Annotated in this window: 60 protein-coding genes (1 of these 60 only partly in view); 35 read left to right on the forward strand and 25 right to left on the reverse strand. The window is 71.5% G+C overall.

What is annotated here, in order from left to right; all coding sequences use genetic code 11:
• Positions 1-141 precede the first annotated feature (141 nt).
• Complete coding sequence (clpB, locus tag AB0M79_RS14785) at positions 142-2,733, reverse strand: ATP-dependent chaperone ClpB (protein ID WP_364212874.1); 2,592 nt, start codon at positions 2,731-2,733, stop codon at positions 142-144.
• A 146-nt stretch (positions 2,734-2,879) separates the two neighbouring features.
• Here clpB and AB0M79_RS14790 point away from each other — a divergent pair, with 146 nt between their 5' ends.
• The 3 genes from AB0M79_RS14790 to AB0M79_RS14800 all read left to right on the forward strand — a co-directional run bounded on the left by AB0M79_RS14790 (position 2,880) and on the right by AB0M79_RS14800 (position 5,159).
• The gene (locus AB0M79_RS14790) at positions 2,880-3,380 is read left to right on the forward strand and encodes a cation:proton antiporter regulatory subunit (RefSeq protein WP_364212877.1); all 501 of its coding nucleotides are present in this window, start codon (positions 2,880-2,882) and stop codon (positions 3,378-3,380) included.
• A 4-nt stretch (positions 3,381-3,384) separates the two neighbouring features.
• Complete coding sequence (locus tag AB0M79_RS14795; RefSeq protein WP_364212880.1) at positions 3,385-4,590, forward strand: cation:proton antiporter; 1,206 nt, start codon at positions 3,385-3,387, stop codon at positions 4,588-4,590.
• Positions 4,591-4,727: 137 nt separating this feature from the next.
• Positions 4,728-5,159 (forward strand): hypothetical protein, encoded by a 432-nt coding sequence (locus AB0M79_RS14800; RefSeq protein ID WP_364212883.1) that lies wholly within the window; start codon positions 4,728-4,730, stop codon positions 5,157-5,159.
• A gap of 93 nt (positions 5,160-5,252) precedes the next feature.
• On the opposite strand, the gene AB0M79_RS14805 is transcribed toward AB0M79_RS14800, so the two are convergent.
• The 5 genes from AB0M79_RS14805 to dnaK all read right to left on the reverse strand — a co-directional run bounded on the left by AB0M79_RS14805 (position 5,253) and on the right by dnaK (position 10,062).
• Positions 5,253-5,456, reverse strand: coding sequence for an antitoxin (locus AB0M79_RS14805; RefSeq protein WP_357543052.1), 204 nt, complete (start codon positions 5,454-5,456; stop codon positions 5,253-5,255).
• A gap of 95 nt (positions 5,457-5,551) precedes the next feature.
• Positions 5,552-5,995: a MerR family transcriptional regulator gene (locus tag AB0M79_RS14810; protein WP_364212886.1), complete on the reverse strand. Its 444-nt coding sequence runs from the start codon at positions 5,993-5,995 to the stop codon at positions 5,552-5,554.
• A gap of 39 nt (positions 5,996-6,034) precedes the next feature.
• On the reverse strand, positions 6,035-7,216 hold the full coding sequence (gene dnaJ, locus AB0M79_RS14815) for a molecular chaperone DnaJ (protein ID WP_357543056.1): 1,182 nt from the start codon (positions 7,214-7,216) through the stop codon (positions 6,035-6,037).
• A 37-nt stretch (positions 7,217-7,253) separates the two neighbouring features.
• A complete protein-coding gene (grpE, locus tag AB0M79_RS14820; RefSeq protein WP_364212889.1) occupies positions 7,254-8,132 on the reverse strand; it encodes a nucleotide exchange factor GrpE in 879 nt (292 codons plus the stop codon).
• 37 nt (positions 8,133-8,169) lie between these two features.
• Positions 8,170-10,062, reverse strand: coding sequence for a molecular chaperone DnaK (dnaK, locus tag AB0M79_RS14825; protein ID WP_357543060.1), 1,893 nt, complete (start codon positions 10,060-10,062; stop codon positions 8,170-8,172).
• 399 nt (positions 10,063-10,461) lie between these two features.
• Here dnaK and AB0M79_RS14830 point away from each other — a divergent pair, with 399 nt between their 5' ends.
• The 3 genes from AB0M79_RS14830 (at position 10,462) to AB0M79_RS14840 (ending at position 15,218) form a co-directional block, all read left to right on the forward strand.
• Positions 10,462-12,198: an ABC transporter gene (locus AB0M79_RS14830; RefSeq protein ID WP_364213565.1), complete on the forward strand. Its 1,737-nt coding sequence runs from the start codon at positions 10,462-10,464 to the stop codon at positions 12,196-12,198.
• Entirely contained in the window at positions 12,195-13,910 is a 1,716-nt protein-coding gene (locus AB0M79_RS14835) for a GTPase (protein ID WP_364212893.1), read from the forward strand. The genes AB0M79_RS14830 and AB0M79_RS14835 overlap by 4 nt, the downstream gene beginning before the upstream one ends.
• 81 nt (positions 13,911-13,991) lie before the next feature.
• Positions 13,992-15,218, forward strand: a complete 1,227-nt coding sequence (locus tag AB0M79_RS14840) for a hypothetical protein (protein ID WP_364212896.1) — start codon at positions 13,992-13,994, stop codon at positions 15,216-15,218.
• A gap of 38 nt (positions 15,219-15,256) precedes the next feature.
• Here the strand turns inward: AB0M79_RS14840 and AB0M79_RS14845 are convergent, their stop codons facing one another.
• From AB0M79_RS14845 to AB0M79_RS14855, 3 genes are all read right to left on the reverse strand, one after another.
• Complete coding sequence (locus AB0M79_RS14845; RefSeq protein WP_364212899.1) at positions 15,257-15,706, reverse strand: VOC family protein; 450 nt, start codon at positions 15,704-15,706, stop codon at positions 15,257-15,259.
• A 148-nt stretch (positions 15,707-15,854) separates the two neighbouring features.
• Positions 15,855-16,760, reverse strand: a complete 906-nt coding sequence (locus tag AB0M79_RS14850; RefSeq protein ID WP_364212902.1) for a hypothetical protein — start codon at positions 16,758-16,760, stop codon at positions 15,855-15,857.
• 76 nt (positions 16,761-16,836) lie between these two features.
• Complete coding sequence (locus AB0M79_RS14855) at positions 16,837-17,898, reverse strand: SPFH domain-containing protein (RefSeq protein ID WP_364212905.1); 1,062 nt, start codon at positions 17,896-17,898, stop codon at positions 16,837-16,839.
• Positions 17,899-17,968: 70 nt separating this feature from the next.
• On the opposite strand from AB0M79_RS14855, the gene AB0M79_RS14860 reads away from it, so the two are divergent.
• The gene (locus tag AB0M79_RS14860; protein ID WP_364212908.1) at positions 17,969-18,655 is read left to right on the forward strand and encodes an NUDIX hydrolase; all 687 of its coding nucleotides are present in this window, start codon (positions 17,969-17,971) and stop codon (positions 18,653-18,655) included.
• Positions 18,656-18,692: 37 nt separating this feature from the next.
• On the opposite strand, the gene AB0M79_RS14865 is transcribed toward AB0M79_RS14860, so the two are convergent.
• The 3 genes from AB0M79_RS14865 to AB0M79_RS14875 form a co-directional block, all read right to left on the reverse strand.
• Positions 18,693-19,271, reverse strand: coding sequence for a PIN domain-containing protein (locus AB0M79_RS14865; protein ID WP_364212911.1), 579 nt, complete (start codon positions 19,269-19,271; stop codon positions 18,693-18,695).
• A 32-nt stretch (positions 19,272-19,303) separates the two neighbouring features.
• Positions 19,304-19,840, reverse strand: a complete 537-nt coding sequence (locus AB0M79_RS14870) for a helix-turn-helix domain-containing protein (RefSeq protein WP_364212914.1) — start codon at positions 19,838-19,840, stop codon at positions 19,304-19,306.
• Positions 19,841-19,915: 75 nt separating this feature from the next.
• Positions 19,916-20,998, reverse strand: a complete 1,083-nt coding sequence (locus AB0M79_RS14875) for a hypothetical protein (RefSeq protein ID WP_364212917.1) — start codon at positions 20,996-20,998, stop codon at positions 19,916-19,918.
• A gap of 99 nt (positions 20,999-21,097) precedes the next feature.
• Between AB0M79_RS14875 and AB0M79_RS14880 the strand changes: the two genes are divergently transcribed.
• The 8 genes from AB0M79_RS14880 (at position 21,098) to AB0M79_RS14915 (ending at position 31,591) form a co-directional block, all read left to right on the forward strand.
• Positions 21,098-21,634, forward strand: a complete 537-nt coding sequence (locus AB0M79_RS14880; protein WP_364212920.1) for a hypothetical protein — start codon at positions 21,098-21,100, stop codon at positions 21,632-21,634.
• Positions 21,631-22,011, forward strand: coding sequence for a hypothetical protein (locus tag AB0M79_RS14885; RefSeq protein ID WP_364212923.1), 381 nt, complete (start codon positions 21,631-21,633; stop codon positions 22,009-22,011). Before AB0M79_RS14880 ends, AB0M79_RS14885 begins: the two co-directional genes overlap by 4 nt.
• A gap of 449 nt (positions 22,012-22,460) precedes the next feature.
• A complete protein-coding gene (gene pdhA, locus AB0M79_RS14890; RefSeq protein WP_364212926.1) occupies positions 22,461-23,657 on the forward strand; it encodes a pyruvate dehydrogenase (acetyl-transferring) E1 component subunit alpha in 1,197 nt (398 codons plus the stop codon).
• Complete coding sequence (locus AB0M79_RS14895) at positions 23,657-24,634, forward strand: alpha-ketoacid dehydrogenase subunit beta (RefSeq protein ID WP_364212929.1); 978 nt, start codon at positions 23,657-23,659, stop codon at positions 24,632-24,634. Before pdhA ends, AB0M79_RS14895 begins: the two co-directional genes overlap by 1 nt.
• A gap of 5 nt (positions 24,635-24,639) precedes the next feature.
• A complete protein-coding gene (locus tag AB0M79_RS14900) occupies positions 24,640-26,103 on the forward strand; it encodes a dihydrolipoamide acetyltransferase family protein (RefSeq protein WP_364212932.1) in 1,464 nt (487 codons plus the stop codon).
• A 225-nt stretch (positions 26,104-26,328) separates the two neighbouring features.
• Entirely contained in the window at positions 26,329-26,466 is a 138-nt protein-coding gene (locus AB0M79_RS14905) for a hypothetical protein (protein WP_212824807.1), read from the forward strand.
• Between the two features lie 334 nt (positions 26,467-26,800).
• Positions 26,801-29,707: a hypothetical protein gene (locus AB0M79_RS14910; protein WP_364212935.1), complete on the forward strand. Its 2,907-nt coding sequence runs from the start codon at positions 26,801-26,803 to the stop codon at positions 29,705-29,707.
• A gap of 39 nt (positions 29,708-29,746) precedes the next feature.
• Entirely contained in the window at positions 29,747-31,591 is a 1,845-nt protein-coding gene (locus AB0M79_RS14915; RefSeq protein ID WP_364212938.1) for an NHL domain-containing thioredoxin family protein, read from the forward strand.
• Positions 31,592-31,724: 133 nt separating this feature from the next.
• On the opposite strand, the gene AB0M79_RS14920 is transcribed toward AB0M79_RS14915, so the two are convergent.
• The 3 genes from AB0M79_RS14920 to AB0M79_RS14930 are packed head-to-tail and all read right to left on the reverse strand — an operon-like array spanning position 31,725 to position 33,914.
• On the reverse strand, positions 31,725-32,474 hold the full coding sequence (locus AB0M79_RS14920) for a 5-oxoprolinase subunit PxpA (RefSeq protein WP_364212941.1): 750 nt from the start codon (positions 32,472-32,474) through the stop codon (positions 31,725-31,727).
• Positions 32,458-33,306, reverse strand: coding sequence for a biotin-dependent carboxyltransferase family protein (locus AB0M79_RS14925; RefSeq protein WP_364212944.1), 849 nt, complete (start codon positions 33,304-33,306; stop codon positions 32,458-32,460). The genes AB0M79_RS14920 and AB0M79_RS14925 overlap by 17 nt, the downstream gene beginning before the upstream one ends.
• A complete protein-coding gene (locus AB0M79_RS14930; RefSeq protein ID WP_364212947.1) occupies positions 33,303-33,914 on the reverse strand; it encodes an allophanate hydrolase subunit 1 in 612 nt (203 codons plus the stop codon). The genes AB0M79_RS14925 and AB0M79_RS14930 overlap by 4 nt, the downstream gene beginning before the upstream one ends.
• Positions 33,915-33,990: 76 nt before the next feature.
• On the opposite strand from AB0M79_RS14930, the gene AB0M79_RS14935 reads away from it, so the two are divergent.
• Positions 33,991-34,668, forward strand: a complete 678-nt coding sequence (locus AB0M79_RS14935) for a hemolysin III family protein (RefSeq protein ID WP_357543096.1) — start codon at positions 33,991-33,993, stop codon at positions 34,666-34,668.
• 97 nt (positions 34,669-34,765) lie between these two features.
• Here the strand turns inward: AB0M79_RS14935 and AB0M79_RS14940 are convergent, their stop codons facing one another.
• Positions 34,766-35,038, reverse strand: coding sequence for a DUF6458 family protein (locus AB0M79_RS14940; RefSeq protein ID WP_357543098.1), 273 nt, complete (start codon positions 35,036-35,038; stop codon positions 34,766-34,768).
• Positions 35,039-35,223: 185 nt separating this feature from the next.
• Between AB0M79_RS14940 and AB0M79_RS14945 the strand changes: the two genes are divergently transcribed.
• Positions 35,224-35,745 carry a histidine phosphatase family protein gene (locus tag AB0M79_RS14945; protein WP_364212951.1) on the forward strand — a complete coding sequence of 174 codons (522 nt, stop codon included), beginning with the start codon at positions 35,224-35,226 and terminating at the stop codon, positions 35,743-35,745.
• 3 nt (positions 35,746-35,748) lie between these two features.
• On the opposite strand, the gene AB0M79_RS14950 is transcribed toward AB0M79_RS14945, so the two are convergent.
• The 4 genes from AB0M79_RS14950 to AB0M79_RS14965 form a co-directional block, all read right to left on the reverse strand.
• Entirely contained in the window at positions 35,749-36,042 is a 294-nt protein-coding gene (locus AB0M79_RS14950; protein WP_357543103.1) for a DUF6458 family protein, read from the reverse strand.
• Positions 36,043-36,186: 144 nt separating this feature from the next.
• The gene (locus AB0M79_RS14955; RefSeq protein WP_364212954.1) at positions 36,187-38,043 is read right to left on the reverse strand and encodes an acyl-CoA dehydrogenase; all 1,857 of its coding nucleotides are present in this window, start codon (positions 38,041-38,043) and stop codon (positions 36,187-36,189) included.
• 130 nt (positions 38,044-38,173) lie between these two features.
• Positions 38,174-39,301 carry a PP2C family protein-serine/threonine phosphatase gene (locus AB0M79_RS14960; RefSeq protein ID WP_364212957.1) on the reverse strand — a complete coding sequence of 376 codons (1,128 nt, stop codon included), beginning with the start codon at positions 39,299-39,301 and terminating at the stop codon, positions 38,174-38,176.
• Between the two features lie 112 nt (positions 39,302-39,413).
• Positions 39,414-40,160, reverse strand: a complete 747-nt coding sequence (locus AB0M79_RS14965; RefSeq protein ID WP_364212960.1) for a septal ring lytic transglycosylase RlpA family protein — start codon at positions 40,158-40,160, stop codon at positions 39,414-39,416.
• A 159-nt stretch (positions 40,161-40,319) separates the two neighbouring features.
• On the opposite strand from AB0M79_RS14965, the gene AB0M79_RS14970 reads away from it, so the two are divergent.
• Positions 40,320-40,871 (forward strand): phosphoribosyltransferase family protein, encoded by a 552-nt coding sequence (locus AB0M79_RS14970; protein ID WP_364212963.1) that lies wholly within the window; start codon positions 40,320-40,322, stop codon positions 40,869-40,871.
• A gap of 29 nt (positions 40,872-40,900) precedes the next feature.
• Here AB0M79_RS14970 and AB0M79_RS14975 read toward each other — a convergent pair whose 3' ends face one another.
• Positions 40,901-41,176 (reverse strand): e9imm peptide, encoded by a 276-nt coding sequence (locus tag AB0M79_RS14975; protein WP_364212966.1) that lies wholly within the window; start codon positions 41,174-41,176, stop codon positions 40,901-40,903.
• A 67-nt stretch (positions 41,177-41,243) separates the two neighbouring features.
• On the opposite strand from AB0M79_RS14975, the gene AB0M79_RS14980 reads away from it, so the two are divergent.
• Positions 41,244-41,747, forward strand: a complete 504-nt coding sequence (locus AB0M79_RS14980; RefSeq protein WP_364212969.1) for a hypothetical protein — start codon at positions 41,244-41,246, stop codon at positions 41,745-41,747.
• Positions 41,748-42,222: 475 nt separating this feature from the next.
• Here AB0M79_RS14980 and AB0M79_RS14985 read toward each other — a convergent pair whose 3' ends face one another.
• The 4 genes from AB0M79_RS14985 to AB0M79_RS15000 form a co-directional block, all read right to left on the reverse strand.
• Positions 42,223-43,350, reverse strand: coding sequence for a hypothetical protein (locus AB0M79_RS14985; protein ID WP_364212972.1), 1,128 nt, complete (start codon positions 43,348-43,350; stop codon positions 42,223-42,225).
• Between the two features lies 1 nt (position 43,351).
• Positions 43,352-43,960 (reverse strand): DUF4365 domain-containing protein, encoded by a 609-nt coding sequence (locus AB0M79_RS14990; protein ID WP_364212975.1) that lies wholly within the window; start codon positions 43,958-43,960, stop codon positions 43,352-43,354.
• Between the two features lie 89 nt (positions 43,961-44,049).
• A complete protein-coding gene (locus tag AB0M79_RS14995) occupies positions 44,050-44,745 on the reverse strand; it encodes an HAD family phosphatase (protein ID WP_364212978.1) in 696 nt (231 codons plus the stop codon).
• Positions 44,742-45,608, reverse strand: a complete 867-nt coding sequence (locus AB0M79_RS15000) for a winged helix-turn-helix domain-containing protein (protein WP_364212981.1) — start codon at positions 45,606-45,608, stop codon at positions 44,742-44,744. Before AB0M79_RS15000 ends, AB0M79_RS14995 begins: the two co-directional genes overlap by 4 nt.
• A 441-nt stretch (positions 45,609-46,049) precedes the next feature.
• Between AB0M79_RS15000 and AB0M79_RS15005 the strand changes: the two genes are divergently transcribed.
• From AB0M79_RS15005 to AB0M79_RS15080, 16 genes are all read left to right on the forward strand, one after another.
• Positions 46,050-46,298 (forward strand): DUF6284 family protein, encoded by a 249-nt coding sequence (locus AB0M79_RS15005; RefSeq protein ID WP_364212984.1) that lies wholly within the window; start codon positions 46,050-46,052, stop codon positions 46,296-46,298.
• Positions 46,299-46,307: 9 nt separating this feature from the next.
• Entirely contained in the window at positions 46,308-46,673 is a 366-nt protein-coding gene (locus tag AB0M79_RS15010; protein WP_364212987.1) for an RRQRL motif-containing zinc-binding protein, read from the forward strand.
• Positions 46,673-47,164, forward strand: coding sequence for a hypothetical protein (locus AB0M79_RS15015; protein ID WP_364212990.1), 492 nt, complete (start codon positions 46,673-46,675; stop codon positions 47,162-47,164). Before AB0M79_RS15010 ends, AB0M79_RS15015 begins: the two co-directional genes overlap by 1 nt.
• A 1-nt stretch (position 47,165) precedes the next feature.
• Positions 47,166-47,465, forward strand: coding sequence for a hypothetical protein (locus AB0M79_RS15020; RefSeq protein ID WP_364212993.1), 300 nt, complete (start codon positions 47,166-47,168; stop codon positions 47,463-47,465).
• Positions 47,462-48,271 (forward strand): ABC transporter permease, encoded by an 810-nt coding sequence (locus tag AB0M79_RS15025; RefSeq protein WP_364212996.1) that lies wholly within the window; start codon positions 47,462-47,464, stop codon positions 48,269-48,271. The genes AB0M79_RS15020 and AB0M79_RS15025 overlap by 4 nt, the downstream gene beginning before the upstream one ends.
• 19 nt (positions 48,272-48,290) lie before the next feature.
• Positions 48,291-48,482 carry a hypothetical protein gene (locus AB0M79_RS15030; protein WP_364212999.1) on the forward strand — a complete coding sequence of 64 codons (192 nt, stop codon included), beginning with the start codon at positions 48,291-48,293 and terminating at the stop codon, positions 48,480-48,482.
• A 93-nt stretch (positions 48,483-48,575) separates the two neighbouring features.
• A complete protein-coding gene (locus tag AB0M79_RS15035) occupies positions 48,576-49,037 on the forward strand; it encodes a DUF3307 domain-containing protein (protein ID WP_364213002.1) in 462 nt (153 codons plus the stop codon).
• A 93-nt stretch (positions 49,038-49,130) separates the two neighbouring features.
• Positions 49,131-49,322, forward strand: a complete 192-nt coding sequence (locus AB0M79_RS15040; RefSeq protein ID WP_364213005.1) for a hypothetical protein — start codon at positions 49,131-49,133, stop codon at positions 49,320-49,322.
• A 100-nt stretch (positions 49,323-49,422) separates the two neighbouring features.
• Positions 49,423-49,590: a hypothetical protein gene (locus AB0M79_RS15045; protein WP_364213008.1), complete on the forward strand. Its 168-nt coding sequence runs from the start codon at positions 49,423-49,425 to the stop codon at positions 49,588-49,590.
• A 13-nt stretch (positions 49,591-49,603) separates the two neighbouring features.
• A complete protein-coding gene (locus AB0M79_RS15050; protein WP_364213011.1) occupies positions 49,604-49,777 on the forward strand; it encodes a hypothetical protein in 174 nt (57 codons plus the stop codon).
• A gap of 94 nt (positions 49,778-49,871) precedes the next feature.
• Positions 49,872-50,120, forward strand: a complete 249-nt coding sequence (locus tag AB0M79_RS15055; protein ID WP_364213014.1) for a hypothetical protein — start codon at positions 49,872-49,874, stop codon at positions 50,118-50,120.
• Between the two features lie 107 nt (positions 50,121-50,227).
• Positions 50,228-52,402: a cell division protein FtsK gene (locus AB0M79_RS15060; RefSeq protein WP_364213017.1), complete on the forward strand. Its 2,175-nt coding sequence runs from the start codon at positions 50,228-50,230 to the stop codon at positions 52,400-52,402.
• A gap of 136 nt (positions 52,403-52,538) precedes the next feature.
• Entirely contained in the window at positions 52,539-52,814 is a 276-nt protein-coding gene (locus AB0M79_RS15065) for a hypothetical protein (RefSeq protein WP_364213020.1), read from the forward strand.
• On the forward strand, positions 52,811-53,098 hold the full coding sequence (locus AB0M79_RS15070; protein ID WP_364213023.1) for a hypothetical protein: 288 nt from the start codon (positions 52,811-52,813) through the stop codon (positions 53,096-53,098). The genes AB0M79_RS15065 and AB0M79_RS15070 overlap by 4 nt, the downstream gene beginning before the upstream one ends.
• 4 nt (positions 53,099-53,102) lie before the next feature.
• Positions 53,103-54,260: a bifunctional DNA primase/polymerase gene (locus AB0M79_RS15075; protein WP_364213026.1), complete on the forward strand. Its 1,158-nt coding sequence runs from the start codon at positions 53,103-53,105 to the stop codon at positions 54,258-54,260.
• Positions 54,257-54,729: the 5' portion of a DUF6884 domain-containing protein gene (locus tag AB0M79_RS15080; RefSeq protein ID WP_364213028.1), read on the forward strand. 301 nt of this gene lie beyond the right edge of the window; the window shows 473 of its 774 coding nt (coding positions 1-473); the start codon lies at positions 54,257-54,259; its stop codon lies beyond the right edge, outside the window. The genes AB0M79_RS15075 and AB0M79_RS15080 overlap by 4 nt, the downstream gene beginning before the upstream one ends.

Genomic DNA, 54,729 nt, shown 5'->3' on the forward strand with positions numbered 1-54,729 from the left:
TCTCCCCCCACCGGGGGTTGCCAACCTAGTTAAAAATGTGTCGGATGGGCCCCCCGGTTGGGGTTTTACCTTGTGGTTTGGGGAACGTCGGCGCGGCCGGACCGTCGACGGTCCGGCCGCGCCGTCGTCCCTGTGCGCGGGTCAGCCCGCGGCGACCGTGAGGCCGTCCTTGTCCTCGGCGAGGTCCACCCGGACGGTGTCGCCGTCGCGGACCTCGCCGGCAAGCAGCGCCTTGGCCAGCCGGTCGCCGATCGCCGCCTGGACCAGTCGGCGCAGCGGGCGGGCGCCGTAGATCGGGTCGTATCCGTGGTCGGCCAGCCAGGTCCGGGCGGTGTCGCTGACATCCAGGGTGAGCCGGCGGTCGGCCAGCCGCCGCCGCATCCGGGCCAACTGGATGTCGACGATCGACCGCAGTTCCTCGCCGGTCAGCGAGGAGAAGACCACGATGTCGTCCAGCCGGTTGAGGAACTCCGGCTTGAAGTGCGTGCGGACGACCGCGAGCACCTCTTCGCGCCGCTGTTCCTCCGTCAAAGTCGGATCGGCGATCATGGCCGAGCCGAGGTTGGAGGTCAGGATCAGGATGGCGTTGCGGAAGTCGACCGTACGGCCCTGGCCGTCGGTGAGCCGGCCGTCGTCGAGCACCTGGAGCAGCACGTCGAAGACGTCCGGGTGGGCCTTCTCCACCTCGTCCAGCAGCACCACCGAGTACGGCCGGCGGCGCACCGCCTCGGTGAGCTGGCCGCCCTCCTCGTAGCCGACGTAGCCGGGTGGGGCACCGACCAGCCGGGCCACCGAGTGCTTCTCGCCGTACTCGCTCATGTCGATGCGAACCATGGCCCGCTCGTCGTCGAAAAGGAACTCGGCGAGCGCCTTGCCCAGCTCGGTCTTGCCGACGCCGGTCGGGCCGAGGAAGAGGAAGCTACCGGTCGGCCGGTCCGGGTCGGCGATGCCGGTGCGGGCCCGGCGGACCGCGTCGGAGACCGCGGTGACGGCCTCCCGCTGGCCGATCACCCGTTCGCCGAGCGAATCCTCCATCCGCAGCAGCTTGGCGGTCTCGCCCTCAAGCAGCCGGCCGGCGGGGATGCCGGTCCAGGAGGCGACGACGGCGGCGATGTCGTCGGCGCCGACCTCCTCCTTGAGCATCGCGCCGTCGGCCTGCAGGCCGACCAGTTCGGTCTCGGCCCGCTTCAGTTCGCCCTGCAGGGTCGGGATACGGCCGTAGCGCAGCTCGGCGGCGCGTTCCAGCTCGCCGTCGCGTTCGGCGCGTTCGGCCTCGCCGCCGAGGCGTTCCAGCTCCTCCTTGGCGGTGGAGATCCGGGTGATGTGGTCCTTCTCCAGGTGCCAGCGGTCGCTGAGCGCGGTCAGCTGCTCGCGCCGGTCGGCCAGCTCCTTGCGCAGCCGTTCGAGCCGCTCGGCGGAGGCGATGTCGGGCTCCTTGGCCAGCGCCATCTCCTCGATCTCCAGCCGGCGGACGGCCCGCTCGATCTCGTCGACCTCGACCGGCCGCGAGTCGATCTCCATCCGCAGCCGGGAGGCGGACTCGTCGACCAGGTCGATCGCCTTGTCCGGCAGGAAGCGGTCGGTGATGTAGCGGTCGGACAGCGACGCGGCCGCGACCAGCGCGGCGTCGGTGATCCGTACGCCGTGGTGCACCTCGTAGCGCTCCTTGAGGCCGCGCAGGATGCCGATGGTGTCCTCGACGGTCGGCTCGCCGACCAGCACCGGCTGGAAGCGCCGCTCCAGCGCCGGGTCCTTCTCGATGTGCGCGCGGTATTCGTCGAGGGTGGTGGCGCCGACCATGCGCAGTTCGCCGCGGGCCAGCATCGGCTTGAGCATGTTGCCGGCGTCCATCGAGCCCTCGCCCTTGCCGGCGCCGACCACGGTGTGCAGCTCGTCCAGGAAGGTGATCACCTGGCCGTCGCTTCCCCGGATCTCCTCCAGCACCGACTTGAGCCGTTCCTCGAACTGGCCGCGGTACTGCGCGCCGGCGACCATCGCGCCGAGGTCGAGGGAGACCAGTTTCTTGTCGCGCAGCGACTCGGGTACGTCCCCGGCGACGATCCGCTGGGCCAGGCCCTCCACGATCGCGGTCTTGCCGACGCCGGGCTCGCCGATCAGCACCGGGTTGTTCTTCGTACGCCGGGACAGCACCTGGATCACCCGGCGGATCTCGGAGTCGCGGCCGATCACCGGGTCGATCTTGCCGTCCCGGGCACTCGCGGTCAGGTCGACGCCGTACTTCTCCAGGGCCTGGTAGGTCTGCTCCGGATCGGCGGTGGTGACCCGGCGGTCCCCGCCACGGACGGCCGGGAAAGCGGCGACGAGGTTCTCTTCGGTGGCGCCGGCGGCCTTGAGCGCCTGGGCGACGGCTCCACCGACCTGGGCCAGCCCGGCCAGGAGGTGTTCGGTGGAGGTGTACTCGTCGCCGAGCGGGCGGGCGATCTGCTCGGCGGCGACGATGGCGTTGGCGAACTCGCGGGCGAGGCTCGGTTCGGCGACGCTGGAGCCGCGCGCGGCCGGCATGTTCTCCACCGCCCGGGCGGCGGCCCGGCGCAGTTCTACGGGGTTGGCGCCGACCGCCCGCAGCAGTCCACCGGCGGTCGAGCCCGCGGTGTCGAGCAGCGACAGCAGCAGGTGCCACGGCTCGACGGTGGCGTGCCCGCGCTGGCTGGCGATGGCGACGGCGCCGGTGATTACTTCACGGCTCTTCGTGGTAAGACGTTCGGCGTTCATGGGCTCCCCTGTCAGGCGTGTCCACTGATCACGACACAACCAGACTTGAGTCTATTCCACTCAACTCTAGAGCAGTGACGCCGATCACATTTCGCCCGTATTTCACCGCCCCGGAGACCGTTGCGCCCGCGAGTACGGTGAGCGGCGTGCGAGTACGCGTGGAACAGACGACCCTGCCCGGAATCGGGGTACGCCACGACGTGGTGACCGAATCCGGCCGCCGGGTGGGTGTGGTCTCACACCGCACCGGCCGGCGTGACCTGGTCATCTACGACGAGGACGATCCCGACGCCTCGACCGAGGACATCCCGCTCACCGACGACGAGGCCGAGGCGCTGGCCGACATCCTGGGCGCGTCGCTGATGCTGGGACAGCTCGCCGGGCTCCGGCAGCAGGCCGCCGGGCTGCTGACCGAACAGATCGCCATCCCGGCCGGATCGACGTACGTCGGCCGCTCGCTCGGTGACACCAAGGCCCGGACCAGGACCAGCGCGTCGATCGTCGCGATCCTGCGCGACCGGGAGGTCATCGCGTCGCCCGGCCCGCAGTTCCGGTTCGAGGCCGGTGACGTGGTCGTGGTCGTCGGCACCCGCAAGGGGCTCGACGGCGTCACCGCGATCCTCGCCGACGGCGACCCGGACGGCTGACCGGATGCACCACACCACCACCCTTCTGATCGAGGTCGGCGCCCTCCTCCTGCTGCTCGGCCTGCTCGGCCGGATCAGCCGCCGGTTCGGCATCTCCCCCATCCCCCTCTACCTCTTCGCCGGGCTCGCCTTCGGGCACGGCGGCCTGCTGCCGCTGTCGGCGAGCGAGGAGTTCTTCGCCGTCGGCGCCGAGATCGGCGTGATCCTGCTGCTGGTCATGCTCGGCCTCGAATACACGGCGAGCGAACTGGTCGGCAACCTGCGCGCGGCCGCCCCGGCCGGGCTCGTCGACGGCGCACTCAACGCGCTGCCCGGCGCCGCCTTCGCGTTGCTGCTCGGCTGGGGCTGGGTGGCCGCCGTCGTACTGGCCGGAATCACCTGGGTCTCCTCGTCCGGCGTGATCGCCAAGGTGCTCGCCGACCTCGGCCGGCTCGGCAACCGGGAAACGCCGGTCATCCTCTCCGTCCTGGTCATCGAGGACCTGGCGATGGCGCTCTACCTGCCGCTGCTGACCGCCGTACTGGCCGGCACCGGCCTGATCGGCGGCGGGATCGCGCTCGCCGTCGCGGTCTTCACCGTCGTCGTCGTGCTCGTGGTGGCGATCCGGTACGGCAACCTCATCTCCACCATGTTCTCGGCCAAGGACCCCGAGGCGCTGCTGCTCGGCGTGCTCGGGCTGACCCTGCTGGTCGCCGGCATCGCCGCGCAGCTCAACGTCTCGGCGGCGGTCGGCGCGTTCCTGGTCGGGATCGCCCTGTCCGGCCCGGTCGCCCACAACGCGACCGAACTGCTGTCCCCGCTGCGTGACCTGTTCGCCGCCGTGTTCTTCGTCTTCTTCGGCCTGGCCACCGATCCGCGCGACATCCCGCCGGTCCTGCTGCCCGCGCTCGCGCTGGCCGTCATCACCATGGCGACCAAGGTGGTCACCGGCTACGTGGCCGCGAAACGGGTCGGGATCGCCATACCCGGCCGGTGGCGGGCCGGGCTCGGGCTGATGCCGCGCGGCGAGTTCTCGATCGTCATCGCCGGACTGGCGGTCGCCACACCGGGCATCGAACCGCAACTGGCCGCCCTCGCCACGGCGTACGTCCTGATCACCGTCGTCAGTGGACCGATGCTGGCCCGCATCCCCGACTATCCGTGGTTCAAGAAGTGGCTGGCCGAGCGCAGTGCCGCCCGCCGCCGGACGGCGCTGGCCGCACCCGACTGATCTTCGATCGCCGCGCACGGCCGGCCGCCCGGCCCGCGCGGCGCTACCGCAGTCTCCGTGCGGCGCGTTACCGTTGCGCCGCAACCACTGTGCTGTCCGCGGGGCATGCTCCCCGGTCGCGAGCGGAGGGTCGACCCGTGGGCGTGGAGCAGTCGGGCTTCACCGGTTTCGGCAATCCGGTCGACCCGTCCCCGGCCGAGTTGCGGGCCTGGGCCTACCGGCCCGACTCGGTCCCGTTGCAGTCGATGCCACAGGACTGGGATCTGCTGGTCTCCGGTGACCGGCTGGTCGGCACCCTCTTCGAGCTGGCGATGGACCGCAACTGCCCGGCCCGCCGGTTCGCCCTGCACTGCCTCTACATCTATGCCGCCGACGGCATCCGCACCAACTTCCGCGCCCACCCGAAGCGGCGGCTGCGCAAGCTGGTCGAGCAGGCCGAACGGGCCGGTGACGAACTGATGGTCAACTGGGCGCACAACTGCCGGATGCTGCTGGCCAAACCGCACCTGTTCGCCTACCCCGACTGGTGCGAGGGCGGCCTGGTCCGCAGCGGCCGCCGGCTGGCCTGAGGGCTGGCCCCCCGGTGGGGCGAGCGGGGCGGAAACGACAGAGCCGGGACCCCCCGTGGGTCCCGGCCCCGTGTCGCCCTGGGTGCGCCCGGTTCAGGCGGTGCGGTCGTCCCGGTTCCGCTCCAGGTAGTCGCGGGCCATCTCCTGGCCCTTGTCGACGTGGCCGGCGTACTTGCCGCCGGTCCGCTCGTCCACCTTGTCGCCGGCGGTCTCGACGGCCTCCTTGGCCTTGTCGCTGCCACCGAGCTTGTCGACGGCCTTGTCCGCCATCTCCTTGAACGAGTCGGCGATCCCCATCGCAACCCCCTCCCTAGTCGACCTTTAGTCCGGATTGTGCCCTCCGAACTATTAGGGAGATTAGTCCAGAAGATCAGATCAGGTGACCGAACGGCTCAGTCCGTGCCACCCGACCTGCCCGGCCGCCAGACCACCAGCGCCGTCGTCGTACGGTTCGTCGGCACCAGGTCACGGCGCGGGTAGGGCCCGACCGCCTCCAGTTCGGCGATCCGCCGGTAGGCGGCGGCCAACTCGGCCTCCATCGCCGCGACCCGCTCCTGCAACTGCTCGACGAGCTGCTCCAAGCCGATGATCCGCTTGATGCCGGCCAGGTTGACCCCGTCGTCCTGGCTCAGCCGCTGCACCTCGCGCAGCAGCACCACGTCGCGCACGCTGTAGCGCCGGCCGCCGCCGGAGGCCCGGCCGGCCTGCACCAGCCCCAGGCGGTCGTACTGCCGCAGGGTCTGCGGGTGCATGCCGGCCATCCGCGCCGCCACAGAGATCATCAAGACCTTGGCGTCGGACGCCTCGGTGACCGAGATCACGAACTCCTCCGTCATGACAACCCCTCCCTCATGCCCGTCCCCTCCCGGAAACCGTCACTCAGACCGACGCACGCGGGCGTCGATATGTTCCCGATCAGGGGCCGGTGCCAGCTTGGCGAAGTTCTCCAGCGCCTCCCGGGCCTCCTCGGACAGGTCCTTCGGTATGACGACTTCGAGCGTCACCAGCAGGTCGCCCGGCTGGCCGTCCCGCCGGACGACCCCCTTGCCCCGGGCCCGCAGCTTCCGCCCGCTCGGCGTGCCCGGCGGCACCCGCAGCGTCACCGCCCCGTCCAGGGTCGGGACCCGCAGGTCGGTGCCGGCCACCGCCTCGGCGTACGAGATCGGCACGGTCAGGGTCAGGTCGTCGCCCGTACGCCCGAACAGGTCGTCGCCACGGACCTTGACCAGCACGAACAGGTCGCCGGCCGGCCCACCGCGCTCACCGGGCTCACCGCGCCCGGCCAGCCTGATCCGCTGCCCGTCGGCCACCCCGGCGGGGAACCGGACGTTCAACGTACGGGTCTTGGTGACCCCGCCGGTGCCGTGGCACTCCGGGCACTTGTCCTCGACGATCGTCCCGACGCCCTGGCACTCCCGGCACGGCTCCGAGAAGCTGAACGCCCCCTGGTTGCGGGTCACCAGCCCGGAGCCCTGGCACTGCTGACAGGTGCGGGGCTGGGTGCCCGGCCGGGCGCCGTTGCCGTGGCAGGTGTCGCAGACGCCGGGCGCCCGCAGCGACAGCGGCAGGGTGATGCCGCGTACGGCGTCACCGAAGTCGAGCACGACCTCGGTCTCGACGTCGCGGCCCCGGCTCGGCCCCGTGCCGCGGCCCGGACCGGGTCCGCCGCCACCGGAGAAGATCGAGCTGAACAGGTCGGAGAACCCGGCGCCACCGAAGCGCCGGTCGCCGCCCTGCGCCGCCCCGCCGAAGAGATCGGAGGGGTCGAACGGGTAGCCGCCCGGCCCACCGGCCCGTGCACCGCGCCGGAACGCCCCCGAACCGAACAACGAGCGCATCTCGTCGTACTCGCCGCGCTTGCGCTCGTCGGAGAGCACGTCGTACGCCTCGGACGCGGACTTGAACCGCTCCTCGGCCTGCGCGTCGCCCGGGTTGTGGTCCGGGTGCGACTCCCGGGCGATCTTCCGGTACGCCTTCTTGATCTCGTCCGGGGAGGCGGACTTCGAGACACCGAGTACCGAGTAGAAGTCCTTCTCCAGCCAGTCCTTGGAACCCATCTAGTCCACCTCCCCTCGTACGCCCGTCGTCACCTGGTCACTCGGGATCGGCCACCGCTACCAGCGCCGGCCGGAGCAGACGCTCGCCGAGCAGGTAGCCCCGACGCATCACCTCGACACAGGTCGGCTCGGTGACCTCGGCCGAGGTCAGGTGCGCGACCGCCTCGTGCCGGGTCGGGTCGAACGGGTCGCCCTTCTCCCCGAAGCCGGTCAGCCCGAACTTCCCGAGTGCCGCGGTGAGCTTCTCGGCGACGGAGCCGAACGGCCCGACCAGGTCACCGTGGTCGCGGGCCCGGTCGAGGTCGTCGAGCACCGGCAGCAGCTCGGTGAGCACCGTGCCGGTCGTCTGCTCGGCGGCCACCCCGCGGTCCCGGTCGACCCGCTTGCGGTAGTTGGCGTATTCCGCCGACACCCGCTGGACGTCACGGGTCCGCTCGTCGAGCTCGGCCCGCAGTGCCTCCAGCTCGGCCCCGAGCGGCTTGGCCCCGGCGGCCGGCGTGGGCGCGTCGACGACGGGGGCGGTGGCCTCCTCGACGGTCTCCTCCACCTCGCCGACCAGGACCTCGCCCTCGGCGGCCGGGCGCTCGGCGTCGTCGCCGGGAGCCGGCTCCTCGCTCGCCGAGACCTCACCGCTCGCGGTGTCCTCGACGACCGATTCCTCGGCTGCCCGGGTGCCGTCGTCGCCCGCCGGCCCGGCCTTGGCCGCCGGCTTCGGCTCGCCGTCCGCCGGCTGCCCGGCGGCGGTCTCCTTGCCGCCGGTGGCGGCGGGTTGCCCCGCGCCACCGGTGGGGTCGATCTTGCGCTTGTCGCGGATGACGACGCGCTCGGCGGGACGGCCGTCGGCCGCGTCGCCGGACGCGGAGCCACCCGGCGCCGACCCGGATGCCGGGGCGGCGGCTCGTGGCTGGTCCGTCATTCGGTTACCTCACTCCGTTCGACATCGGGACGACGGGTCACTTCTTGCCCTTGTCCTCGTCGACGATCTCGGCGTCGAGCACGTCGTCGGCCCCCGCCGAGGGGCCACCGGTCGCACCGGTCGCACCGGCACCGCCCGGAGCCTCGCCGGCACCCGCCGACGCGCCCTGCTCGGCCTGCTGCGCGTAGAGCAGCGAGCCGGCCTGCTGCGAGACCTGGGCCAGCTTCTCGTGCGCCGACTTGATCTTCTCCAGGTCGGAGCCGCCGAGGGCGCCGCGCAGGTCGCCGAGCGCGTCGTTGATCTGGTCGCGGGACTCGGCCGGAAGCTTGTCGCCGCTCTCGGCGAGGAACTTCTCGGTCTGCCACTGGAGCTGCTCGGCCAGGTTGCGGGTCTCCGCCTCCTCGCGCCGCCGCTTGTCCTCGTCGGCGTGGTCCTGGGCGTCGCGCATCATCCGCTCGATGTCGTCCTTCGGCAGCGCCGAGCCGCCGGTGATCGTCATCGACTGTTCCTTGCCGGTACCGAGGTCCTTGGCGTTGACGTGGACGATGCCGTTGGCGTCGATGTCGAACGTCACCTCGACCTGCGGCACGCCGCGCGGCGCCGGCGGGAGGCCGGTCAGCTCGAAGGTGCCGAGCTTCTTGTTGTAGGCGGCGATGTCGCGCTCACCCTGGAAGACCTGGATCAGCACCGACGGCTGGTTGTCGTCGGCCGTGGTGAAGACCTCGGAGCGCTTGGTCGGGATGGTGGTGTTGCGCTCGATGAGCTTGGTGAAGATGCCGCCCTTGGTCTCGATGCCCAGGCTCAGCGGGGTCACGTCGAGCAGCAGGACGTCCTTGACCTCGCCCTTGAGCACGCCGGCCTGCAGCGCGGCACCGACGGCGACGACCTCGTCGGGGTTGACGCCCTTGTTGGGGTCGCGGCCGATGAGCTGCTTGACCAGATCGGTGACGGCCGGCATCCGGGTCGAGCCGCCGACCAGGATGACGTGGTCGATGTCGGACACCTTGACGCCGGCGTCCTTGACGGCCTGCTCGAACGGGCCCTTGGTGCGGTCGAGCAGGTCCTGCGTCATGCGCTGGAACTCGGCGCGGGTCAGGGTGACGTCGAGGTGCAGCGGCGCGGACGGGGCACCGTCGGCGCCGGCCGGGCCGGCCGTGATGTACGGCAGGTTGATGTTGCTGGTCGACGCCGCGGACAGCTCGATCTTGGCCTTCTCGGCGGCCTCGCGCAGCCGCTGCATGGCCATCTTGTCCTGCGACAGGTCGACGCCGTGCTGGCCACGGAACGTCTTGACCAGGTGGTCGATGATCCGCTCGTCCCAGTCGTCGCCACCGAGGTGGTTGTCACCGCTGGTCGACTTGACCTCGATGACGCCCTCGGCCAGCTCCAGCAGCGAGACGTCGAACGTGCCGCCGCCGAGGTCGAAGACCAGGACGGTCTGCTCCTTGGAGCCCTTGTCCAGGCCGTACGCCAGCGCCGCCGCGGTCGGCTCGTTGACGATCCGCAGGACGTTGAAGCCGGCGATCTCACCGGCCTCCTTGGTGGCCTGGCGCTGCGCGTCGTTGAAGTACGCCGGAACGGTGATCACCGCGTCGGTGATCTGCTCGCCCATGTACGCCTCGGCGTCCCGCTTGAGCTTCATCAGCGTGCGCGCCGAGATCTCCTGCGGGGTGTACTTCTTGCCGTCGATGTCGACGGACCAGCTGGAGCCGATCTCACGCTTGACCGAACGAATGGTCCGGTCCGGGTTGGTCACCGCCTGGCGCTTCGCGACCTCACCGACGAGCACCTCGCCGTTACGCGCGAACGCCACGATCGAGGGCGTGGTACGGGAGCCCTCGGCGTTGGCGATGACGGTGGGCTCACCACCCTCGAGAACGCTGACGCAGGAGTTCGTCGTGCCGAGGTCGATGCCGACCGCACGTGCCATCTTCGCTTCCTCGCTTCACTGGTTGTCACAAGTTGAGTGGACCGGACTCAATAGTGCCACGATCATCGGCAGCGTCAAGTTGGCATTGAGTCGGGTACACGCAACTCTGGGTCGACGGACCCACCCTGACCACCCCGTACACCGATCGCGGGCAGGGAGCCCCCAGGGCGGTTCATGTTGTGACTGGTGCACGGATCAGGCACCCTTTTACCCGTGACGACGCAGGGTGACCCGACCACCGATCCCGGCGTGTCCGTCGTTCCCGAGCCGCCCGAGGATGTCGTCGAGACGCCCGCCGACGATTCCAGCGTGAATAGTCCCGAAAAATCCGACTCGCCGGCTGAGAAGCCCTCGACCGACGACCCGGATGCCGGCGCCGCCGAGCCCGCCGAGGCGGACGTGACCGAGGACACGTCGGCCCTCCCGGACGCCCTGCACCGACTCCGGACCGTGATCGATTCGTCGGCCTACCCGCTGGTGCTGCCCTCCGCCGACGACGCACGACGGGTCGGTGCCGCCCTCGTCGCGCAACTCGACGACTACCTGCTGCCCCGGCTGGCCCGGCTCGACGCGCCGTTGCTCGTCGTCGTCGGCGGCTCCACCGGCGCCGGCAAGTCGACCCTGGTCAACAGCATCGTCCAGGCCCGGGTCACGGCCTCCGGGGTGCTGCGGCCCACCACCCGGTCGCCGGTGCTCGTCGCCAACCCGGCCGACATCGGCTGGTTCCGCCAGGGCGACCTGCTGCCCGGCCTGACGCGTACCACCGAGCCCGGCGACGACCCCGGCACCCTGCAACTGGTCGCCGCGCCCGCGCTGCCCCCCGGCCTCGCGTTCCTCGACGCCCCCGACATCGACTCCGTCGTCGACGCCAACCGGGCCCTCGCCGGCCAGCTTCTCGCCGCCGCCGACCTGTGGCTGTTCGTCACCACCGCGGCCCGCTACGCCGACGCCGTCCCCTGGGAGCTGCTGCGCACCGCGCGGCTGCGCGGCACCGTGATCGCCCTCGTCCTCGACCGGGTGCCACCGGAGGCAAGTGACGAGGTGGCCGACCACCTGTCCGAGATGCTCGCCGCCCACGACCTCGCGGCGGCACCGCTGTTCGTGCTGCCGGAGACCGACGTCGACGGCCAGGGCCTGCTGCCGTACCAGGTCACCGAGCCGTTGCGGGACTGGTTCCAGCAGCTCGCCGGCGACGCCGCCGCCCGCGCCGCGGTGGTCCGGCAGACCCTCGACGGCGCCCTCGCCGCCCTCGCGCCGGCGGTCGCCACGCTGGCCGGTGCCGCCGACGACCAGGCGGCCGCCGCCGGGGTCCTCGACGAACGGGTACGCACCTCCTACCGCGCCGCCCGGCGCACCTTCGAGGAAGGTCTCCAGGACGGCCGGCTGCTCCGCGGCGAGGTACTCGCCCGCTGGCAGGAGTACATCGGCACCGGCGAGTTCTTCCGCACCCTGGAGGCGCGCGTCGGGCGGGTCCGGGACCGGCTGGTCGCCGCGCTGACCGGGCGCCCCGCCCCGGCGACCCAACTGCAGACCGCGATCGAGTCGCAGCTGGTGACCCTCGTACGCGGGGTGGCGGCCGACGCCGCCGAGCACGCGTACGGCGGCTGGCAGTCGCACCCGGCCGGGGCGGCGCTGCTCGAACCCGAACTGGGACGCCCCTCGGCCGATCTGCCGCAGCGCGCCGAGCGGCTGATCCGTGACTGGCAGCGCGGCGTGCTCGAACTGGTCCGCGCCGAGGGCGGCGACAAGCGGTTCGTCGCCCGTAGCGCGGCGTACGCGGTCAACGCCACCGGGCTCGCCGTCATGATCGCCGTGTTCGCGTCGACCGCCTTCATCCCGACCGGGCTGGAGGTGGCCGCCGGCGCCGGCACCACCGTCGCCGCCCAGAAGGTGCTCGAGGCGATCTTCGGCGACCAGGCCGTCCGCAACATGGCCAGCCGGTCCCGCGAGGACCTTCTGGAGCGGCTGGAGAAGCTGCTCGACGAGGAGGCGGCCCGCTACCTCGTCCGGATCCGCGCGGTCGGCCCCGACCCCGGCCAGGAACTGCGCCGGGCGGCGGCCGACGTCGAGGCCGCCCGCACCGCCGCCGACCTGACCACCGACGCACCGTTCACGCTGCCCGGGGCCGCCCGGTGAGCGCAGCGACGGGCCGGTCGGTCGGCGACCTCGTCGGAAAGGTACGGGACCGGCTCCGCGGTGACCGGCGGGTCGACCCCGACGCCCTGCTGGCCCGGGTCGGTGCGGTCGAACGGTTCGTCCGGGCCACCACCGACCACGTGCCCGAGGACCGGCTCGGCGCCGCCCACACCCTGATCGAACGCGCCGGGGCCCGGCTCGCGCTGTCCCGCGACCACACGGTGGTGGCCCTGGCCGGCGCGACCGGCAGCGGCAAGTCCAGCCTCTTCAACGCCCTGGCCCGGCTCGACCTGTCGCCGGTCGGCGTACGCCGGCCGACCACCGGCGTCGCGCACGCCTGCGTCTGGGGTCCGCTCGACGGCGCCAACCGGCTGCTGGACTGGATCGGGGTGCTGCCCCGCCACCGGTTCGTCCGGGAGAGCGCGCTCGACGGCGACGACGAGGCCGCCCTGCACGGCCTGATCCTGCTCGACCTGCCCGACTTCGACTCCGTCGAACGGGCGCACCGGCTGGAGGTCGAACGCCTGCTCGGCCTGGTCGACCTGGTGATCTGGGTCGTCGACCCGCAGAAGTACGCCGACCGGGTGGTGCACACCGGCTACCTGCGCGGCTTCCAGCAGCACCGCGACGTCACACTCGTGGTGCTCAACCAGGCCGACCGGCTGCCCGCGGCGGACCTCCCCCTGGTCCTCGACGACCTGCGCCGGCTCCTCGACGCCGACGGCCTCGACGGGGTGCCGGTCCTCGCCACGTCGGCGGTCGACCCGGCGGCGATGACCGAACTGCGCGGAATCCTGGAGAACACCGTCGCCGAGCGGCAGGCCGCCCTGCGCCGGCTCGCCGGTGACGTCGACGCGGTGACCGCCGGGCTGGCCGACCTGATCGGTCCGCCGGCCGCCGAGGACGACGTCGACCGTACGACGGTCCGGGAACTGACCGACGCGCTCGCGGCGACGGCCGGCGTGCCGGCGGTCGCCGAGGCCACCGAGCGGGCATACCGGCACCGGGCCGCCGCCTCCACCGGCTGGCCGATCGTCCGGGGCTGGCGCCGGCTACGGCCCGACCCGTTGCGCCGCCTGCACCTGCCCGGCCCCGACGCGCCGAAGACGGCCGACGACGAGGCCGCACCGACCCCGCTGACCTCGGTACCCGACCCCACGGCCGCGCAGCGGTCCGCGGTCGGGCTCGCCGTACGTGCCGTCGCCGCGAAGTCCAGCGCGGCCCTTCCGGCGCCGTGGCCGGCGGCGGTCACCGTTGCCGCCCGGTCCCGGCTCGGCGACCTGCCCGACGCGCTCGACCGGGCGGTGGCCGGCACCGACCTCGGCGTCGGCGGTCGCCCGGTGTGGTGGCGGATCGTCGGCGGGCTCCAGTGGCTGGTCACCCTCGCCGCCGTCGCCGGCCTCGGCTGGCTCCTGCTGGGCTACGCCTTACGCGCCCTGCAACTGCCCGCCCTCGAACACCCGATGATCGGCGCGGTGCCGCTGCCGACCGCACTGCTGCTCGGCGGGTTGCTGCTCGGGCTGCTCCTCGCGCTGGCCGTCCGGCCGCTGACCTCGTTCGCCGCCCGGCGGGCCCGGGCCAGGGCGGAAAACCGGCTGCGGGCCGCCGTGGCCGAGGTCGGCCGGGAGCACGTCGTCGCGCCGGTCCGGTCGGTGCTCCAGGCGTACGCCCAGGCCCGGGAGGCGCTGGCCGCCGCGACGCCGCCGCGCTGACCCCCGTACGGGGGACATCGACGGTCCGCCGAGCCGTAGCTCCTGATACCCGGCGGGCGTCCGCGGGCGTAGGGTCGATCCATGGCCACGCCAAAGACCCCCTACGACGCGGTGCTCGCCGCGGCCCGCGACGTGACCAAGCTCGACTGCGCCCTCGACGCCGAGATGCTCGGCACGGCACTGCTCGGCAGCGTCTACGCGGTCGCCGAGGAGGACCGCGCCACCGCGATCCGCGACTTCGTCACCGGATTCCTCGCAGCCACCTCCCGCCGCCGGACCGCCGCGGCCACCACCATCCGCAACGTCTTCGCCACCCTGGTGCCCGACGCCGCCGGCGCGGCGACGGTGAAGCCGGGCACGCAGGCGCCGTCGTGGTCGCCGCACCTCGGCAAGGTACGGCTCACCGGCAGCTACGCCTACGGCGACGTGTACGGCGACCAGACGTCCTACCTGGCCACCTTCGCCTACGACGACGCCGAGGCGGGCGGCCCGGAGCACGCCGTCGTCGCCCTCGTCGACCACAACATCGGGATCACCAAGGACGTGTTCGTCGGCGGCCCGGCGGAACGGATCCTCGGCCAGGTCCGGCAGATGTGTGCCGACGACGAGTTGACCTGGTTCCGCGACGAGGATCCGCGCCGGCTGCGCGGCGAGGTCGCCCGGCACCTGGTGATCACCGACGAGCTGGGCAACCTGCCCGAGGAGGGCTCACTGGCCACCGACCGGGCACTGGTCGGCGCCCGGCTGGCGCTGCTGCCCACGCCCGCGCTCGCGGCGGTCGAGGAGATTCCGGAGATGTCCGCCGACGAGCGCACCACGCTCGTACGCGACTTTCTGAACTCACCTGAGGCGGCCCGCTTCGGGCTGCACGAGGTGCCCGAGGCCGACCTGGCGTCCCTGCACTTCTGCATCAGCCTGGTGCTCGACCACGGTGCGTCGTTCCCCGACGCCGACCCGATGCGGTGGAGCCCGGCGGTCGCCGGCCTCTTCCTGCTCGACTGGGTGCATCGGCGGGCCGTGCTCGACATGGACGACGCGGCGATGCTGCCCCGGGTGGTGCGTGCATGGGCGGCGTACGCGACCCGGCGGCGGGCCCTGCCGGCGCAGGCGGCGGCGCAGACCGACACCGCGATCGACGACATGATTCCGGAGTTCGTCCGGCTCTACACCACCGGCGAGCGGCGCAGCCCGGCCACCGCCGCGGTCGCGCAGCTGATGGCCGAAGGCATCGATCCCGACGACCCGGACGCGCTCGACGCCTGGATCGAGGCGAACCGGCAGCGGCTCGGCGGCGACGAACCGGCCTGACCGGTCCGGCAGCCGCCCGGCTGCCGTTCCGGCTCGGGTCAGCCGACGCAGAACTCGTTGCCCTCCGGGTCGGCGAGGGTGATCCAGGTGTTCGGCCCCTGCCGGCCGTCCCACAGCCGGCGGGCACCGAGCTGGATCAGCCGCTCCACGACCTCCTCCCGGCGGTCCGGGCCGGGGCGCAGGTCGAGGTGCACCCGGTTCTTCGCGGTCTTGGCCTCGGGAACGGTCTGGAAGAGGAGCCGGCCACCGAGGCCGATCCCGCTCTTCTCGTCGACGGGCGCTGCCGGGTCGCGGATGGCGGCGGCACCACGCCAGCTCAGCACCCCGTCGACGGTGGTGGTGTCGGCGTCGGTGACCAGGCCGCCGTCGAGCAGTCCACGGATCATGGCGGAGTTGTCCTCGACCACGTATTCGAGCGCCTCGGCCCAGAAGGCGGCCAGCCGGTGCGGATCCTCGGCGTCGAAGGAGATCTGGTAGCCCACAGTCATACCCGGACGCTATCGAGCACGCCCGACACATTCCCGGGACCTGCCGCTGACCGCTCGTTGATCAAGAGGATGTATCACCCGAACCGGCACAGCGATCACGCAACTACTCCTTGATCGACGTCCGCCAGCCGGCGTGCGACCCCGCACCTCAGGACGGTACGACCAGACGGAGGCGGCGGTCGGCCGTGCCCACGGTCACCCGCTGGCCCCAGGCCATCGTCAGGTGGTCGGTCTCGACCCCGTCGGCGAAGACGACCAGGCGTTCCCCCTCGGCGGTCAGCTCGATCGACTCGCCGGCCGCGAGCCGGCCGCCGGTCAGTTCGACCCCGGTCGCCGGCGACGGCCACGCCTCCCGCACGAACCAGCACAGCGCCTCGTCCACCGGGCCGGGCAGCGCCGGCGCTTCCGGCCGGTCCCGGACGATCGAGGCACACCAGCCGGTCGCCCCGGTGCCGGTGCCGACCACCACCCCCGACGACGACTGCCGCTCCCGCCGGCCGCCGGGGACGCCGACGACGTACCGGGCGGACTGGTGCGACGGATGCCCGACGTACACCTCGTTGAGGCCGACCAGGTCCTGACCGTCGTCGAGGACGGCCCGGACCATGGTCCGGGCCTGCACGGCGGCACGGCCGGCGGCGACCGCCGGCAGCAGCCGGGCGACGGCGGCCGGGGCGAACCGCACGAGTACGCCGGCGTTGCGGCCCGGCTCCGGGTCGACGCCGACGACCGGCTGCCGGTCGAGGTACTTGGCGACGTTGGCGACCAGTCCGTCCTGCCCGACCGCGACCACGATGTCCTCCGGCGCGAACAGGAACCGGGCCAGGTCGTCGCGGTCGACGTGACCGCGCCGCCAGTCGGCCGGGACGGCGGCGCCGACCGTGGTCAGCGCCGCCTGGAGCGCGTCGTGCCGGGCGGCGACCTCGTCCAGGTCCCGCCCCCGCTGCCGCAGGTAGAAGCCGGCCGCCGCCCGGGTGCCGTGCCGGACCAGCAGCTCGTCCAGTTCGCTGCGCCGGCTGACCACGACCACCCTGGGGGCGAGCGTGCCGCTCACCGGTCCGCCCCGCCCCGGCCGGCCCGCCCCTCCTCGGGTCGGCCGGGCGCCTTCACCCGGGGACACCCGGGCGCCTTCATCGTTGGCCGCCGAGACGGGCGAGCAGGTCGGTGAGCATGTCGGGAGTCACGGTGAGCTGGTTGATCGCCGGCAACTGGCCGGCGAGTTCCTTGACCGCGAGCGCCTGGAGCACACCGGGCGGCAGGTCGGCGTACGCGGCCAGCTTCGCCGACTCGGCCTCGGCCTCGGCGAGCCCGACCGCCCGTACGCCGTCCGCCCGGGCGGCGGCGAGGGTACGTTCCTTGTCGGCCTCGGCGGCGGCGAGCACCCGGGCCCGCTCCGCGGCGGCGGTGTTGGCGACCTTCTCCCGCTCGGCCTTGCCCTGCGCGGCGGCGAGTTCGGCGTCGGCGGCCAACTCGATCTTGCGGCGGTCGTTGGCGCCCCGCTGCTCGACGAGCTGCTGCTCCCGGCGGGCCAGCTCGATCTTGTTCTGCATCTCGTTCTCGGCGATGGCCCGCTCCTGCTCGACCGCCTGCGCCCGCCGGGCGTACGTGGCCCGGTCCGACTCGACCTGCACCGCCTCGCGGGTCGGGGTCTGCAGGGCACGTTCCATCTCCGGCTCGGGCCGGACCGCGACGACCCGGGCGCTGACCACGGTCACCCCGATGTCGGCGAGCCGGGGTTCGGCGCGCAGGGCGGCCGAGACCGCCTCGCGGACCGGGGCGATGTTGGTCAGCGCCTCGGCGAGCGGCACCCGGGCGAGCAGGTCGAGCGCGGGCTGCTGGGCGAGTTCGGCGAGCAGGGTGGCGACCTGGTCGAGCGGTCGCGCCCGCGCGGTCCCGTTGCGCGGGTCGACCGAGAAGTCGAGCCGGCTGGCGGCCACCGCCGGGTCGGCGACCCGGTACGTGACGGTCGCCTGCACGGTCACGTCGGCGAAGTCGCCGGTCCGGGCGTGGAAGAGCAGAGGCAGTTCGCGGTCGTCGATCGGCACCTCGCTCAGCACCGACACGAGCGGGCGGTACCAGTAGGACTGGCCGACGCCCTCGTGCCGGATCTTGCCGTTGACGAGATGCCGGACCCAGGAGGTGGGGGCGCCACGCAGGTGACGCAGGAACAGACGGGCAGTCACGTCGGCCATCTCGAACCTCTTTTCGTCGCACTGACGATAATCTCGATGATAGATTCTCGTCAAGGTGGTGATAAATCACATGAGCGAGTACCCGCCGTTCGCCGTGACCGTCGACCTCGTCGTCCTGACCATCCGCGCCGACGGACTGGCCGTGCTGCTGATCCGGCGCGGCGTGCCGCCGTACGAGGACGCACCTGCCCTGCCCGGCGGCTTCGTACGTGTCGACGAGGACCTGCCCCGGGCCGCCGAACGCGAACTCGCCGAGGAGACCGGGCTGACCGGTGCCGCCGCCCACCTGGAGCAGCTCGGCACGTACGGCACCCCGGACCGCGACCCGCGCGGCCGGGTCGTCACCGTCGCCTACCTGGCCCTGCTACCCGACCTGCCCGCCCCGGTCGCCGGCACCGACGCCGCGGGAGCGGAATGGCTGCCGGTGGCCCGGGCCCGCAACCTCGCCTTCGACCACGACCGGATCCTCGCCGACGGCCTCGAACGGGCCCGCGCCAAGCTCGAATACACCCCGCTCGCCACGGCCTTCTGCCCGCCGGAGTTCACCGTGGCGCAACTGCGGACGGTCTACGAGACGGTCTGGGAGACCCGCCTCGACCCGCGCAACTTCCACCGCAAGGTCACCGGTACGCCCGGATTCCTCGTGCCGGCCGGCCGGGCGACGGAGGGCGAACGTGGCCGGCCCGCCCAGGTCTTCCGCCGCGGCCCGGCAACCGCCCTGCATCCCCCGATAATCCGCCCCACCCCGGACCGCTGATTCCTGAATCAGTTGGGATCAAAACGACCCGAGGCTTTCATTCTCCGAATCTGATCCATTGCACCAAGTGCGTCATCCCGTACCGACGCGCCAACAAATCCAGAATCTCGCCCTCGGCCATCTCGACACCCATCCTGCCCGAGCGCCGGGCGATTGCGGACACCGCTCGACGCGCGCTCACCGGGTCGAGCGAGACGGTGGCCTCCGCGAATTCCACCGGGTCGAGCACCTGCAACCCCGTAGGCAGCCGCTCAGCCGGAAAGTCCTTGATGTTGTGGGTGACGATCGCGCCGGCACCCGCGACAACCGCCGCCGCCACGACATGCTCATCGTCGGGATCCGGCAGGCCGTACGTGCCGACCAGCGCTTCCCATCCCTGGACCTCGGCATCCAGAAACGCCTTGCGCATCTGCTCGACGAGCCAGCGCGCACGGCGCGCCGCTGTCCGGCGGTCCGTACCGCGCCGCATCAACTTACGCGTCTCATGAAACTCGAGCTCAGCAAGGATCGTGGAACTCCAGGCCGGCCGATATACGCCTTCGACCGCCAGTGAAAGCAGGAAGTCGCGCTGCAAACTTGGCCACAAAACACAGGTATCCAGCAGCACCAGGAACACCGCGGAATTCTGACATCAAACGGTGTAACAGACTAATCGCGTTTGGAACCCCGGTTCAATTTTGCCACCGCCCGGCGCGCCTCCCGCAATTCCCGCAGCGTGGTCTCAAGATCTTCTTCATCCTCGAGACCGACACTTGTCGCTTCGAGCGCCGCGTACTGCTCCTGCCTACGCCGTTCCCGGTATGCGAGCACGTCCTGGAGGGAAACGCGGCGGTGAGTACCCACCCTCTCGAACTGGATCCGTCCCTCGTCGAGCAGCTTGATCACGGTCGGCCGACTGACTCCGAGCAGATCCGCCGCCTGCTGCGTGGTGAGGGTCTGGGTGAACGGTGCGACGGTAACCGCGAGCCCCTCCCGCAGCGCGGCCACCACCTGACGAAGCACCTGGTAGACCTCGACCGGGAGTTCGACCCGGTCAGCCAGGGCCGGCCCCGCCAGGTAGTAGGAGGAAGGGGCATCTCGGCTCAGGTCCGCCGACTCGTGGGCCTCCATGAAGTCGTAGATCTGCGCGATCCCACCGTCCGGGTCCGGCAGATACGTCTCTCGTCGGACAGCAACTCCTCGCACGGCTCCCCCTTTCGCAAGTATCGTAGCCACTTTCGTTTCTTGCGCCTACGAGCGGCCGAGGGTCAACCGGGCCTGTTACGGATTGGGTCCGAAGCTGCCGGCAGCCTGCGGTGGCACGTAGTTCGCCGGCGTTGGCGAGTACGCGGCGGACGCCGGGGCGTACCCGGGTGGGGTGGGTGCGGACGGCTCGTCGGACTCGGGGCCGGCCAACGCCTCCAGACCGCGACCGATGCCGATGCCGCCCAGGACCGCCAGCGCCGGCACCACGCCGTACGCGATCCACCGCGGCGCGCCCTCCAGCGTGAGATAGAAGTTGATCGCGACGAGGAGGACGACCGCGAGGGCGGTGCCGGCCACCCCGCCGCGCCGGCCGAAGACGCTGACGCCGCCGAGCAGCACCGCACCCACGACCAGGGCGAGCTGGCTCAGGTCGACGAGGCCGCTGACGACCCGGAGCTGGTTGGCGGCCACGATCCCGGCGAGGGCGGCGAGGACGCTCGATCCGGTGAAGCCGACGACGGCACCGAGCAGGCGGGTCAGTCGCCAGCCGGGCACCGGGTCGCCGGGGAACCGGTTGGCGGCGAGCAGGGTACGCACCTTCGGCACCAGCCAGAGCAGGCCGCCACCGATCGAGATGACGAGAAACAGCACCGCCCAGAGGATCGTCGTACCGGTGCCGGGCCGCCCGCTGGTGGGGATCGCGAGCGACCTTCCGTCGATCATGGCCAGAGCGATCGCCTGCACGAAGATCAGCCCGCCGAGCGAGACCGCCCACCCGGGTGCGGTGGTCAGGCCGGCGACCAGGCCGAGAAAGGCACCGGAGACGAGCAGCACGAGTACGGCGACCAGCCCGGCGGGGACCGCCGCCCACCCGCTGTCGGCCACCAGTTTCGCGTAGACCACCCCGGCCAGGGTGGCCTGGCCGACGACCGCCAGGTTGGGGGTGGCCGTCCGCAGCGAGAGGGCGAAGCCGGACGCGAGCAGCCCCAGCGTCGCGACGCCGTACCAGTAGTTGCCGCCGCGCAGCAGCGGCACCTGGAGGGCGATGACGCCGACGGCGATGACCGTGACGAGCAGCAGTACGGCCTCCCAGCCGACCGCGAAGATGGCGTAGGGCGGACGTCGTCGGGTGGCCGGGGCCATCGGGGGGATGCTCATGGTCCCTCCTGCACGCGGGGCTGGCGGTCGGCGATCGGATCGACGCTAACCAACCGGTGCAAGCCCTGGACCGCGGGTCAGCGCCCGCCCGGCCAGGTGGTGGGCCGTCCGGCCGGCGCCCAGGAGGTCGCCCCCGATCCGGTACGGGACGACCGGCGGCCGGTCTCGTCGCGGCTGCCGGTGGGCCGGTGGCCGGGGGTACGGGCCTCGGTGTCCCGCGACCCGGTGCCGGTGGTGCGGGCCGGCGCCGGCGGCCGGCCAGGGCCACCGGACGAACCGGACGACGCGGTCGGCGTGGGTCGGGTCGTCGGCCGCCCGGTCCGCGTCGGCTCGGTCGTCGGCGACGGGCTCGACGTCGGCCCGACCGTCGGCGACGGGGTCGGGCCCGGCGTACCGGTCGGGTCGGGACTCGCGGTGGGCGTCGGGCTCGGGCACCCGGTCGGCGCCACCGACGGCGTGGGACCGGGCGTGGTGGGGCGGGTCGTCGGACGCGTCGTCGGCCGGGGCACCGTCGGCCGGGGGAAGAAGCTGGTCTTCTCCGGTGTCGGGCGCACCGTCGGGCGGGGCCGGACCCGTTCGGACGCCGTACGGCGGGGCTTCGCCTTGCCCGTGCGGTGCGGGCCGGACGCCCGGTGACGGCTGGTCGGGGCGACCGGGTCGCCGACCCCGACCAGCGGCGGCCGGCCCGGGTCGAGGGTGGGGGTCGGCAGCGGTACGACCACGACCGGGCCGACGGACGGGTGGCCGAGGAACGGGCCGCCACCGGGCTGTGTGGTCCCCCCGACGGTGGTGGGGCCGGCGCCGAGCGCGGCGATGATCGGGAGCGAGGCCATCACCCCGAGCGAGGCGACGATGAGCACGTAGCGGCGGGTGGGACCGGAGAGTCCTTCGGCCCGGTGCGCGCCCCGCAGCCATCGGTGGTTTCCGGGTATCCCGTCGAGGCGACGGTGGCGCTGTGGCACGGGCGGCGGTTCGTCATGGTGGTCCGGCACAGCCGAACTCCTCGTCCGTAGGCGACATCCACCGAGCGGGCGAGGGAGGTCGCCCGGGACGGCCTTGCCAAGCAGAGTGACGAAGTCACGCACTGTCCGCCAGCCCTGCACGGTGTGTCAACGTGCCAAGTTCCGGGTCGGTTACCTACTCACGACGGGAAATGTGTGCATCTCCCCCGAACAGGCCCGGATAGTCAAGGTCATCGAGGCCGTACTGTAATCACGCTCACCTTCTCTGCGAATATGGACCCGACGGCAACGCGGCCGTGGCCTCCCGCACACCAGCGGTGGGCGCGGCCCGGTGTCGGCACTCCCGGGCCGGGTTCGCCAGAACCCGGCCCACGCCGCGCGGCAACCCCCACCGGGGCTAGGCGCGGCACGAGAGTCTGTTCCGGCACAAGTCGGCAGGCGCCACGGCTGCGCGGTCGGGTCACCCCCGTTGCCGACGCACTTATGACAGGGAGAGACCGATGGCGAAGGGCGAACGCGGGACCACCACCCGCGGGACCACCACCCGCGGCAGACAGGCCGCCTCCCGGCGGTCCGGTTCTACGGCTGCTCGGCCGGATCCTGAGCTGATCCAGTTGCTCACCCCCGAGGGGGAACGGATCGAGTCGGTGACCGGCCCGGACGGGGTCGAATACACGGTCGACTTCACCGACGCCGAATACCGCGACATCTATCGGGACCTGGTTGTCGTACGCAAGCTCGACGCCGAGGCCACGGCGCTGCAGCGCCAGGGCGAGCTGGGCCTGTGGGCGAGCCTGCTGGGGCAGGAGGCCGCACAGGTCGGCTCGGGGCGGGCGCTGCGCCCGCAGGACATGGCCTTCCCGACCTACCGCGAGCACGGCGTGCTCTACTGCCGCGGCATCGACCCGATCATGCCGCTGGGCCTGTTCCGCGGGGTCGACCAGGGCGGCTGGGACCCCAACGAGTTCAAGTTCAACATGTACACGATCGTGATCGGCGCCCAGACGCTGCACGCCACCGGCTACGCCATGGGCGTGACGATGGACGGCAAGACCGGCGGCGACGACGGCGAGGCGGTCATCGCGTACTTCGGCGACGGCGCCAGCTCGCAGGGCGACGTCAACGAGGCGTTCGTCTGGGCCAGCGTGTTCAACGCCCCGCTGGTCTTCTTCTGCCAGAACAACCAGTACGCGATCTCGCAGCCGCTGGAACGGCAGACCCGTATCCCGCTCTACAAGCGGGCCTCCGGCTTCGGGTTCCCCGGCATCCGGGTCGACGGCAACGACGTCCTGGCCAGCTATGCGGTGACCCGGGCGGCGCTCGACAACGCCCGGCACGGACAGGGGCCGACCCTGATCGAGGCGTACACCTACCGGATGGGTGCCCACACCACCTCCGACGACCCGACCCGCTACCGGATCGCCAGCGAGGTCGAGGCGTGGCAGGCCAAGGACCCGATCGCCCGGGTACGCGCGTTCCTGGAGCGCCAGCAGATCGCCGACGCCGACTTCTTCGCCGAGGTCGACGAGGCGGCCCGGCGCGAGGCGGTGCACCTGCGCGAACGGGTGCTCTCGATGCCCGATCCACAGCCGCTGTCGCTCTTCGACCACGTCTATCCGGGCGGTTCCCCGGAACTGGACGAGCAGCGTGCGGAGTTCGGCCGTTACCTGGAGTCGTTCGAGGGGAGTGTGCACTGATGGCCACCGAGACCCTCAGCATGGGCAAGGCACTCAACGCCGGCCTGCGGCGGGCCCTCGACGACGACCCCAAGGTCGTCATCATGGGCGAGGACGTCGGCAAGCTCGGCGGCGTCTTCCGGATCACCGACGGGTTGCAGAAGGACTTCGGCGGCGACCGGGTCATCGACACCCCGCTCGCCGAGTCCGGCATCATCGGCACCGCCGTCGGCCTGGCGATCCGCGGCTACCGGCCGGTGTGCGAGATCCAGTTCGACGGCTTCGTCTACCCCGCGTACGACCAGATCGTGTCGCAGGTCGCGAAGATGCACTACCGGTCGCGGGGCAAGCTCTCCCTACCGATCGTCATCCGGATCCCGTTCGGTGGCGGTATCGGCGCGGTCGAGCACCACTCCGAGTCCCCGGAGGCATACTTCGCCCACACCGCCGGCCTGAAGGTCGTCTCCTGCTCGTCACCGCAGGACGCGTACACGATGATCCGGCAGTCGATCGCCTCCGACGACCCGGTCGTCTTCCTGGAGCCGAAGCGGCGCTACTGGGAGAAGGGGCCGGTCGACACCGAGGCCGACTACCCGCTGCACGCCTCCCGGGTGGTGCGGCCCGGCACCGACGCCACGATCCTGGCGTACGGCCCGATGGTGCGTACCGCGCTCGACGCCGCCGCCGCGGCCGCCGAGGACGGTCGCGACCTGGAGGTCGTCGACCTGCGCACGCTGTCGCCGCTCGACCTGGCCGCGGTCTACGACTCGGTACGGCGCACCGGCCGCTGTGTGGTGGTGCACGAGGCGCCGTCCAACGTCGGCCTCGGCGCGGAGATCGCCGCCCGGGTCACCGAGAAGTGCTTCTACTCCCTGGAGGCGCCGGTGCTGCGGGTGGCCGGTTTCGACACCCCCTACCCGGCGAGCCGGGTGGAGGAGGACTACCTGCCCGACCTGGACCGGGTGCTCGACGCCGTCGACCGCACCTTCGGCTGGTGACCGCGATGACCAGGGTCAAGGAGTTCAACCTGCCCGACCTGGGCGAGGGGCTGACCGAGGGCGAGATCCTCAAGTGGCTGGTCGCGGTCGGCGACACGATCGAGCTGAACCAGCCGATCGTCGAGGTCGAGACGGCGAAGGCGGCCGTCGAGATCCCGGCCAAGTGGGCCGGCCAGGTGCGGGCGATCTTCCACGGCGAGGGCACCGTGGTCGAGGTCGGCACGCCGATCATCTCGATCGACACCGACCCGGGTGCCGGCGAGTTGCCGCCCGACGGGCTGCCGGCGCCGTCCGCCGCCTCGCTCGCGGCGGTGCAGGTGGCACCGGCCGAGGGCATGGTGGAGCCGGGGATGACCGGCGGCCACGGGCCGGGTGAGCGCACCGCCGTCCTGGTCGGCTACGGGCCGCGTACGTCGGCGGCCAAGCGGCGCCCGCGCAAGGCGACGGAGGCCCCGGCGGCGGCCGCGGCGAAGGCGGCCCCGGCCGCCGCCCCGACCATGCCGACCATGCCGACGATGCCTGCCATGCCGGCGATGCCGACCGCACCGCCGGCGCCGAACGGGGCGTCGGTCACGGCGCCGGCCCGCGCCCCCGGCGCGCTCGCCAAGCCGCCGGTACGCAAGCTGGCCCGTGATCTCGGGGTCGACCTGGCCACGCTGACCGGGACCGGGCCGCAGGGCTCGATCACGCGGGACGACGTACACCTGGCGGCGGCCGGGGCGGCGGAGGCTCCGGCCGCGGCCGTCGGGGCTGCGCCGTCCTTCGGGCCGGACCGCGAACAGCGGATCCCGGTCAAGGGCGTGCGGAAGATCACAGCGGCCAACATGGTCGCGTCGGCGTTCACCGCGCCGCACGTCACGCTCTTCCACACCGTCGACATGACCCGCTCGATCAAGGCACTGGACCGGCTGCGGGCCCTGCCGCAGTGGCGGGACACCCGGGTCTCGCCACTGCTCCTGGTGGCCAAGGCGGTACTGCTCGCCACCGCCCGGCACCCGATGGTCAACTCGACCTGGGCGGGCGACGAGATCGTGGTCAAGGAGTACGTCAACCTCGGCATCGCGGCGGCCACCGACCGTGGCCTGATCGTGCCCAACATCAAGGACGCCGGGCGGCTGACCCTGCACGAGTTGGCCGAGGCGATGACCGGGCTGGTACGGACCGCCAAGGCGGGAAAGACCAGCCCGGCGGACATGACCGGGGGCACCTTCACGATCACGAACGTGGGGGTGTTCGGGGTGGACACCGGCACCCCGATCCTGCCTCCGGGTGAATCCGCCATCCTGGCCTTCGGCGCGGTGCGGGAGACGCCCTGGATGCACAAGGGCAAGATCCGGCCGCGGCAGGTCACCACCCTCGGCCTGTCGTTCGACCACCGGATCATCGACGGGGAACTGGGCGCGTTGTTCATTCGTGACGTGGGCGCGTTCCTGGCCGATCCCGAGGCGACCCTGCTGGCCTGGACCTGACGGTCCGACCCGTCCGGCAATGCGGCCGGCGTACTTCCGGAAGTGACCGGGAGCACGCCGGCCGTGTCGCTTTGACGACTGGAAAGTTAACCAGGGGCATCCTGACACCTTCGATTCTTAGGCAGGTGTCGCACCTCACCTAATAATCGATGGTCACGCGGCCCGCGATGCGCTTCAATGGACTCATCGACGGGCTGACAACCGAATAGCCAGGGGAGAGCTGAAATGTCCATGATCGAACGCTTCCGCAGCCGCCGCGACGCCAACCGCCGCGCACGGGCCATCGAGCACGCGCTGCGGTCCGCCAACTCGCCGGCCGTCCGCAAGGAGATCCTCGCGATCGCCCAGCGCTACTACGGCTGACCACACACTTTTCTCGTCGTCTGACGAAACCCGTGCCCCGTCCGGACCGCCCGGACGGGGCATCGTTGTATCCGGGTGCCCGGACACCGCCATTCCTCACCGCCGCAGCGCCCGGTACGGTTGGGAACGGCCGTCGTTCCGGCCACGAGGTGCCCGGGCACTATCGACCCGGGTCTACCCGTGCGGCTGGTGACGGTCAGGTGCTCCCGGCAGCACCGGTCCCGACCGGCTACCGTGCGGGGAGCTTGCACGGCCGATCCCACCGAGTCACCGCCGACCCTGCGGGTGACCCGTGTGGGGCCGGCACGGCCGACATGTGATGGAGGAGGCGCACATGACGTCCGAGGGTCAGCAGCACCCCGGTCGTGAGCCGCAGGAGGCTGCGCCGGGCACCGGTCACGGAGCACGTACGGACGAGCAGTCGACCGGCTACCCCGGCGAGCGCCAGTCAGCGCCGGGCAACAGTTGGGCCACGTTCGCCCCCGGCGTACGGCCGGAGCAGTCCGCCCCCTGGGCGCCGCCCGCCGCCCCACCCGTACCCGGCACCCCGCACACCGGCGCCGAACAGGCGCCTCCCGCCGCCGGCTACCGCGGCGAGTGGAGCGACCGGCCGGCGGCATACCCGCCGCCCGGCGCGACCCCCGGAGCGCCGCCCGCACACATCCCGCCGGGACCGCGCTCCGCGCATCCCGAGCCCGAGCCGTGGACGCCGGAGGAGGCGTGGGGCACCGGTTCCCGGGGTGCACCCGGCCGGCCCGCCGAGCAGTCGCCCCACCAGCGTCCGCTCGACGAGCCGCCCGCCGGCACCCCGTTCGCCCCGGCCCCCGAGCCGGCCACCCGGACGTGGGCCGCGCAGGAGCAGCCGCCCGCCGAGTGGGACACCGGCCAGCGCGAGCCGGGCCGCTTCGAGGCCGTCCGGGCCGCCTGGCGCGAGGACGCCCGCGAGCAGGACCCCCGCGTCGGCGAGCCGGGCCAGCCCGCCTCGGCGTGGGCACCGGCCGAGCCGGGCCGTCAGCCGTGGCCGGCACCGGAGTCCGGCTCACCCTGGCCGCCCCCCGGATCGGTCCGGCCGCAGTCCGCTCCCCCGCAGTCCACCCAGCCGCAGGTCGCCTGGCACCAGCCGGCGCCGGCCGAGGCGGCCCGCGATCTTCCACCGTCCGGGCAGTTCCCCCCACCCGGGCAGGTTCCCCCACCCGGGCAGGTTCCCCCACCCGGGCAGGTTCCCCCGCTCGGCCAGGTTCCCCCGGCCGGGCCGGTTTCCGGTGCCCCGATGCCACCGGCCGGGGCCAGCCAGCACGCCCAACCACTCGGCCGCCCGGAGTCCGGCGGCTACCCGGCGCCGTCCGCCGGGTCGGACCGGTTCTCCCAGCCCCTGGAGTCCGGCGACGGCTGGCAGTCCGCGCCGGCCGCGAACGGTGGCTGGCAGCCTCCGCCGGCCGCCGGCCCGGATCCCGGCTGGCAGCCACCGCCCCCGGCCCCGGCCGAAAGTGCCTGGCAACCGCAGTCCGCGCCGACGAGCGGCGCTGGCTGGCGGCCCGCCGAGCCGGAGCCGGTCGGGCCCGACGCCCCCGCGCAGCGCGACCCCGGCTTCCAGCCGGGCGGTCCGGTGCCCGGCTTCGCCCCGTCCGGCGTGGTGCCGCTGCCGCCACAGGAGGTCCGGGTTCCCGGCGCCACGCTGGCCGCGTCGCCGCCCGCCGACTTCGAATCCCCGTCGGCGTACGGGCAGCCGCCCGTCTACGGTCAGCCACCCAGCTACGACCAGCCGTCGCCGTACGGGCAGCCGCCCCCGGCGGCCCAGCCCGGTCCGGGCGAGCCCGCCCAGCACCCCGCCGAGGACCCGCAGGTCGTCGCCCCGGTGCCGCATCCGCGCGGCGCCATCGACAACCCGCCGTCCGGCCGCGTGTCGGTGCCCCAGCCGGTCGCCGAGGAGCCGCCGGCCGACGAACCGGCGCAGCCGGGCCGGGCCGTGTCGGCGAGTGCGTCGGTGCCGATGTCGAGCCTGGTCACGCCGCCGGACCACGGCGTCACGCCCGGCCCGGCCCGGCCGTCGACGCCACGTGTCTACGGTCGGCCGGTCAGCGCCGATCCCGTCGAGGAGGAGCCGGCTCCGTCCGCCGGCACGCCGTTCGGCACCCCGGCGGGTGCCGCCACGGACGACGACCCGGGCCAGGGCGACGGCGGTGCCCCCGCCGGTGCCCCGTGGCCCGGCCCCAACCAGGCCTGGTCCGACGAACCACGCTGGCCCGGCACGCCGCCGGCCCGGGAGCACGCCAACGGCTTCTCCCACCACGGTCCGGCCGCCAGCGCCGGATCAGCCCGGGTCACGCCGCCCCCGTCGGCCCAGCCCGACCCGTACGCCGAACCGACCGGGCAGTTCCTGGGGACGAACGGGGCGCCGTACGGCGATCTGATCGGCTCCGGCCCGGACGGCGGCCAGCACGACGGTCCCGGTGGCCAGCCCGGTCCCTTCGGCGGCCCGGCCAACCAGTTCCCGTCCGGATTCGCGGGAGCGGCCTCGGCACCGCTCGCGCACCCGGGCGCCCCGACCGAGACGCCCGGCAACGGTTTCCCCGCCAGCCCGGTCTCGGGCGGCCCGACCTCGGGCGGCCCGGTATCCGGGGGTCCGGTGTCCGGCGGCCCGGTGTCCGGTGCGCCCGCCTCGGGCGGCCCCGGTGGTTTCGGCGCACCCGATCCGTACGGGCAGCCGTTCGGCGGCGGCTACGGCCAGCCGGCCGGTCCGCACGGCCACCAACCTGGCGGCCTCGACCAGCCCGGACCTTACGGCCAGCCGCTCGCGGCAGCCGGGCAGCCCGGCCCGGGGGCACCGCAGGACTGGCAGGAGCAGGACCGCTTCAACTCTTTCCGGCCGGACGCCGGCGCCGAGGCGAAGCCGCAGCAGCCCGCGGCCGAACCGGCCGCCGAGCCCGTGCCGCAGGTACGCAACGGACGGGTGCTTATCGCCGTACTCGCCGCCGCCGTGCTGCTGGTCGCGATCCCGCTGGGCCTGGTCTGGTTGCTCAAGCCCAGCGACGAGGCGTTCAACCCCAACGTCGGCGACTGCGTCGTGCAGTCCGGCGACCGGCCGACGTCGGCGAACTGCGGTGACGCCGGTGCCTTCAAGGTGGTGTCGAAGGTCGGCACCCTCCAGGAGTGCGCCAACCAGCAGCAGTGGATCGACGTACCGGCGGCCGGTGACCAGGGGCAGCAGGTGCTGTGTCTGGAGCCGGCGACCAGCGGGTAGCCGCCGAGCCCGGAACCCGGTTGGGGCAGGATCGTCGGTATGACGAAGGCACGCACCGACCGGGTCCGGGCTCCACAGCTGCGGGGTCGGGGATGGCTCAACACGGGTGGGCGCGAGCTCACCCTCGCCGACCTGCGCGGCAAGATCGTAATCCTCGACTTCTGGACCTTCTGCTGCATCAACTGCCTGCACGTACTCGACGAGCTGCGGCCGCTCGAGGACAAGTACGGCGACGTGCTCGTGGTCGTCGGCGTCCACTCGCCGAAGTTCGAGCACGAGCGTGACCCGGTGGCACTGGCCGCGGCGGTCGAACGGTACGGGGTCGCGCACCCGGTGCTCGACGACCCGGACCTGGACATGTGGCAGCAGTACGCGGCCAAGGCGTGGCCGACCCTGTCGGTCGTCGACCCGGAGGGTTACGTCGTCGCCTCGATGGCCGGCGAGGGGCACGCCGAAGGGCTGACCCGGCTGATCGAGGAGTTGATCGCCACCCACGACGCCAAGGGCACCCTGCACCGCGGCGACGGGCCGTACGTGCCGCCCGCCGAACCCGCGACGACGCTGCGGTTCCCCGGCAAGGCGGTCGAGCTGCCCGGCGGCGACCTGCTCGTCTCCGACTCGGCACGGCACCGGCTGGTGCGGTTCGCGCCCGACGGCGAGACGGTGGTCGGTGAGATCGGTTCCGGGTCCCGGGGTCGGGCCGACGGCACGCCGGCGACCGCCTCGTTCGCCGAGCCGCAGGGGCTGTGCCTGCTGCCGCCGCAGGTCGCGGAGGTGGCCGGCTTCGACGTGGTGGTGGCGGACACCGTCAACCACCTGCTGCGCGGCGTACGGCTCGACACCGGCGAGGTGGTCACGGTCGCCGGCACCGGCCGGCAGTGGCGGTCGACGGTCGACGACCTCCCGCACGACGCCGTGTCCGCCGACCTCTCCTCGCCGTGGGACGTCGCCTGGTACGACGGCCGGGTGGTGGTCGCGATGGCCGGCATCCACCAGCTGTGGTGGTACGACCCGATCAAGCGCACGACCGGTGTCTACGCGGGTACGACCGTCGAGGCGCTGCGCGACGGGCCGCTGCCGGACGTGTGGCTGGCGCAGCCGTCCGGTCTGTCGGCCTCGGCCGACGGGGCCCGGCTGTGGCTCGCCGACAGTGAGACCAGCGCGCTGCGCTACGTCGAGGACGGGGCGCTGCACACCGCGGTCGGTCAGGGGCTCTTCGACTTCGGCCACGTCGATGGTCCGGCCGGCGAGGCACTGATGCAGCACCCGCTGGGTGTGTGTGCGCTGCCGGACGGTTCGGTGCTGGTCGCCGACACCTACAACGGGGCCGTACGCCGGTTCGACCCGGTGGCCGGCGTGATGTCGACGGTGGCCGACGGGCTGGCCGAGCCGAGTGACGTCGTGGTGACCGGCGGCGGTGACGTGCTGGTGGTGGAGTCGGCGGCGCACCGGCTGACCCGGCTGGCGCCCGGCACTTTGTCGGCGGCTGGTGCGAGCACGGTCGACGGGCCGCGACGGCGGGCCGAGCGGCCGCCGACCCGGCTGCGGGGCGGCGAGGTCGTTCTGGACGTCATCTTCACGCCGGCGCCGGGGCAGAAGCTGGACGACTCGTTCGGGCCGTCGACCCGGCTGGAGGTGTCGGCCTCGCCGCCGGAGCTGCTGGTCGAGGGGGCCGGGGTCGGCACCGACCTGAGCCGCCGGCTGGTGATCGATCCGGCCGTACCCGGTGGGGTACTGCAGGTGGTGGCGCAGGCCGCGACCTGCGACGCGGACGCCGAGCACGCCGCCTGCCACCTGACCCGCCAGGACTGGGGAGTTCCGGTCACCATCGCCGCCGACGCCGCCGCCCGCCTGCCGTTGATCCTCCGCGGTTTGGACACCTGACCCGCTCTGCTCATGATCCGCGTGATCAGGGAGTAAGTCTGGCGTGTCGCCGGCGCGGCGCCCGCCAAACTCCCTGATCACGCGGATCATGGCGGGCACCGGCGGCAGCGCCGGCCGAAGGCCGGCCCGGCGGTCAGGTGAACGGGGCCAGCTCCAGGCCGGCTTCGGTCAGGGTCGTGCGGACCCGGCGGGCCAGGGCGACGGCGGCCGGGGTGTCGCCGTGCAGGCAGATCGACTCGACCGGGCACGCGACCGTACCGCCGTCCACCGCGACCACCACCTGCTCGACCGCCATCCGCAGCGCCCGGTCGGCCGCCTCGGCCTCGGCCGTCACCAGCGCGCCGGGTGCCGACCGGGGCACCAGGGTGCCGGCCGGCAGGTAGCCGCGGTCGGCGAAGCCCTCGCCGACCACCCGTAGGCCGGCGCCGGCCGCGATCTGGGCGAGCACCGATCCGGGCTGGCAGAGCACCGGCAGCGCCGGGTCGTAGTCGGTCACCGCCGACACGACCGCCGCCGCCTGCGGTTCGTCGACGGCGGCGGTGTTGTAGAGGGCGCCGTGCGGTTTGACGTACCGGACCCGGGTCCCGGCGATCCGGCACATGCCGTCGAGGGCGGCGATCTGGTAGATCACTTCGTCGCGGAGTTCGCCGGGGTCGTAGTCGATCCGGCGGCGCCCGAAGCCGGCGAGGTCGCGGTAGCCGACCTGGGCGCCGACGGCGACCCCGCGGTCCGCCGCGGCGGCGCAGACCCGGCGCATCGTGGTCGGATCGCCGGCATGGAAGCCGCAGGCCACGTTCGCCGAGGTGACCACGTCGAGCAGGGCCAGGTCGTCGCCGAGCCGCCAGATGCCGAAGCCTTCGCCGAGGTCAGCGTTGAGGTCCATGGAACAGCACGGTAGTCCCCGGCCGGGCCTGGGCCAGCGGTGCGACGTCGGCAACGACCGCGATCACCGGGTATCCGCCGGTGGTCGGATGGTCGGCGAGGAAGATCAGTGGCTGGCCGTCGGCGGGCACCTGGACGGCGCCGAGCACGATGCCCTCGCTGGGTAGTTCGCCGGCCCGCGCGCGGGCCAGGCCGGCGCCGGCCAGCCGCGCGCCGACCCGGTTGCTCAACGGGCTGACCGTGTACGGCGTGGAGAGCAGGTTCGCCACGGCGGCGGCGGTGAACCAGTCGTCGCGGGGGCCGAGCCGGACCGCGAGGTGTAGCACGTCCAGGGGTGGCTGCCCGGGTGTGAAGTGCACGGTCGACGGGGCTGGCACGGCGGCGCCGACCGGCAGTTCGTCCCCGTCGGCGAGCGGGGGCGGGCCGAGCCCGGACAGGGTGTCGGTGCTGCGGCTGCCGAGCACGGGCGGTACGGCGATGCCGCCGCCGACGGCCAGGTAGCGGCGTACGCCGTGGCTGGCGGGTCCGATGTCGACGGTCGCCCCGGCCGGTACGGCGACCGGCTGTCCGAGGCCGGCCGGGCGCCCGTCGACCCGCAGTGGCCCGTACGCCCCGGTCACCGCCACGTTCGTGGCCCGGGTGATCCGCAGCCGGCAGCCGGTGAGGGTGGTCTCCAGCCCGGCGGCGGTCTCGGGGTTGCCGACGAGCCGGTTGGCCAGCCGCAGCGCCGGGCCGTCGAGCGCACCGGAGCGGGGTACGCCGAGGTGGGCCCAGCCGGGCCGGCCGAGGTCCTGCACGGTGGTGAGTGCCCCGGCGCGCAGCACCTGGATCATCTGGCGACCAGGCGTACCCGGGTGCCGGGCACGAGCAGCGCCGGCGGCTCCCGGTGTACGTCGAACAGCGTGGCGTCGGTGTGTCCGACGAGTTGCCAGCCGCCCGGTGAGGCGGTCGGATAGATCCCGGCGTACGGTCCGGCGAGGGCGACCGATCCGGCGGGTACGGCGGCACGGGGCGTGGGGAGCCGGGGCACCTCGCAGCCTTCGGGCAGCCCGCGCAGGTAGGCGAACCCGGGGGCGAAGCCGGCGAAGGCGACCTGGAACTCGGTGTCGATCAGGCGTAGTACGGCGTCGGCGGGCGGTATGCCCCAGTGGCCGGCGACGGCGGCGAGGTCGGGGCCGTCGTACCGGGTGGGTATCTCGACGAGGGGGCCGGTCGGGCCGGTGGCGGCTGGCGGCGGTGGCCAGCCGGCGATCAGTGCCGCCGTGGCGGCGGGGTCGGCGAGCCCGTCGAGGAGTACGGTCCGGGCGGCCGGCACGATTTCGGTGACGGCGAGCCGGCCGGCGTCGCGCTGCCGCCAGAGTTCGGCGCGCCAGGCTTCCACCTGGGCACCGTCGTCGCATTCGAGGAGCAGCGCGCCCGCGCCCACCCGCCGGATCCGCATCGCGCCATCCTGGCAGACGGTGGAGTGAGTCGTTTCACTACCTACAAGTAACCTACGGTGCCGTAACCTGATGCCCGTGACCACTTCCACCCCGTTGCGGATGAAGCCGGTCGACATCGGCAAACCCCGGATGCGCGGCTGGCTGCACACGTACGCGTTCTTCGTCGCACTCGTGTGCGGCATCGTCCTCTGCGCGCTCGCCGCGGGCCGCCCGGGATGGGCGCCGCTGGTGAGCTGCGCGATCTACAGCCTCACCGTCTGCGGGCTGTTCGGCACCAGCGCGCTGTACCACCGTCGGGTGTGGTCGGAACGCGGCTACCAGGTGATGCGGCGGCTGGACCACTGCATGATCTTCGTCTTCATCGCCGGCACGTACACGCCGTTCTGCGTACTGCTGCTCACCGGCACCAAGTCGACGGTGCTGCTCGCCGTGGTGTGGGCGGGTGCCCTGCTCGGGGTGGCGCTCAAGATGGTCTGGCCGCACGCCCCGCGCTGGGTCTCCGCGCCGCTCTACCTGGCGCTGGGCTGGGTCGCGATCGCGGTGCTGCCCGACATCCTGGGCAACGGCGGGGTGACCACCCTGGTGCTGTTGATCGTCGGCGGGGCGGCGTACAGCGTCGGCGCGGTCTTCTACGCCCTGCGCCGGCCCAACCCGTGGCCGACCGTCTTCGGCCACCACGAGTTCTTCCACGCCTGCACCCTGGTGGCCGCGCTCTGCCACCACATAGCCATCTACTTCGCCCTCTTCGCCTGACCCGCAAGATCCGCGTGATCAGGGAGTTGTTCGGGCGTGGCGCCGGCGTGGCGCGCTACCCAGCCCCTGATCACGCGGATCTCTGGACGGGGGACGGTCAGACGGTCGGGCCGGGATTGCGCACCTCGCGGTACTCGTGCACGACCCGGTCCTGCGGGATGGGCGCCACCTGACGCTCGGCCGGCGCGGTCTGCACGACGGTACGGCGGCGGCTCTGCCAGAACCAGGTGGTCAGGATGAGGCCGACGACACCGGCGACCATCAGTACCCAGCCGACCACGTTGATGTTCAGCCAACCGAGGTTGACGTCGAGCGCGAACGCGAAGATCGCGCCGATTGCGATGAGAAGGATGCTTCCACCGATACCCACTGTTGTCGCCCTCCTTGGCATACGGCGCGACCCCGATCCGGCGGGCCGCCGTCCCGGGCCGCGTGTGAGGTTGCGGCACCCATCCACTTACCCACGTGCTTCAGAACCGAATCAGGCAAGCTGTGAGACGGGATAGTCGGCCCTGGGCATGCGCCGACCGAGCGCAGCGGGAGCGAGGAGGGCACATGACCGAGCGGAGCATCGTGCTGTTGCGGCACTCGAAGGCGGAGCAGCCGGACGGGGTCGCCGACGTCGAGCGGCCGCTGACCGATCGGGGGCACGCCGACGCGGCCGCCGCCGGCGCCTGGCTCACCGGCAGCGACAACCTGCCCGACCTGGTGCTCTGTTCACCGGCGAAACGCACCCGCCAGACCTGGCACGGGGTCGCGGTCGCGATCGCCGGTACGGCGGGCGAGTCCGGCCCGGGCGCGGGCGCCCCTGAGGTGCGTTACGAACAGGCGCTTTACACCGGCTCGGTCGGGGATCTGCTGGCCGTGCTCCGCGATGCCGGGGACGCCTACGAGACGGTGCTCGTCGTCGGACACAATCCGGCGATCTCTGATCTGTCGGTGCTGCTCGACCCGAACAGCGGTGCCGACGAAGGGTTGCGGACCAGCGGTATCGCCGTACACCGGTTCACGGGTTCGTGGGGTGACCTGGCAGCCGATTCGGCGGCGGTGACCGACAGCCACACGGCCCGGGGCTGACTCCTACTTCTTCTCCGGTGGCAGCGGGTTGGCCGGCGGCGGAGACGCGGAGGGCAGCTCGGCCGGAGCCTGGTGGATCGAGGTCGAGTGGGAGAGGCGGTTCTCTTCGACGATCAACCGCCGGGTACGGCGCCTGCGGTCCGCCCAGTACCAGAGGGTGACCGTGATCATGGTTACCCCGGCGAGGACGAGTACCCAGCCGACTGCGCGAATGTCGATCCACCACACGTCCGCGCGTACGGCGAAAGCGAGGATCGCACCAATAGAGATCAGGAAGATTCCGCCACCAATGCCCATTTGCGCCACAACTCCTCGCGCTGTCTGGGACAGATTCGCGTTCCAGCGTGGCTACCCCCGGGGCATGGGACCAAACGCCACCGGAGCCGCAAATGATCTTGCCCCCGTCATCCTGACGGAGGCAAGATCATCGGGGGGATCGGGTCAGAACGCTTCCTCCGGAAGGTCCATCACGTCGAGGTCGGTGGCCGCGATGATCCGCCGGTCGGCACCGACGCGGGGCAGCACCTCGCGGGCGAAGAACCGGGCGGCGGCCACCTTGCCCTGGTAGAACGCCTGGTCACTGCCGGAGACCTCGGCCGCCAGGGCACGCAGCGCCACGTCCGCCTGACGCTGGAGCAGCCAGCCGACGACGACGTCGCCGAGGGCGAGCAGGAAACGCCGGCTGCTCAGGCCGACCTTGTAGAGCGCCCGCGGATCACCGGCCTGCGCCTCGCCGAGCCAACCGGTCATGACGCCCATGATGTTCTGCACCTCGGACAGCGCCCGGCCGAGCGCGAGCCGCTCCTCCTTGAGCTGACCGTTGCCGCCCTCGGCCTCGATGAACGCCTGGATCTCGCCGGCGACGGCCAGCAGGGACTTGCCGTTGTCCCGCACGATCTTGCGGAAGAACAGGTCGAGGCTCTGGATCGCGGTGGTGCCCTCGTACAGGGTGTCGATCTTCGCATCGCGGACGTACTGCTCGAGCGGGTAGTCCTGGAGGAAGCCGGAACCACCGAAGGTCTGCAGCGACTCGTGACCGAGCAGTTCGTACGCCCGCTCCGAGCCCACCCCCTTCACCAGGGGCAGCAGCAGGTCGTTGACCCGCTTGGCGACCTTCGCGCCCTGCTCGTCGCCGGCCGCCTCGGCAATGTTGATTTTGTCCTGCCAGCTGGCGGTGTAGAGCACCAGGGCGCGCAGCCCTTCGGCGTACGCCTTCTGCAGCATCAGCGAGCGGCGCACGTCCGGGTGATGGGTGATGGTGACCCGGGGCGCGGTCTTGTCGGCCATGTGCAGCAGGTCGGCGCCCTGCTCGCGGCTCTTGGCGTACTCGAGTGCGTTGAGGTAGCCGGTCGACAGGGTGGCGATCGCCTTGGTGCCGACCATCATCCGGGCGTACTCGATGATCAGGAACATCTGCCGGATGCCCTCGTGCACGTCACCGAGCAGCCAGCCCTTGGCCGGCACGCCGCCCTCGCCGAACGTCAGCTCGCACGTGTTGGAGACCTTCAGGCCCATCTTGTGCTCGACGTTGGTGGCGTAGACGCCGTTGCGCTCGCCGAGTTCGCCGGTCTCCTCGTCGAAGTGGAACTTCGGTACGACGAAGAGCGAAAGCCCCTTCGTGCCGGGGCCGCCGACGCCCTCGACGCCGACCGGGCGGGCGAGCACGTAGTGGATGATGTTCTCGGTCAGGTCGTGCTCACCCGAGGTGATGAACCGCTTCACGCCCTCGATGTGCCACGAGCCGTCCTCCTGGGGGATGGCCCGGGTACGACCGGCACCGACGTCGGAGCCGGCGTCCGGCTCGGTCAGCACCATGGTCGAGCCCCACCGCTTCTCGACGAAGAGCTTCGCCCACTTCTTCTGCCGCTCGGTGCCCTCCCGCTGCAGCGTGTGCGCGAAGGACGGGCCGGAGGCGTACATCCAGACCGGCGCGTTGGAGCCGAGGACCAGCTCGGCGAGTGCCCACCACAGCGCCCGCGGCGCGTTGGTGCCGTCGAGCTCCGGGGGCAGGTCGAGCCGCCAGAACTCGGCGTCCATGAACGCCTGGTAGGACTTCCGGAACGACTCGGGAACCGGTGCCGTGTGGGTCGCCGGGTCGAAGACCGGCGGATTGCGGTCGCTGTCGGTGTAGCTGGCCGCGAGGTCCTCGCGGGCGAGCCGGTCGACCTCGGCGATGAAGCTGCGAGCCGTTTCGACGTCCAGATCGGTGTACGGCTCCTGGCCGAACACCTGCTCCGCGCCGAACACCTCGAAGAGGTTGAACTCGAGGTCTCGGATGTTGCTCTTGTAGTGCGTCATGCTCGCTGGCCCCCGGTTTTCTCGGGCAGTGTTACCGGTCAGTAACCCCGACTGTATTACCCGCGGGTAGGAAGCGACAAGGTAATGGCTAAAGTGACGGACGCCACACTCGAAGGCCAGAGTGCCGGCCTCAGTGGTCGGCCGCGCCGACTTCCCAGCTCGGGACCGCGGTGGTGCTGACCGGTCGCGGACCCGCGTACTCCATCAGCACCAGCGCGATGTCGTCGTCGAGACGGCCGTGCACCCACTCGACCAGCGCCGTCTCCAGGGACGCCAGCCCGTCGCCGACCGTGCCGTGCCCCAGCAGCCGCCAGGCCCGGTCGGCGGTCGGAAAGAACTCGCCGTCCCGGCGCGCCTCGCCCAACCCGTCGGTGAAGAGCAGCAGCCGGTCACCGGGTTCGAGACGTTCCACCCGGGGCCGGACGACCGGCATGAACCCGAGCGGCGGCGCCGGCGCCGGCGGCTCCAGCGGGATCACCTGCCCACGACGCAACAGCAGCGGCGGCGGGTGACCGCAGTTCACGATGGTCAGCGTGCCGCCCCGCTCCTCGACCAGCGCCGCGGTGACGAAGTCCTCGTCGCCCACGCTGCGGGCCACCGCCCGGTCCAGGTCGGCGACGATCGCCCGCAGGTCCGACCGCTCGTACGCGACGTGCCGGTAGGAACCGAGCACGATGCTGGCCAGCCGTACCGCGTCCAGGCCCTTGCCCCGGACGTCTCCGATGATCATCCGGACGCCGTACGGGGTGTCGAGCGCCTCGTAGATGTCGCCGCCGATGTCGGCCGTGGCCGTCGCCGAGATGTAGCGGCCGGCAACCGCCAGGCTGCCGACCTGCGGGCCGATGGGGCGCAGCACGGCCTGCTGGGCGACGGCAGCGAGCTTGGACAACTCGGCGATCTGCTCGGCCTGCCGCTGACGGATCGCCGCCACCCCGGCCGCGATCGCGGTGGCCAGCCCGATACCGATCACGTTGACCACCGCGGCCAACGAGACCACCTGGCCGGTCAGGGCGAACCCACCCGCGACGACGGTCGACAGCACACCGACGGCCAGCACCATCCGCCACGACGCGAACGCCGCCGCCAGGAACGGTGCCGCCGCCACCAGACCGACGTAGTTGACCATTCCGCCGTCGGCCAGCTCCACCGCGGACACGAGCGCGAGCAGCACAAGGGCCGCGCCGAGACCGGCGCGGGATCCTGGGCTGAGCGGGCGGCGGCCCGACGAGAAAAGTGGCATGGGTACGCCGAACAGCATGCCTGATCGACGGGCGCGACTGAACGAAGTTGTCCCCTCGGCTATCTGGTTTTGGCCACCCGGCCGCCCACCAGCCGTGCCCGAGCCACGCACGGGCACCATCGGGCGCGGTTCAGCCGGCCAGAACCTCGTACCGGACCTCGACCTCGCCCTGTTCCAGCGGCGCGATCGCACCGAACGCCGCCCGCGACAGATCGATGCAGCGCCCCTCGACGAACGGCCCACGATCGTTGATCCGTACGACGACGGATGCGCCGGTGGCCGGGTTGGTCACCCGTACCCGGGTGCCGAACGCCCAGGTCCGGTGGGCGGCGGTGAGGGCGTCCGGATCGAACTGCTCGCCGTTGGCCGTGAGTTGCCCCTCGGCGTAGAACGAGGCACCGCACGATCCGCTGTCCGTGACCTTGTCGTCAGCAGCGGGCCGGGTGGCCGACGGCGTCGGTCGCGGGCTGTTGGACGAGGGCCGCGCGGGCGACCGACTCGGCGCCGGAGCTGTCGAGGTCCTGGGCGCCGGGGGCCGGGTCGACTCCGATGCCCGGGTCGTGGTCCCGGGGGCCGCGGTCGTCGGAGCGGGGGCCGGGACCACGGTGGTCGGCGGGGCGGTGGTCGGGGCCGGGTCGGTGGTCCGCGTCCCGGGCGGTGTGGGTACGGCGAGCGGAGAGCCGCTGCCCGGCATCGGCGCGTCGGCCGGCGCGGGCGCCCGGAACGGCGCCGGTACGTCGACCGCCGTCGGCGTGGCCGGGCCGGTCACCTGCCGTACGCCGGCGATCCCGCCACCGACCAGCAGGACGCCCGCCAGGATCGCCGCTCCCGCGATCCACGGTCGCCGGTCGGGTTTCCGCGAATGCCGTCCCGCCACGCCGCTGACCTCCCCAAACGCAGATCTCGTACGCCGCGAACCGTAGCCAGACCGGCACATCCGAAGTCAATATGATCATTGGCTTTGGCCCTGCTTTGTGGTGAAACGTCTGTCCGAACGTCCGACCCGGGCGGCCCCCCGGCTCGGCAGGATGGTGACGTGCACGCTGACCTGAGGAAACGCCTGGTCACCGGATTCCGGTGGCTCGACCCCGGCCCGCACAGCACCCACCTGGTCAGCGACATGTCCGGCTGGTGGCACGACCCCGAGATCCTGGCCGGAATCGGCCCGGCGCTCGCCGCCCTCTTCCCCGCCGACCGGCCAACCGTGATCATCTCGCCCGAGGTCACCGGATACCTCGTCGGGCCACTCGTCGCCACCGCCGTCGGGGCCGGCTTCCTACCCGCCGTCAAACAGGCCGAGGGCCGACAGGTGGCCGAGCCGGTGACCTGGGCACACACCCCACCGGACTACCGCGACCGGACGCTGCGTCTCGGCGTACGCGACCGGCACCTGGGCCGCGCCGACCGGGTGCTCGTCGTCGACGACTGGGTGGCCACCGGAGCCCAGGTACGCGCCATCCACGAGATCGTCGACCGGCGCGGCGCCACGCTCATCGGTACGGCCGCCATCGTGGCCGACTGCCCGACCGAACTCGCCCGCGATCTCGGCCTACGCACCCTCCTCCAGGCTCACCACCTCGACGGCTGACCATCATCGCCCTGGGCAGCGGCCTCTGATCACTGTGGAGGTTGCGTCCGGATGGGCTGGTAGGCCAGGGCCCGGTCGACAACCTCGGCCGCCGACAAGGGCGTGGGCGGCCAGAAGATCAGGTCGGCGACGCCGGGGCAGACGAGATCGCGGGCGAGCCGGTCGAGCCAGCGGTCCAGTTCCTCGTCGTCCGCATACTCCCCGTTCATGATCCGTTCCACCAGCATGACCGCCTGATCCCGGGTCAGTCCCTCGCCCATGCCGCTCCGCCCGTCGTCACCTGTCTCCAGTCTGACCTCAACCATCGCCGGCACGGGAGACGTCTTGGCATCCGTAGCCCAATCGCTTGCCAGAGCCCCCATGCGCGCTGTAATGCTGGCCCGCATGCAGTCAAGAGCGTGGCTAAAACAGGATCATCAATTCGCACCGGGCAAGGAACTGTTCCGGTCGGAACGTCGCTTCGTGGTCTGGGCTTACGCTCTGAGCCACAGCCAACTGCTCCTGCGTGCAGAACAGGCGTCTCATGACAGGTACAGACAATCCCGTATCGATATTCTGTTCAAACCGGTCGATGCGATGAAGACGCGGATGCACTACGACGGCCTCGTGTTGCGGTGCGCCACCGTCGAGGAAGACGAGCACATCCTGCGCGAGACCGGCCGGTCGGCCGCCCACAACAGGGTCTTCATCATCGAGTCGGGTGGGTTGCCGGACTATGTCGTCGCGATGGCCGTCGGTTGGCAGGAAGACGACCAGGAGAACCATGATCCCAGCGCCCTCGCCTTCTTCGTGGGAGCAACCGACCCCACACGGCTCTTGCCCTCCGAGTTGCCCGTCCCGTGGAGCACGATCCAGGCAGCGCAGATGCCTGACTAGACCCGGCACGCGTAGTGCGGCGACGCAAAGGGCACAGCGACCCAGATCGAGGAGAGCCGAAATCGGGCACGTAGCGGGCCTGACTAGCAGAAAAAGCGGTCCACATGAGTGAAGCCCAGGTCGGAAATCATCCGAGCCTGGGCTTCTCTGTGGAGCGGGTGACGGGAATCGAACCCGCACTGTCAGCTTGGGAACCGTACAAGATCCACCGATGACCGGTGTTGCGGCTAGCTCAGCGAGACGTTGAGTGGCCTGGAGTGGCCTCCGCTGAACAGGGGTAATGGCCCGCCAATGGCCCGGCACCGCTGCCCTGCCGGTTTTCAAGACCACCGCCTGAACCGCTCCCACCTGCAGTAACGTCCGGCCGCGCCTGACCTTTGCCATCGATTTGCCGCCTGACTTCCCGGGTCGCAGCCGCCGCTGCGCACCGATCTCAGGTGGTTGTCGTAGCCCGGGTCGCCGAGAGGGCGTCCGATTAGTGCAGGAACGTTTCATCTACTGGGTGGCAGCGTTTGGGCATTCTCACGGTGAGGGGACGGTTTACGCCACTTTGGACCTGGCCTTCCACCAGAACGGGACGAGCGTCCCTGTGCCAGGAAACGGCCTCGGCGTAGTGCTCGAAAGGTAGGCGGACGGCAACCTCGCTATACCGACCATTGCGGATAGTGGAGACCTTGATCCACCCCCACGCGTCTCCGATGCTGTGCCTAAGCTCCACAATCTTCCCAGAGAAGGTCTGCTGGGGCTCGACCTTGTTCACGCGGAGTTTTTCCGCCGTTCTCTCAATCAGCTCATGAGCGTCCGCATCAATAGAAACGGAATGCGGCAGAGTTTGAGAGTGCTTTACAGCCTCCGCCCAACTAAACTGCGTTTCAAATTCACCCACCGCATCCTCAGAAAGAACCCTACTCAGCGCAGAACAAAATTCTCGACTCACCCCCCGCTCCACGATCGCTATGAGCGTGTCAATCTGCGGCTCTCGAGCAGGTTCAACAATCAGGCGCTGGATAGCCTCGATCGACTGCGCAAAGGTACGCATCACCCGACGCTCGAAGGGCTCCGGCGCACTACGCTCCACAGTCACTAGAGGCTCTTGAACATCCTCCGGCTCCTGAACCTCAGGCAGCTCGACAAGCACGGGAATAATGAAGGAACCATTCTCAGTGTGCCCCATCCGGGCATTTTCAACGACTTTATCGCCTCGGCGTGAATAGTTGTTACCGATCTCTCCGCGCTCTCGAAGAGAGGTGGTCCCAGACGATCGGAGCATCACTCTGGCCGAGGAGGTAATCGTTGCAGCAGCCTCCAAAGGAATGGAGTCCGTGATCTTGAAGTCGTTTGCGGCGCGCAACCTCGTGATATCAAAGCGGAAGTAGCGAATTCGATCCAGCATTTTTCGGGTAGCTAACTCTTCCGACCTAGCCAACCGCTCGACCACACCGAGAACAATTTCTACCTGATCACTGCGGTGCGGTACGCCAATTTGAAAGTCACCTTTGGCCCATAAGCTTCCAGCCACACCCGGGGGATACTCATGCCAGCCCTTATGCCGCATGTACAGCTGCACGTCCCGAAGGTCGGGAACAGATGCTTTGGCGGCCATGTCACCGCACCCCCTCGACTGGCGCAAAGCACCCGAAGACGTCTTTAGCCCACACATCCATTGTTTCGGACGTAAGCCGCTGATTCTTCGGCACATTGATGTTTCCTGAACCCGCTTGCTGATCAACTCTAGTCCAAAAACCGGCCGCGCGGTGCAGTGTTCCCGTATCGTCGTGATGTAGCCAATCAGCACGATCGTCTACATCGAGCACAACCAAGACGAAGTAGACAGGCAGCAAAGACTCCTGCCACTTCTCGCGCCACTCGACCTCGGCCGGCCACGTTGCCGAGCGGCCCCTGATTTTGAACTGCGAAGAGCACTTGATCTGGACGGATACTGCCGCAACCGGCAGCGACACAAGCCCATCCACGGCGAGATAGTCCTCGTCGGGAGCCGTCTCCGAGAAGCCGACTCCCGCCTGACTACAGACTGTTCGGACGTATGCCACGCCATATCGTGCCTTACAGGCGTTAAGCGGGAGACGCCCGACACTCCGGGCAGGGACCGCCTCACCTGGGATACCTTCGGTGACGGACATTGATTCATCATCCGACACATCGATTGCCGAGGGTAGACCCTTGGCTACGGTAAGGATGCCCCGGTCGCCCATGTGCCGATCCTAGTTGGACCGCACGATACTTGCGCCCCTGAAGTTGCAGGTCAGAACGGTTGGGCCAGTAGGGCTATGACGGAAACTTGTCACCTAACATCCCGGTCAACGAGCGCGCTGGCTATCGTGCCCATACTGGTGATAACCACGTCTGCCCCAGCGATCCGAAACGCCTCCGTCTTGGACGGCCGGTTCGCGTAGGCAACCACCGGCACCCCTGCGGCCCGACCTCCCTCGATGTCCGACAGCGAGTCACCGACTAGAACGCACCGGCTCGGCGGCTCGCCGAGGACATGCACCGCTTGCAGGATCGGATCGGGGTTGGGCTTCATGCGAGCCGGTTCGGCGTACGCTCGGCCAACCACCGGCGACACGTATTCGGCAAGCCGATGTGCCGCCAAGTAGGCAGTGACGGCGTCGGCAGCGTTGTTGCTAACAACAGCCACTGACATCCCGGCCTGTCGGGCCGCAACGATGACCTCTCGGCCGTACGGCGTGGGTTGGGCGGTCTCGACAGCCCGACGCTCGGCTGCGCAGAGTGCGTCTTCCACCACCCTCGTAACGCCCTGGTCGCCGCTCGCGCCAGTGCGGCGAAGCACCTCAAGTGGATCCGGCTCGCTGGCAAGGTTCGGCGGCACGTCAATGCCCCGCCGCCGCAGAACGTCGACCAGCTCGGCGGCGACCTGCGGCGCTGGGTACCCAGCAAAGATGCTGCACACCGGGCCGTCGAAGTCCAGCAGCACGGCGTCGACCTCGGCGAGCAGCCGGCCCAGGTCGGCGGTCATCCGTCGTACCGGTAGGCGATGGTCGACCACACCGAGTCGAACCATTGGCGGGACGCCTCCACGAATTGCGTTCCGTGCGAGGTGTCGTCATCGGTCACTGCGTAGTGGAACAGCGGAACGTCCTTGCCCATCAGATCGTAGATCGCCATAGGCTCACCCTTGATCGAGACCGTGCGCTCGATGACGGGGTAGAAGCCGTAGAAGACCTCTTCGCTGTTGAGGATGTAGAGCTTGAATAGAGGGGATGCACGGTGCATCCGCACCTCCACGGCGGTAGACCGGATCAGGCCGAGGTCGCCGAGTTCGGCGACCTGATCGATGATGCCGTCCGCTGCCCGGCGGGCGATCCGCTCTGCACGTTCGCGTACGGCGGGATCGTCGGCCTGTGTCTCGGCGCGCGACGGCAGCGCCATCGGCACGGTCATGTCGGAGATCAGCACTCGCACGACGATCGTTTCCGGCGCAAGCCGTCCAACGCGCACCTTGTCGAGCGCTTCGGCGAGCGCATCCCGCAGCGTCTCGCCGGAGAAGCCGGCAAAGTCGATGGTCACGTGGGGCCGCTCGAACGCGGCTTCGATGTGTGGACGCAGCTCGACCGGCCGTTGCGTCTGCGCGCGAACGAACGCACCGCTTCCCTGCCGGGATACGATCAGACGCTCTGAGCGGAGCAGGTCCAAGGCTCGCTTGACAGTTTCCCGAGCCACGCCGTAGCGCGAGGCAAGGTCGGGTTGCGATGGCAGCTTGTCGCCGGGGGCAAGGCGGCGCGTGAGGATGGCCGCCCGCAGCTTGTTCGCAATCTGCTGCGACGCCTGTTTCGGATCGTCTGGGTCTAGCTGACCGAGGAAGTCAAGGTTCTCGCTCACCCACTCACCGTAGCGCTGACTAGCCAAGTTGGGAAAGTTTCCTCAAACATCTTGACCTGACTAGCCAGGCCAACCTACGGTCGAGACATCTCACCTGACTAGCCAGGTGAGACAAGTCGGCCGGATGGTCGGGGAACGGCGGTACTCGCGTGCCGTACGCCCGCACCGCCGGACCCGGTTGTTCATTGATCAACTCCACAGCGACAGGAACAAGTGCGCGTGAGGCCGCCGAGCGGCATCCCTGCATTGAGCCACCTGGTGGTCGACCCCGGTAGGTCCCGGGCGAGCGGGGCGAGCGGAGCGGACAGCGCGTGCTGCACGACCTCGAGAACGGGCGGTGTGACGCATCCACCGCCGGGACGCATCGCCGCCGGCCGGGTTGCGTCACCCGCCCGCCCCCGAGGGTTCCCCCGCTGCATCGACCTGTACCGGAGGTTTCCCGTGAGGAAGCACCTCGTTCCCGTCTCCGTCGAGCCGACCGCCGCCGACCTGGCCGCGATCGAGTCGGAGTGGCCGCTGATCGCTGCCGAACTCGACCTGCTCGACGCCGAGATCACCCTCATCTGCGCCGCCGACCACGGCGGCCCCACCGCGCTGGACTGGCGTCGACTGCGTCGCGCCGAGGCCCGCGTCATCCGGGCCGCCGCCGCGATCGGTAGCCCGGTCAAGCCGATCCGTCTCGCCGCCTAGGCGCTGGTCGTGGCTCGGACCCGCGCCGCGTTCCACGACCCGACCGGCGCCCGTTACGGCCTCCCCACCTTCTGGTGGCGGGGTGCCCCGCCCGGCTACGCCACCCGCCGCCAACTGCGCGCCGCCGGACTGCGGCCCGGTGGTCAGCCGATCGCCGCGCAGGTCATGTGGCGCGGTGTCGGCGGTGACCGCGTCGCCTACCTCTACCGGGTCGACCTGGCCCGCCCCAAGCGCACGGCCACCCCCGCCCAACGCGCCGCGATCGACAAGGCGCTGTTGGCCCGCCGTACCTGCTCCACCTGCGGAAACGTCCGCTGGTACTTCATCCCCCGCAGCCTCGGGGAGTGCCTTGACTGTGCTGAAGGAGATCAGTAGTGCCCACCCTGCGAACCCCGTCCCTGACCGGTGTCTCGTTCATCGCGACCGGTAACAGCAGCATCAACCAGGACCGTCACGGCGTGATCGTCACCTACACCGGTTCGCTGACCATCAACGGCCGCCGGATCTACTCGCCCCGCGAACTGCGGCGGGCGTGGGCCGACGCCGGTCACCGCTGCCTGAGCGACGCCGACCGCGCCGAGCACACCAACCGCACCGCGCACCTGACCGCCCACGCGAACGCCACCGCCTACGCCATGGCGCTGACGGTTCTCGACGGCTGGCTGACGAACTTCGGTCCGGCCGGTCTGCCGCTGACCGACGCGGTGACCGCACTGGCCATCAGCCGCAAGGCCATGGCGGACAAGCTGCCGCCGAACGCGACCAGCGACCTCACGCACATGGCCGCCACCGCGCAGACCCTGCTCAGCAGCCTGATCTACACCCTGGCCGACACCGCCGCCTACGAGTGGACGGAGGACAACTGACATGGCCGACACCCGCCGCCGGTTGTTGCCGGGCTGCGGACTGCCGGCCGATATCCAGGTGGAGGCGTACCAGCGTGGCCTGCTCGGTTACCAGTACGCCGCCCACACCATCTACGCCTGCCCGGCCTGCGCCGACGCGTTCGACGTGATCTTTCGGCGCATCGGTCGGGTGGTTCGGTCCGAGGCACCGCCGGTCAAGCGGTGCGGCACCGGCTCCGACTGGCCCCCGCCCCGTGGTCAGGCATGGATCGATCCCAACCCCACCCCCGCCGCCTATGAAAGGACGGAGGACACCCGATGACCGCCCCCGCAAGCGTTCACCCGCGCCCGGTCGAAGACCTGTTGCCTGAGGCGAAGGCCCTCGCCGCCCGACTCGGCAAGACCCCGCCCCGCAACACCCTCATGAAGGAACTCAAGATCGGCGCCCCGAAGGCCACCGCGCTGATCGAGCGACTGACCGCCAAGCCCACCGGGCCGGTCTACGACTACCCGGAACCGATCGGCCCGGACCCGGCGCCGACCCCGGCCGTACCCGAGTCCACCGCGTCGGTCGTACCGAACCCGACCCTCCCCGAACCGACCACGGTCGCCGAGGCGTCGCCGCTGGTGGCGGTTGACGGACACCCGGGCTCCAACATCACCGCCGTCGAGTCCGACAACCCGCCCGCCAAGACGCGTCGGCCGGTGGCGTGGCCGGTGCTGCTGCTGGCCCTGCCCGCGTTCGTGGCCATCTGGTCCGGCTGGGTCGAACTCGGCGAACTCGCCGGGTTCGGTGTCGTGAACCCGCTGCCGGGCATCTGGGACGACCTGAGCCTGAACACGGCGATCACGCTTCCGATCGGCGTCGAGACGTACGCGGCTTTCGCCATGTGGGTCTGGCTGTCCGGTCGGGCGCCGGGCAAGGCTCGCCGGTTCGCCAAGTGGTCCGCGCTCGGCTCGCTGATCGTCGGCGCGGGTGGGCAGGTCGCCTACCACCTGATGACCGCCGCCGGCATGACCGCCGCCCCCTGGTGGATCACCACCGCCGTCGCCTGCCTCCCGGTAGCCGTGCTCGGCATGGGCGCCGCCCTCGCTCATCTGCTCCACACCACCGACACCGACGCCTGATCGGAAAGGACCCCAAACGATGGGCATCTCTCGCCGCAGCGCCCGAGGTCACGACGTCACCAACCCCGAGTACATGAGCGCCGTCTCGACCGCGCAGAGCATCAAAGACCTGCGCAAGTCGGCCAAGCCCCTGACCGACCGCGACGGCCGCGACATCAAGGACCTCGGCGGCAAGACCCGAGGCCGCTGGTACGACGCCGGTAACAACTGACCCCGCCCGGCGGCACGGCCCAATGGCCTGGAAACCCGTGCCGTGCCGCCGGCCCCAATCCCCTCAGCCAACCGACCTCGGGAAGGAACCTCCATGCTCTCACCCGCCGACGCCCCGGCCACGTTCGCCGCCGTGTTCGCCGCTCTCTACGTCGCTCACCAGGTCGCCGACCACTGGGTACAGACCCAGCACCAGGCCGACTGCAAGGGCCGCCCCGGCTGGCCCGGCCGGCTCGCCTGCGCCGCGCACGTCGCCACCTACACCCTGACCGCCGGCCTGGCCCTGCTCGCCCTGGCGGCCGTGACCGGGCTACGGCTGGACGCGTTGCCGGTCGCGGTCGGACTCGCGGTGTCGGCCGTGTCGCACTACATCGCCGACCGCCGCACCCCGCTACGCAAGCTCGCCGAACTGCTCGGCTCGGCCCGGTTCTACGCCCTCGGCACCCCGCGTCCGGGCCGCGACGACAACCCCAGCTTGGGGACCGGCGCGTACGCGCTTGACCAGTCGTTCCACCTGTTCTTCCTGTTCGTCGCCGCTCTGGTCATCGCCGCCTGACCGCCCCCGTGGGGCACCCCGGCACCGGCGCCCGGGGTGCCCGCGCGGAGGCGGCCCGAACGGACCGGACCGCTCGACCAGAGGAGAGCACCAATGGGCAAGGGCACGAGCACCCTGACCTGCGAGTCCTGCGGCAACACCGACCGGTGGAGCCTCATCAGGCAGGACCGTGACGGCCGACGCGCTACCTGCGGCGTCTGTGGCCACACCACCCACGCCGCGCCCGGAGGTGGCATCGAGATTCGCGGCGGCGTGGTGAACGGCGGCCTTCACCAGACGTTCTGACGGCCTGTGTACGGCACCCGGCCCGAACCTGGGCCGGGTGTCCAGCAGAGGCCGCCAACCGGCGACCCGTCAAGAAACTCCAGCCCAGAAGGAGCAAGACGTGAACGGCACCTGCCAGCACGTACGCGGCTGCGACAAGCCCGCCACCTACGGAATCGTCATCAGCACCTACGACACCGGACAGCGGATGTGCGGCCCGCACGCCCGCGACGCCGTCAACGACTACGCCCGCCAGGGCGAGCGGAACGCCTGGATGCGCAAGGTCTGAGCGGCGACCCCCGATGAGTCACACGCCGCGCCGGTCCGCCGCGCGAAAGATCTCCACCACCGACGTGTTCAAGGGATTCCCCAAGACCCCGTTCACCGACTACATCGCCGCCGGCCGGACCTGGAACCGATCCGAACACCGCCCCACCGGCCAGAACCGACCCGACACCCGCCCAACCCGTAAGTAGCCACGCCCGGCGGCACGGCCCAAAAGGGCCTGAGAAACCGTGCCGTGCCGCCGGCCCCAATCCCCTCAGCCAAAGACCTCGGGAAGGAACTCCCATGCTCTCACCCGCCGGGAAGCACCTGACCCGTAACGCCGTCCTGGCAGCCATCGTGGCCGGCGACCGCACCGAGCGGCATCTGGCCGACCGGTTCGGCATCGTCCTACACCCGGTGTGGAAGTCGCCGGCCCTGTCGGGCCTGCTGCGCGACCTGGTCTGTGACGGACTGCTGTACCAGGAAGTGGCTGGCCGCAGCTGGCAGTACAAGCCCACCAGGGCAGGCCGGACGGCCGTCAAGGCGCAGTAGCAGTACCAGCCCCCTCTTTCCCGCCCCGGCGGCACGGCCTACGGCCTCGCAAACCCGGCCGTGCCGCCGGCCCCAACCAACCCCTATGAGGTGGAGGAACACCCATCATGACGTTCCCCGACGACAACAGCACCCGACCGGCCGACAGCTTCGACGGCCGCACGATCGACGGCGTGGTGGTCGACGCCGAGGTGGTCGACCTGGACGCGGCCCGCGACCGGCGCGGCCCCCGCCTGACCAAGACCGGCCCGGCCGGTCAGACGCACTTCGACGTAACGTTGGACGAGGCGCCGCAGCCCGGCGGCGCCCTGGTCGACGCGCCCCCTGCGGCCGGGCCGAACGGGCGGCGGCCGATCATCCCGTCGCAGTTGGCGAACTGGGTCAACATCAAGGCCACCGTGCGTGAGGCGGCCGGGCTGGCCGCGTACCGGGCCGGCTACCACGCGATCCGCTCACCCCGGTACGCGGTTCTGGCCGGGTTCTGGGCCACGGTCGGCGCGGTCCGGCTGGCCGGGCGGCAGGTGCGCTGGTGGTGGGTGTCGGAGCAGTACGGGCTACGGCAGAAGGCCGCCGACGACAACGACCCGCAGACGTGGCTGCGACTGCACCGTGAGGTGAAGGCCACCCGCGCATGGCGCGGCCTCGTGTTGGTGGTAGAGGCGGTCACCGTCGGGGTGGCAGGGCCGCTGCTGTGGGCCGCCGCCCCCTGGTGGGCGACCACCGCCGCCATCGGGGCCGCGGTCGGCTGGCTGGCGCACATCGGACGCCCGGCCGATCGGCCGATCATCACCCCGGCGGTGGTGTCGGGCCGGTTCCGGCGGGTCAACCCGGACATCATCCTGCGCGCCTACTACGCCGCCGGCCTCGGCCACCCGGACAAGGCACACCAGCAGGTCAGTTTCGGTTCCACGATGGCGCGTGACGCGTCGGGTACGGGGTCGCAGGTGTCGATCGACCTGCCGTACGGCAAGACGTTCGACGACGCCGTGAAGGCACGCGGAGCCATCGCTTCCGGCCTCGATGTGGCGGTGTCGCAGGTGTTCATCACCCGCGACCCGTCGAGCCACCGGCGGCACACGCTGTGGGTAGCCGACCGCGACCCCCTCGCCCAAGGGGCGGGCCGTACGCCGCTGCTGCGGTGCAAGGCCACGGACATCTGGCAGCCGGCGCCGTTCGGGCTGGACGAGCGTGGCAACAAGGTCGCCGTCGACCTGATGTGGAACAGCATCCTGATCGGCGCGCAACCGAGGCAGGGCAAGACGTTCGCCGCCCGCGCCCTCGCTCTGTATGCCGCGCTTGACCCGTACGTGAAGCTCACTGTGCTCGACGGTGGCGGTAAGCCGGACTGGCGCAAGTTCGCGCTGGTCGCCGACCGGTACGCGTTCGGCCTGGCCATGACCCGTGACGGCGACCCCGCCGAAATCGTGCTGGAAGCCCTACGCGAGATCAAGGCCGACGTGCAGGACCGGTACGAACGGCTGTCGAAGCTGCCGGTCGACGTCTGCCCCGAGGGCAAGCTCACCCGCGAGATCGCCCGTGACCCGAAGTACCGGATGCCGGTACGGCTGGTCGTGCTGGACGAGTTCCAGGAGTACTTCGACCTCGGGGAGATCTCCAAGGAGATCGCGTCGTTGCTGGTGTACCTGGTCAAGGTCGCCCCGGCCGCCGGGGTCATCTTCGTGGACGCGACGCAGCGGCCGTCCGGGGTTGGTGGCGGTCAGGTCGCTACCCAGTTCATCAGCTTCCGCGACAACCACCAGGTCAGGTTCTCCCTGCGTACCGGCTCGTGGAACGTGTCCGACCTGGTACTCGGTGCCGGGGCGAACTCCGAAGGCTACGACAGCTCCACCCTGCTGCCGTCCTACAAGGGGGTCGGCATCCTGCGCGGCGCCTCGGACGCCACCCCGACCGTGCGGACCTACCTCGCCGACGCCGACGACGCGGAGAAGATCCTGACCGCCGCCCGCAAGCTGCGCGAGGCTGCCGGCACCCTGTCCGGCATGGCCGCCGGGGAGGACATCGCCCGGGAAGCGCGGGACGTGCTCGCCGATGTCCGGTCGGTGTTCGAGGCCGGCGAACGCGGCCTTCAGTGGGAGGACATCGCCGCCCGGCTCGCCGGCCGGTTGCCCGAGGCGTACGCCGACACCACGGCCGAGTCGATCTCGGCTCAGGTCCGCGCGTTCGGTGTACGCAGCGTAGACGTCAAGCGCGCCGGCAAGGCCCTCAAGGGAGCCAAGGCCGACGACATCGACACCGCGATCGGCCGCCGCAAGGCCGCCTGAACGGTCGCGGCCCGCCCGCGACCGGTCGCGTCAACGCGACCCGACCCGCGACCGGCCTGGTCAGCCCAGACAACCACCGGTCGCGGGTCGCGCCGCCAGCCCTCCACGCCCGAAAACAGCCTCAGGAGGCCCTTCCATGCCTTCCTACGCCGCAACCGCAACCACCGCAGGTACCCCGATCGGCCTACTCGTCGCCGCCGCCGTGATCGTTACCGTCGGTTACGGGCTGGTGTGCTGGCTTCGGCCGTTCACGGCGTGCCGTCGCTGCCACGGCACCGGCCACCGCCGCACCCTGATCGGCCGCACCGCCCGGCTCTGCCGCACCTGCGACGGCAACGGCCGGCGCCTGCGTACCGGCCGCCGCATCGCCAACAACATCCGCGAACTACACGACAACGCGGACCACCGATGAGACGCCGACGCCGGCGACACACCGACTGGTGCGCCCGCGATCACCGCTGCAACCTCGGCGAGCACCGGGCCGAGGAAATCGTGGTGGACCTACCCGGCCACGGCCGGGCCGTCCTCACCCGCGTCCTGGTCGACGGCGGCGGCGAGTACGCCGACGTTCGCCTGCGGATCGCGCTCGCCCCGGTCGAGCCGACCGCCCGCCGGCAGTTGGGCACGCTGCTCGGCGACCTGCGAACGCTGGTCACCCGCGCCGCCATCGCCGGCCGCCCCCGTCCGGGGCGGTGAGCCGGTGGCCGCGCTCTGGCTCGGCGCGAGCAAGATCCTTCGCCGCCCGGTGAGCGACGCCGAACCGTACCCGCACGTCTGCGGACGGCTGCTCGCCGCCGACGACAGCCTAAGCGGTCGGCCCGTCCGCCTGGACCGCCGTGACTGCGCCGCCTGTACCCGTGAGTCCTACCAGCGGCAACACGAGCATTCGCTGCCCGCGCCGCCTTCCGTGCCCGCCGACACCTCACCCGCTGCTCAGGAGAGGACACGCTCCATGTCGGACAACCCGCTATTGACCGCCGCCCTGGCCCACGCCGGGCGCGGCTGGCACGTCTTCCCGCTTCGCCCCGACGACAAGCGGCCCGCGTTCCCCGACCACGCCGCCGACGACTGCAACGGCCGCGACCCGCGATGCCGCGCCGCCGGCCGGCACCTTGGTTGGGAACCGCGTGCCACCACCGACCCCGACCGCATCCGCCGGGCATGGACCGCCCGCCCCTACGGCATCGGCGTCGCCTGCGGCCCGTCCCGCCTGGTCGTGATCGACCTGGACGTTCCCAAGGACGGCACCGACGGCCCGACCGGAATGGACACCCTCACCGACCTGGCCGCCACCCACGGCGGCACCGTCGAGCCGACGTTCACCGTGCGGACCGGGCGGGGCGGTACCCACCTGTACTACCGCCACCCCAAGACCGGGCCGGCACTGCGAAACACCGCCGGCACCCTCGGCTCGATGGTCGACACCCGCGCCGCCGGTGGCTACGTCGTCGCCGCCGGCTCGACCGTCGCCGGCCGCCCCTACACCGTCGAACAGGACACCGACCCCGCCCCGCTGCACGCATGGCTCGCCGACCTGCTCGCCCCCGCACCACTGCCACCACAACGGCCGGTCGTGGTCGACCTGCCCGGCGGCCGGGAACGTGCCTACGTCCGCACCGCCGTCGACCGGGAGTGCGCCCGGGTGACCAGCGCCCCGGACCACCACAACGACAACCTGTACCGGGCGTCGGTGGCCCTCGGACAACTGGTCGCGGGCGGCGCGCTGTCCGCCGATGAGGCATCTACTGCGCTGGAACACGCGGGGGCGGCGGCCGGGCTGCGGCAGGCGGCGGTGCTGCGGACCATCGCGTCAGGGTTCAAGGCCGGCGCCGCCCGCCCTCGGCAGGTGGCCGCGTGACCGGCCCCGGTGACAACCACGGTTGTCGCCGCGCGCCGCAGCTCCACCCGGCGGCCGACTACCTCGCCGAGCAAGCCGCCGCCGTCACCACCGCCCGCACACCATCGGATGTGCTGGCCGCGCTCGCCGGGCTGGAAGCAGCCTGCCGAGAGGCCCGCGAGTGGCTCGCCGTCGACCTGGTCCTTGTCAACGGCTGGTCGTACGCCGACGTGGGCCGGGCGCTGGGCATTACTCGGCAAGCGGCCAGCAAGGCATACGCCGACCCCGTCAACACCCGCTTACACCGCACTGTGACCGGTCGCCGTGAAGCGCTGGTGATCGTGCCCTGCGGCAGCGCCAAACTCGACCACCCGGCCCCGGCCGCCGACATGTACACCGGCAGCTACCACCGCGCCTGCCGCCGCGCGGCCGACCGGATCGGCGGCCGGCTGCTCATCCTGTCCGCCCGATACGGGCTACTCAACCCGAA

It is taken from the genome of Polymorphospora sp. NPDC051019 (assembly GCF_040683055.1).
GTDB lineage: Bacteria > Actinomycetota > Actinomycetes > Mycobacteriales > Micromonosporaceae > Polymorphospora > Polymorphospora lycopeni.

Excerpts from the sequence above, each read along its gene's own strand:
- clpB (WP_364212874.1), bottom strand. The coding sequence starts at position 2,733 with ATGAACGCCGAACGTCTTACCACGAAGAGCCGTGAAGTAATCACCGGC.
- AB0M79_RS14795 (WP_364212880.1), top strand. The coding sequence starts at position 3,385 with ATGCACCACACCACCACCCTTCTGATCGAGGTCGGCGCCCTCCTCCTG.
- AB0M79_RS14805 (WP_357543052.1), bottom strand. The coding sequence starts at position 5,456 with ATGGGGATCGCCGACTCGTTCAAGGAGATGGCGGACAAGGCCGTCGAC.
- AB0M79_RS14810 (WP_364212886.1), bottom strand. The coding sequence starts at position 5,995 with ATGACGGAGGAGTTCGTGATCTCGGTCACCGAGGCGTCCGACGCCAAG.
- dnaJ (WP_357543056.1), bottom strand. The coding sequence starts at position 7,216 with ATGGGTTCCAAGGACTGGCTGGAGAAGGACTTCTACTCGGTACTCGGT.
- grpE (WP_364212889.1), bottom strand. The coding sequence starts at position 8,132 with ATGACGGACCAGCCACGAGCCGCCGCCCCGGCATCCGGGTCGGCGCCG.
- dnaK (WP_357543060.1), bottom strand. The coding sequence starts at position 10,062 with ATGGCACGTGCGGTCGGCATCGACCTCGGCACGACGAACTCCTGCGTC.
- AB0M79_RS14840 (WP_364212896.1), top strand. The coding sequence starts at position 13,992 with ATGGCCACGCCAAAGACCCCCTACGACGCGGTGCTCGCCGCGGCCCGC.
- AB0M79_RS14845 (WP_364212899.1), bottom strand. The coding sequence starts at position 15,706 with ATGACTGTGGGCTACCAGATCTCCTTCGACGCCGAGGATCCGCACCGG.
- AB0M79_RS14855 (WP_364212905.1), bottom strand. The coding sequence starts at position 17,898 with ATGGCCGACGTGACTGCCCGTCTGTTCCTGCGTCACCTGCGTGGCGCC.
- AB0M79_RS14860 (WP_364212908.1), top strand. The coding sequence starts at position 17,969 with ATGAGCGAGTACCCGCCGTTCGCCGTGACCGTCGACCTCGTCGTCCTG.
- AB0M79_RS14875 (WP_364212917.1), bottom strand. The coding sequence starts at position 20,998 with ATGAGCATCCCCCCGATGGCCCCGGCCACCCGACGACGTCCGCCCTAC.
- pdhA (WP_364212926.1), top strand. The coding sequence starts at position 22,461 with ATGGCGAAGGGCGAACGCGGGACCACCACCCGCGGGACCACCACCCGC.
- AB0M79_RS14895 (WP_364212929.1), top strand. The coding sequence starts at position 23,657 with ATGGCCACCGAGACCCTCAGCATGGGCAAGGCACTCAACGCCGGCCTG.
- AB0M79_RS14900 (WP_364212932.1), top strand. The coding sequence starts at position 24,640 with ATGACCAGGGTCAAGGAGTTCAACCTGCCCGACCTGGGCGAGGGGCTG.
- AB0M79_RS14905 (WP_212824807.1), top strand. The coding sequence starts at position 26,329 with ATGTCCATGATCGAACGCTTCCGCAGCCGCCGCGACGCCAACCGCCGC.
- AB0M79_RS14910 (WP_364212935.1), top strand. The coding sequence starts at position 26,801 with ATGACGTCCGAGGGTCAGCAGCACCCCGGTCGTGAGCCGCAGGAGGCT.
- AB0M79_RS14915 (WP_364212938.1), top strand. The coding sequence starts at position 29,747 with ATGACGAAGGCACGCACCGACCGGGTCCGGGCTCCACAGCTGCGGGGT.
- AB0M79_RS14920 (WP_364212941.1), bottom strand. The coding sequence starts at position 32,474 with ATGGACCTCAACGCTGACCTCGGCGAAGGCTTCGGCATCTGGCGGCTC.
- AB0M79_RS14925 (WP_364212944.1), bottom strand. The coding sequence starts at position 33,306 with ATGATCCAGGTGCTGCGCGCCGGGGCACTCACCACCGTGCAGGACCTC.
- AB0M79_RS14930 (WP_364212947.1), bottom strand. The coding sequence starts at position 33,914 with ATGCGGATCCGGCGGGTGGGCGCGGGCGCGCTGCTCCTCGAATGCGAC.
- AB0M79_RS14945 (WP_364212951.1), top strand. The coding sequence starts at position 35,224 with ATGACCGAGCGGAGCATCGTGCTGTTGCGGCACTCGAAGGCGGAGCAG.
- AB0M79_RS14950 (WP_357543103.1), bottom strand. The coding sequence starts at position 36,042 with ATGGGCATTGGTGGCGGAATCTTCCTGATCTCTATTGGTGCGATCCTC.
- AB0M79_RS14955 (WP_364212954.1), bottom strand. The coding sequence starts at position 38,043 with ATGACGCACTACAAGAGCAACATCCGAGACCTCGAGTTCAACCTCTTC.
- AB0M79_RS14960 (WP_364212957.1), bottom strand. The coding sequence starts at position 39,301 with ATGCTGTTCGGCGTACCCATGCCACTTTTCTCGTCGGGCCGCCGCCCG.
- AB0M79_RS14975 (WP_364212966.1), bottom strand. The coding sequence starts at position 41,176 with ATGGTTGAGGTCAGACTGGAGACAGGTGACGACGGGCGGAGCGGCATG.
- AB0M79_RS14980 (WP_364212969.1), top strand. The coding sequence starts at position 41,244 with ATGCTGGCCCGCATGCAGTCAAGAGCGTGGCTAAAACAGGATCATCAA.
- AB0M79_RS14985 (WP_364212972.1), bottom strand. The coding sequence starts at position 43,350 with ATGGCCGCCAAAGCATCTGTTCCCGACCTTCGGGACGTGCAGCTGTAC.
- AB0M79_RS14990 (WP_364212975.1), bottom strand. The coding sequence starts at position 43,960 with ATGGGCGACCGGGGCATCCTTACCGTAGCCAAGGGTCTACCCTCGGCA.
- AB0M79_RS14995 (WP_364212978.1), bottom strand. The coding sequence starts at position 44,745 with ATGACCGCCGACCTGGGCCGGCTGCTCGCCGAGGTCGACGCCGTGCTG.
- AB0M79_RS15020 (WP_364212993.1), top strand. The coding sequence starts at position 47,166 with ATGGCCGACACCCGCCGCCGGTTGTTGCCGGGCTGCGGACTGCCGGCC.
- AB0M79_RS15025 (WP_364212996.1), top strand. The coding sequence starts at position 47,462 with ATGACCGCCCCCGCAAGCGTTCACCCGCGCCCGGTCGAAGACCTGTTG.
- AB0M79_RS15030 (WP_364212999.1), top strand. The coding sequence starts at position 48,291 with ATGGGCATCTCTCGCCGCAGCGCCCGAGGTCACGACGTCACCAACCCC.
- AB0M79_RS15035 (WP_364213002.1), top strand. The coding sequence starts at position 48,576 with ATGCTCTCACCCGCCGACGCCCCGGCCACGTTCGCCGCCGTGTTCGCC.
- AB0M79_RS15040 (WP_364213005.1), top strand. The coding sequence starts at position 49,131 with ATGGGCAAGGGCACGAGCACCCTGACCTGCGAGTCCTGCGGCAACACC.
- AB0M79_RS15050 (WP_364213011.1), top strand. The coding sequence starts at position 49,604 with ATGAGTCACACGCCGCGCCGGTCCGCCGCGCGAAAGATCTCCACCACC.
- AB0M79_RS15055 (WP_364213014.1), top strand. The coding sequence starts at position 49,872 with ATGCTCTCACCCGCCGGGAAGCACCTGACCCGTAACGCCGTCCTGGCA.
- AB0M79_RS15060 (WP_364213017.1), top strand. The coding sequence starts at position 50,228 with ATGACGTTCCCCGACGACAACAGCACCCGACCGGCCGACAGCTTCGAC.
- AB0M79_RS15065 (WP_364213020.1), top strand. The coding sequence starts at position 52,539 with ATGCCTTCCTACGCCGCAACCGCAACCACCGCAGGTACCCCGATCGGC.
- AB0M79_RS15070 (WP_364213023.1), top strand. The coding sequence starts at position 52,811 with ATGAGACGCCGACGCCGGCGACACACCGACTGGTGCGCCCGCGATCAC.